We start from the raw sequence: 47197 nt of genomic DNA, 5'->3' as shown, positions 1-47197 counted from the left end.
GTTTTCAAAGGTCTACCGTGCTGTGTTAGCAACTTTTATATCATATCAGAGCGACGTTTGTTTGTCAACTCTTTTTTTAAAAGTTTTTTTCAAGAAGTTGTTATTTAACTTCTTTCTTAACCTCAGCGACTTTTTTATCTTACCATCTCAACCGTTATATGTCAAACACTTTTTTGAAAAGTTTTTTTGATTTATTAGGTTTTTCAGAGATGAAATTTTTTCGACTTTGTTATAATAACACTTGTAAAATGTTTCGTCAACAACTAATTTCAAAAAAGATCAATCAGTGTTTGTTACAAATGTCTTAACAAGGACAAGTAATAATATAGCAATTCTTAAAGGAAAAATCAACTAAAAAAATAGGCTTTTTGGCAACTATTTTTATAAGCGAATTATTCATTGTCAAACGATTCGAACGTTCGTTTATAAGAAGTATTTTGCGGCTAAATCTATCATTAATGGATAAAAAAAGAGAACTTAAGCTTTTCGCCTAACGTTCTCTTTTCGTCCGATCTTCTGATTGAACGATCGGTATATAGATTCGAAAGATCGTTCCTTGACCGATGACACTCTCTGCTGAAATTTTTCCTTTATAGCTTTCCAATAACTGTTTCGCAATAGAGAGCCCTAGCCCGTTTCCGCCTTTGGTTCTAGCACGGGCTTTATCTACCCGATAGAAACGATTAAAGATCTTGTCGAGGTCTTCTTTGGAGATTCCCTCACCAAAGTCTTGAATGGCAATTTCAAAGGATTGTCGATCCAACGAAATGGATAGATGAACTTCTTTTCGATCAGTGGAATATTTCACTGCGTTATCCAAGACAATAATAATGATCTGTTCAAAATGATTGCGATAGATTTTCAGCTTCAACTCATGGTATAAGTCATCATCCAATGTAAAAACAAAATCCGGATACAGTATTTTAAAGTTATTGAAGACTTGATAGACAACTTCTTTTGCATTGGTTGTTTCATTTGCATAATGAACATCCACTTGTTCCGCTCTTGAGAGATCCAACATTTCCTGTACTAGCGTCTTCATCCGACTGATCTCTTGCATACTGGCTGCCAGAGACTCATCCAAAATCTCTGGATCGTCTTTTCCCCAACGCTGCAACAGATTCATATGTCCTTCAATGATCGCCACAGGCGTTCGCAACTCATGAGAAACGTCTTCGACGAATCGCTCTTGCTGTTCAATGTATAGGCGCATGCGATCCAGCATTTCGTTAAAGATATCTGCTAAATCAGACAGTTCATCGTTCGTATTTAATTCTGGCATATGCACCGTTGACTGTGGGTTTTTCCGAACGGTTTCCATCGTATCTCGCAAGACCTTTAACGGCTGAAGGAAATACGCTGATAAAAAGAACCCAAGCACACTACTAAGAATCAGAGAAACGACTTCTAAGATAATCAAAGTCAGCAGCAGTTTGCTGCGTATTTCGTAAAAAGAAGTCAATTCATAAAAGGTTTGTGCATAGCCAATCCGCTCTCTGGTGCCTTTTGAATAGATGGGTTGGATCGAGAGAAAGCCTGTGATACCATCCAGCGTTACGATGGTTGGGGCTTTGCGCTGCGTGTCGATCAGTGCTAAATCATTTTCATGGGTTTTAAACACTAGATCCTCATTCAAATTATAAACAAACAAGCTCAACGGCGCTTGGCCTAATTCCGAAATAAAGGAATCGATTTTCATTAAGTTGCCATCGATCGTTGAAGTGCGATCATAAATGCTCGTCGTCCCCGCATCATTTTTGGTTAAATTACGATACGTCCGAACCAATGTTAGTTCTTGATCCGAATTGGCTAAACGAGAAGCAACCTCTGACATCGTCCGCTCCACATTGTTTTCTTCTTTAGCGACGATCAAATTCACCGATGTTTTATAGGTGATCACAGCAAAGATCGTAAATACGACGAATATAAAGAAAGAACTTGCGAAGGCCCACTTTACAGTTAAAGAAGGCCCCTTCAGTTCTTTTAATTTTTTCATTCTTTTTTTAAGGTTCACGACCGCATCACATAACCTGTACCACGAACGGTTTGGATATAGCTTTCCTCCCCTGGCACATCAATTTTATTTCGTAAGTAGCGGATGTAAACATCGACAACGTTGGTTTCAACTTCTGTCTCATAGCCCCAGACTTTGTTTAATAAAACATCTCTGGCTAAAACGACATTGACGTTTTCCATTAAAGTCAACAATAGCTCATATTCGCGTTTTGTTAGTTCAATGACATCTGTTCCACGTCGAACGACACGGTTTTCTTTTTCAATCGTTAGATCGCGGTAAGTGATCGTGGTTTGTTTTGCGACGTTTTTGTCCCCTTCGATATCGATACGGCGAAGCAACGCACGTAAGCGTGCCAGCAATTCTTCAATTGCAAAAGGCTTCACAATATAATCATCAGCACCATGATCCAAACCTGATACTCGATCAATCACAGAATCTCTCGCGGTCATCATGATGATCGGGGTGTTCTTCGATTGACGCACACGTCGGCAAACTTCTAACCCATTTAGCTCTGGAAGCATTAGATCCAATAAGATTGCATCCCATTCATTATTCAGCGCAGCATCCAGTCCCGTCCGTCCGTTGTAATGAACTTCGGTATTATACCCTTCATGCTTCAATTCTAATTCCACAAATCGAGCTAAGTTCTTTTCATCTTCAATGATTAGAATATTACTCATTATTGATAGCCCCTTTATTGATTATTCTGCCTTTAAAATAGACATTATCTGTCTTATTTTATCATGTATCTAAAAAATAAAAAAGAGATTGACCGAAAGTTCTCACTTTCGGCCTTTCTCTTTTGGATTCTCTTAAAGCTTACGCTTCGTCATACCATGAATAATGGAAAATTCCCTCTTTATCTGTCCGTTCATACGTATGCGCGCCGAAGTAATCCCGTTGTGCTTGGATCAAGTTCGCTGGCAAACGATCAGAACGATACGAATCAAAGTACGCGATCGCAGAGGAGAACGTCGGCACAGGGACACCCGCTTGGACAGCTAGCGCAACTACTTCACGTACAGAAGATTGATAGCGTTTCGTGATGTCTTTGAAGTAATCATCTAATAATAAGTTTTCGATGTCAGCATTCTTGTCATAAGCATCCGTGATTTTTTGTAAAAATTGCGCACGGATGATACAGCCTGCACGCCAAATTTTGGCAATCTCACCAAAAGGAAGATCCCAATCGTACTCTTTTGATGCTGTACGTAATTGCGCGAAACCTTGTGCATAGCTCATGATTTTACTGAAGTATAAGGCTTCACGGATCTTATTGATAAATTCTTCTTTGTTTCCTTCAAAAGCAACCGCTTCTGGTTTCGGTAATACTTTGCTGGCATTGACCCGTTCTTCTTTGTAAGCTGAGATATAGCGAGCAAAAACAGATTCAGTGATCAATGGCAATGGAACACCTAGGTCTAAGGCACTTTGGCTCGTCCATTTCCCAGTTCCTTTATTGCCTGCAGCATCTAAGATCACATCAACGATCGGTTTGCCTGTTCCTTGATCATCTTTACGTGTCAAGATATCCGCTGTGATCTCAATTAGGTAGCTATCCAATTCACCTTTGTTCCATTCGGCAAAGATATCAGCCATTTCATCAACAGATAGACCTAAAATGTTTTGCATCAAGTCATAAGACTCCGCAATCAGCTGCATGTCGCCATACTCGATCCCATTATGAACCATTTTTACGTAATGGCCTGCACCATTTGGCCCAATATAAGTTACACAAGGTGTACCATCTTCAGCTTTTGCTGAAATTTGTTCCAAGATCGGTGCAACCAATTCATATGCTTCTTTTTGACCACCAGGCATGATTGAAGGACCTTTCAAGGCGCCTTCTTCCCCACCAGAAACACCCGTACCGATAAAGTTGATTCCTGAGTTTGCCAACTCTTCGTTACGACGAACGGTATCTTTAAAGAAGGTATTTCCGCCATCGATCAAAATATCGCCTTTGTCTAAATGAGGCAATAGTTCTTGGATCGTAGCATCCGTCGCAAATCCTGCTTTTACCATTAATAAAATACGACGTGGTTTTTCAATTGATTGGACAAATTCTTCTATCGTATAAGTTGCTTTAAAATTTTTATCTGGATGTTCTTTTACTACTTCTTCTGTCTTTGAACCAGTACGGTTAAATAAGGCAACTGAATAACCGCGGCTTTCGATGTTCAACGCTAAGTTTTTGCCCATAACAGCCATACCGACAACGCCGATTTGTTGTTTTGTCATCTTTCATCCTCCTAAGATTCAATTATCTTTTTCATTATAGCGCAAATGTACCTGCTTTTGAACTATTCTCTTTCGATGGACAAAAAATATTTCTGAAAAGTTCCATCTTTTCCAAAAAAAACAAAAAAACCTCAGGCTCCATGGTTAGCCTAAGGTTTTAGAATCCTCTTTCTGAAAAAAAGGAATTATGCTTCTTTTGTTGCTACGTCTTTGCCATCGTAATGACCACAGTTAGAGCAGACATGGTGGCTTTTTTTCATTTCACCACAGTTTGCACATTCGTTCAAACCGTTGATTGTCAATTTGTAATGTGTACGACGTTTTGCTTTCTTCGCTTTCGAAGTTTTTCTAGCTGGTACTGCCATTTTGCTACACCTCCTTGTTAATGAACGCAACCTTGAGGCTGCAATTTATTCCAATCCTACGCGTTATCGTCATCTGATTCATTGAATAATTCGGATAATTTTGCAAGACGAGGATCAACTTGTTGAGCTTGCGCTTCTTTTTGATTTGCAAAGTCTTCTTCTGACAAAACAGCCCAATCGTTGCCAGATGGCATTGCTGAACCTTGTTTTTCTTCTTCTGTCAGGACTTGCAAAGGAATCGCAAGTAATAGGTTATCAGCGACCGATTCATCTAAGCTGATGGTTTGACCTTCAATGATCAAAACTTCTTCTTCAACGATCGTTTCATCGCGACGCTGAAATTGCTCTGGTGTCATGAATTGTTCATCCACTGAAAAATCAAAAGGAATCGCTACGGGTGTCAAAGAACGAGTAGATGGCAATGTCATCGTCGTTTCCACTTGATAGTGCAGCAAGTATCCTTGCTTATCAACACTCATCAGCCCTTTTACTTTTACAGGAGACAAATCAATGATCTGTCCATCGCGTTTTATCAGTTGACTTTTTAGGTCAAGTGTTTCTTCAAACATCAGCGGTGTCTCTTGGTATTTTTTTAATTCCAATAAAGACCATTTCATTTTTATCACCCCTAAGCAACAAAAGCAATTATACAGGGCTTCTGAGGCTTTGTCAATGAAATTTTCTTGACACCTTTTTCATTTTTGATCGTGTCATTTTAATGCCTTTTCTCAAGGGATTTCGACACTCTCAAAAAAACAACAGGAAGCGCACAACGTGCACTTGCCTGTTGCTTGATCAATCGTTAAAAATCATTAGATCGCTGTTGTTTCTCCACGATAAACGATACCGCGACGAGAATCAAGAGTAACCAATTCGCCATCTTTGATGGTTGTTGTTGCGTCTTTGGCACCAACGATCACTGGTAGATCTTTCGCGATTCCGACAACTGCTGCATGAGAAGTCAAGCCGCCATCTTCAACAACTAAAGCTGCTGCTTTTTCGATTGCTGGCATATATTCTTTATCTGTTGTTGGTACAACTAAAATCATGCCATCTTTTGCTTTCGCAATTGCTTCTTCGGCACTGTGAGCGATCACGGCATTGGCAACAACTGATTTTTCACCAATTCCTTGCGCTTCAAGCAATTTTGATCCGATCAATTGGATCTTCATTACGTTGGTTGTTCCGCGTTCACCAACAGGAACACCGGCTGTGATCAAGATTAGATCGCCTTCTTTGGCAAAGCCTAAATCAACTGCTTGTTTTGCTGCTAATTCAAACATTTCATCAGTTGTTGATGGTTTTTCAGCAACGGTTGGGTACACACCCCAGTTAAGCATCAAGCCGCGTTTTGTGCGTTCGTCAAATGTGACAGCTAAAATGTCAGCATCTGGACGATATTTAGAGATCATTTTTGCAGTGTAGCCAGATTCAGTGGCAGCAACGATTGTTTTAACCCCTAAGTTTTTCGCTGCACGAGCAACAGATAAACCGATTGTTTCCGTTACATCTGTTTTATCAAATTGGTTGATTTGGAAAGTGCTGTTTTCTGATAAAGCTTTTTCTGCTTCCACGTCGATACGTGCCATTGTTGCTACTGCTTCAACAGGGTAGTCACCGTTTGCTGACTCACCAGAAAGCATTGTTGCATCAGTACCGTCAAAGACAGCATTGGCAACGTCAGAAGCTTCTGCACGAGTTGGACGTGGGTTTTGTTGCATTGATTCTAACATTTGTGTTGCTGTGATAACTGATTTACCAGCAGCGTTACATTTTTTGATGATGCTCTTTTGAACCATTGGTACTTCTTCAGCAGGGATCTCAACACCCATGTCACCACGGGCAACCATGATACCATCAGAAACTTTGATGATTTCATCGATATTATCGATACCCTCTTGTGATTCGATTTTAGAGAAGATTTGCACATGAGTCATGTCTTTTTCTTCTAAAATTTCACGAATTTCTAAAACGTCTTGCGCTTTACGTACAAATGAAGCGGCAATGAAGTCGATATCGTTATCAAGACCAAAACGGATATCTTCTGCATCTTTTTCAGTAATACCAGGTAAGCTGATTGATACGCCAGGAGCATTGACCCCTTTACGTGATCCTAACATTCCAGCATTTTTAACGACAACCACTAATTCACGGGTTGCTTCGTCTTTTTCTTTGATTTCCATGTCGATCAAGCCATCATCAAACAAGATGTGTCCGCCCACATGAACATCTTCAAATAAACCAGGATAAGTTACAGCAATTTTTTCTTTTGTTCCTTTGTGTTCTGGATCCATTGAAATACGTGTTTCATCGCCAACGTTGAATTGGATGTATCCAGCACGACCAAAGTCTGCTTCTGTCGTATTTTGTACAGTTGTACGGATTTCAGCACCTTTTGTATCTAAAAGGATACCGACATCTTTACCAGTTTTCTTTACGGCTTCACGAACCATTGTCATACGCGCTAATTGTTCTTCATGATCTCCATGAGAGAAGTTAAAGCGGAAGACATTCGCACCGGCTTCAATCAGTTGAGAAATAATTTCCACACTGTTACTTGCTGGTCCTAATGTACTTACGATCTTTGTTTTTTTCATTACTAAACGCTCCTATTCATTTATTTAAAATAGCTAATAAGCTTTTTTTACAAAATTACTGTTGCGTTGCTTTAAAAATCTCTTTAGAATGAGATTTCTTTGTTCAAGTTATACAAGCTAAGATCTGGTTTGTGACGATTGTTTTCAAGGGTATCGATGATATCAGAAGCAATCATTTCATTGTTTTCGATACCGATACATAGACCGCCTTTGCCTTGTTGCAATAATTCAACGGCATATGAACCAAATTTACTTGCTAACACACGGTCACGAGCGCTTGGTGAACCACCCCGGACAACGTGTCCTAGAATGGATACACGGGTATGGAAATCGCCGTATTCAGAAAGTTTGTCAGCAAATTCATTTCCGCCCATCACACCTTCGGCTAAAACGATCAAGCAATGTTTTTTCCCGCGGTCGCGTCCTTCACGGATACGATCAGCAACAACTTGCATGTCAAAATCATGTTCTGGGATGATGATTTCATCCGCACCACCGGCCACACCTGACCATAAAGCGATATCGCCAGCACCACGACCCATTACTTCGATCACGAATGTGCGGACATGGGATGTCGCTGTATCACGGATCCGGTCAATCGATTCCAAGACAGTATTGATCGCTGTATCAAAACCAATCGTGAAATCTGTTCCTGGAATGTCATTATCGATCGTTCCTGGAATCCCGATCGCTGGGAAACCGTGACGAGTAAGTGCCATCGCACCATGGTAAGATCCATCTCCACCAATCACGACTAGCCCTTCGATGCCAAATTTCTTTAATTGTTCGATTCCTTTTAATTGTCCTTCTTGTGTCGCAAATTCTGGATAACGTGCTGAATATAAGAATGTTCCACCACGTTGAATTTTGTCACCAACATCAGCAACATCTAAGCGACGAATGTCGCCTGCAACTAGTCCGGCATAGCCATAGTTGATTCCGTATACTTCAAGTCCGTCAAAAATACCCTTTCTGACAACTGCGCGAATCGCTGCGTTCATTCCTGGTGCATCGCCGCCACTGGTTAGAATTCCAATGCGTTTCATTATTCTTTCACCTCATCAAAAGATTTTGTTTAGGGAAGCCCCTGTTTGCTAGTTTTCAAGTAATAACCACGAGACATATTCTACCATTATTCCATGAAAATGTCTTGAAATAGTGGGAAAAAGTTGAAAAAAGTGTAAGTCGAATTACCGTTTTCGGAAAATTACTTGAAAATTACATTTCCATTTCCTAATAATGCGATCAGTTGTTTGACAAAGTTCGGCTCATCCGTCACCCAGTTTTCTTCTGCTAATAACACTTTTTTGCCACTGCTTTCATAGAACATCACCACTGGAATATTTCCGTGATGCTGCTTCATTTCCTTCGACAATGCTTGCAGGTGCGACGTTTCAGCTTCAGCAGAAATCTTTAAGTAACAAGTTTGTGACGCAATTTTATTTTGAACGTTTTCTGCTAAGTCTATTTTATCAGCAATGAGTTGGATTTCACCATTGTAACGACTTACCTCGACCTTTCCTTCGATATAAAGAACAGCATTTTCTTCAATCAAGGAACGTACTTGTCGATAAACGATGGGAAAAATCGTTACTGACACTTCTTTGCTGGCATCTGTTCCTTCGACAAACGCCATTTGTTCGCCCTTTTTCGTTCGAATCTCTCGAATCTTGCGCACATATAAAAGGATACGCACCCGTTCATTCGGAACCAGATCAGCAATATCAGTGATTTGTTTTAATTGGTGCAATTTTTGAAACTGTTCCACGGGATGGCCAGACAAATAAACACCTAAGTATTCTTCTTCCAAAGCCAGTTTTTCTTCTAGTTTGTAATCGGCAACGGCTTCTTCTTTTAATGCCATAGTTTCTAAGAGATCCAAACTGCCGCCACTATAAGTAATGTTTTGGATCTTTCCTTCTAGCTGGATCAGTGCTTGTTTTCGATTGGGGGCGATCCCATCGAATACGCCGATGCTCAAAAGCGGCAATAAATAATCCAATTTTAACCATTTGCTGTTACGCTGATTCAAGCGAAGCAAAAATTGATCCATAGACGTGAAATTACCATGCTCTTTTCTTTCTGCCAAAATGTCTTGGATCATGTCGCGTCGGATTCCTTTGATACTGCTGAAACCAAAACGAATTTGTTTTTCATTTTGCAGTTGAAAACTAAACCCACTGGCATTGATCGAAGGCGGCAGTACTTCTACGCCATAACGTGCGGCTTCATTTAAATATTCTTTCATTTTGCTGGCGGTGTTGCGTACCGAGTGTAGGATCGAAGCAAAAAATGGTGCGGGATAGTGTACCTTCAGATAGGCCATTTGAAAGCCGATAAAGGAATAGGCAAACGCATGGGATCGATTAAACCCGTAATTGGCGAACCGCTCGATATAGTCATAGACCAAATTGGCGGTCTTTTCATCGTACTGATTGGCTAAGGCGCCTTGCACAAAATGACGACGTTCCTCATCCAAGACGTCTTTTTTCTTTTTACTGATTGCTCGACGCAAAATATCTGCTTGTCCTAAGCTGAAACCAGCCATTTTGGAAGCTACCTGCATGATCTGCTCTTGGTAGACAATGATTCCGTAAGTGTTTTGCAAAATCGGAATCAAGCTGTCATCTGGATAAGAGACACGCTCTTGTCCTTTTTTCCGCTTAATAAAGGTATCGATATTTTGCATCGGTCCTGGACGATACAAGGCATTGACTGCGGCAATATCCTCGATGCTTTCTGGTCCTAACTTACGCAGCACATTGCGTATCCCCGCTGATTCAAATTGGAAGATCCCTGCGGTCTCGCCTTTTTGAAACAAGCGCAATGTTGCTGGATCATCAAGAGGAATCTCCTTTTGGGTAACGATTTGTTGGCTGATTCGTTTAATGCCTTTCAAGGTATTATCAATGATCGATAAGTTTCTCAAGCCTAAAAAGTCCATCTTCAATAGGCCGATGGCTTCTACGTCATTCATGGTAAATTGGGTCAGCCAGATCCCATCGCTGCCTTCTTGTAAGGGAACCAAATCAAGCAAATTCTTGTCACTGATCACCACACCAGCGGCATGAGTCGATACGTGACGTGGCAAGCCTTCTAAAATTTTGGCGACTTGAAACATTACGTGGTTTCGCTCATTAAACGACACCAATTCTCGCAGCTGATTGGATTGTTCATAAGCAAGATCTAAGGTCATTTTCAAGGCATTGGGGATGGCTTTTGACCAGCGATTGGCTTCACTTTGCGAAAGACCAAAGACACGAGAAACATCTCGCAGAACCATTTTGGCCGCCATGGTGCCAAACGTCGCAATCTGTGCCATATATTCTTGCCCGTATTTTTGGCGCACATACTGTAAAATCTCGTCTCTGCGATTGTCAGGAATGTCTAAATCAATATCAGGCATCGTGTAACGTTCTGGATTCAAGAATCGTTCAAACAAAAGATCGTATTTGATTGGATCCACGTCGGTGATCGATAAAACATATGCCACCAGTGCGCCAGCAGCCGATCCCCGTCCAGCGCCGGTAACGATCTCTTGTTGGTGGGCAAAGTCCATGACGTCCCAAATAATCAAGAAATAGTCATCAAAGCCCATCTTATGGATGACGGACAACTCATAATCCAAACGCTGTTCGTACGCCGATGTAACGTGGGCAACACGCTGAGGCAGACGCTCAAAACAAATTTTCCGCAAATAGTCCGCAGCGCTTTCTTCGGCTGGTAGCGGGTAATGAGGCAACAGCCGCTGATGCAGCGGCAGCTCGACGGCGCATTCAGCTGCAATCCGCTGATTATTCATCAATGCCTGCGACCATTCTTCAAATGCCGCGGTCAGTTGGTCTGCTGGTTGTAGAAAAAGCTGCGCAGCCCCTTGCTCTTTAGCCTGACGAAAGTCTTCAATTTGCGAGCCCTCTTTGATATGCGTCATCACTTTGACTGCAAAGGCTTCTTCTTGTGCTAAAGCCGCGATTGGTTGATAGGCACATGGTGCAATGTTTTGCTCGTTAAACCAAGCGATCGTTTCTGGATCTAGCCCCTTGCTAGTAATACCTAAAAACAAGCTCTCAGAATCAAATTTATGGCTGATTGCTCGCAGTGCTTCTTGATTGGCTTCTAGATCATCGTGCTGAGAAGGCAGAAACCCCTCGCCTTCAGGCAGCAAACCAAAGAGGTCCTGCAAAGAATCACAAGTAGCCAAATTCAACTGCTCGGTGATCATTTTTTCACTTGATAAACGCATCAAGGTTTGATAACCCTTGAGGTTTTTTGCAAATACGTACAATGGAAAGGACATTGATCCCTCTCCGAAGGTACAGTCGAACAAAGCGCCAAAAATCGGCTTGATGCCCTGTGCTAGGCATTGCTGATAAAACTCGACCGCGCCATAGAGAACATTATGATCGGTCAGACCCAACGTCTGATAGCCCATCTTTTTGGCTTGCTCTATATAGTGAGGAATTTTGATCGTACTTTGCAGCAACGAATAGGCGCTTAAGGTGGTGAGCTGTGAATACATTGAAATCCCTCCAAAAATGAAAATTCTCTTTCTTTCTGCTAGTAATTAGATTTGAAAAACAAAATGAAAAAGTGAAAATCTTTACAATAAATATTTTTGTGATAAACTAAAGTCGAAATGGAAGATACGCAGAAAAGAGGTGTCGTCATGCGTTACTTAGTCACTTTATTTTGGACTTTTGTATTAGGTCAAGTCGTTGGCTATCTAGGCAGCTCACTTGCTGGAGCAACTTATGATTTTCAATTAACTTCAATCATCTCTTTGGTCACAGGTGTGGTGATCATTCTTGTTGGTATTATCGCACCAGCGCCTGAAAAGACAAGCCATTAAAAAAAAACCAGTTACCTTTATTGTAACTGGTTTTTTTTTCTTTTCAACTATTCACTGATGTCCGTTTTACGCAAGCTTTTACGGAAATTAAATCCTGAGATAAAAATATTGATCAGTACAAACCCGCTAGTTACCCAAAAGACGGCGGGATAACCAAAGCCAGCTGCCACCGTTGAGCCGACCATCGGACCTAACACTTGTCCAAAGTTAGAGAACATTTGGTTGTAGCTGTAGATGCGGCTGACCCCTTCCATCGGGGTGATCTTGCTGATCAGTGTGTTGATCGACGGCATCAACGCACCTGTCGAAAAACCAAGCAAGAAGCGCAGCACGCCCAACTGAAACGGTGTGGAGACAAAGCCCATCGGAATGAAACAGAAAAATGACAGCAATAAACCGCCTAACAATACCTTGTGATTGCCGTAACGATCACCGATTTTGCCTAAAAATGGCGAAGAGATGATTGCCGAAACACCAGCAACAGAGACGATCAATCCGCTGACAAACAAAATATTGCCACTGTTCCCGCTTAGATCACGAATATACAATGTAAGGATCGGGCTGATACTCGTTACACCTAGCTGTAAAATCAGTGACGTAATAAACAAACCGACAAGCAACTGCATATTTTTGATTTGACCAAAAATTTCTTTGATGGACAGCAAATCGCCCTTTTCAACCGGCTCAAAATCTTCTTGAACGAGAAAAATCGTAAGCAAGAGCGTAATTAGCAGCACAACACCAGTAATGATAAAAACATTTTTCATGCCGAACCATTGCGCCAACGCCCCACCCATCGATGGACCGATCAAATTCCCTGCGATGGCTCCTGTAGCCAATGTCCCAAGCGCCCAACCGCTTTTTTCTCGAGGCGCCTGCGAAGCAATCAATGCAGTCGCATTGGGAATATACCCCGATAAAATTCCGGTAAAGAAACGCATGATCAACAACCAATAGACATTCGGTACAAAAGCCAAAGACCCCATCGTCACTGTCATCCCCGCAGCCGCGCGAATCATCATTAAGCGACGACCTTTTTGATCTGCTAGATTTCCCCATACTGGAGCAATGATAGCCGCCGCAAACGCCGTTACTGAGATTGCTAATCCAGAAAACAACTCAATTTGACTCTCTGGAGCGCCTAACTCTTCTATATATAAGGGAATGAATGGCATGACAAGACTAAAACTGGCACCCGTAAAAAAACAACCTACCCATGAAATCAGTAGATTTCGTTTCCAATCAATCTTCATTTACAAACCTTCTTTCACAAATACTATACCGTATCGTGAGTAATAATCAAATAAAAAAATCTTTCTGCAGGTAACATACAGAAAGATTTTCTTCATTAAACTTAACTGATCAAAGCCAAAATGACAAAGTTTAGGATAAACAACGCATTGACGACCCAGATGATCGGAGACACTTCGTTGGCTTTTCCTTTCACTACTTTCACTAATGCGTAGAAAATGAAACCAACAGCGATCCCATTGGAAATACTGTAAGACAAGCCCATAAAAATAGACGCGAAGAAAGCGGGAACTGCTTCTTCTAGATCGGTCCACTTGATGTCTGCAAACGAAGCCATCATCATTACCCCAACTAAGATCAACGCTGGTGCTGTCGCTTGTGCGGGAACGATTGAGATCAGTGGAGAAAAGATACTGCTGATTGCAAAGAGTGCTGCCACTACAACAGAAGTCAAGCCCGTGCGTCCACCAGCACCGATACCAGCTGCTGATTCCACATAAGTCGTTGTATTTGAGGTCCCTACGATGGCACCTACAGAAGTGGCTACGGCATCTGCAAAAAGGGCTTTATCCATCTTCGTGTTCAACCCGTTACTGTTTTCAACCGCTTCTTCATCTTTTTTCGAAAAGATCCCTGTACGACGTCCAGTCCCGATAAAGGTACCGATCGTATCAAAGACATCTGATAAGCTAAACGCTAAAATCGTCATGATTACTTGAGGGATTTTGGCAGAATCACTGAATAGTGAGCCCATTCCTTCAGAGCCAAACGCAGCGCCAAATGTGATGCCTAGTTCGCTGATGGAACTTCCTAATGAGTTCCCGTGCCAATCAATGGCACTTAAATCCACCACACCCATCAAAATACCGATGATCGTCGTTCCTAAAATACCAAAAATAATTGCCCCACGAACATTTTTCACCACTAATAAAGTAGTCACTACTAAACCAATCACTGCTAACAAAACAGGTGCATTATTGAAATTCGCCAAAGCTGGGACGATCCCCCCATTAAAATTGGCACTCACGATCGTCTCACCGTCGACAACTGAACCCGTCACTGCGGCAGTGTCTGCACTGAAGTTTAGCAAGTTGGCATTTTTGATCCCTACATAAGCCACAAAGATCCCGATCCCGCCGCCGATTGCATGCTGCATGCTTTCTGGAATCGCATGGATGATCATTTTTCTGATACGAGTGACCGTGATAAAAATGTTGATCAAGCCGCAGATGAAAACCATCGCTAATGCTTGCTGCCACGTATACCCCAAACCAAAAACGACGGTAAAGGTGAAGAATGCATTAAGGCCCATTCCAGGTGCTTGCGCGTAAGGCACATTTGCAAATAAGCCCATGATCAGGGTACCAATCACTGAAGCGATGATCGTTGCTAAGAAAACAGCTTGAAACGGCATGCCTGCAGCAGATAAAATCGTCGGATTCACAAACAAAATATAACTCATCGCGAAGAAGGTGGTGACCCCAGCCATCACTTCTGTGGAAACCGTCGTTTTATTCTCCTTTAATTTGAAAAACTTTTCCATGTTATGTTTCACTCCTGAACTTTAATCGTTTCTATGAAAAGAAAAAATGAATAATTGCGCTTTTCATCGAACAATTACAAATTATAAGGGAATAATTTTCGCTTTTCAAACCTTTTTCCGAATAAAACGAACCAAAAACGTTTAATGTTCGTGTTTTGCTTTGTAACTATTATGAAAACTTATCGAAAACTTACTTGTATTGTGAAATGACAGAAATATGTTACACTTAAGCCACTACCATAAGAGAATGGAGCGAGTCTTTTGAAACCAAAAATCATCGCCATTGATTTAGATGGCACAACCTTAAATACTGAATCCCAACTTTCCCCTCGCACACGTGAGGTACTGGTTCGCGCCACCAAAGCGGGACACTTTGTTACCATCGCTACAGGAAGACCTTTTCGTATGAGCGATCAATTCTATAAAGAATTGGCGCTCACAACACCAATGGTCAATTTTAACGGTGGGTTAGTCCATAAACCTCGACAAGTCTGGGCAAATGAAATGGAGCACTCGATCTCTCGAGAAATTGCGTTTGAGCTCATGGCGCAAAAAGAGCAGCTGGGGCTGACGTTTGTGGCAGCAGAAAATCGCGAAACCTTTTTCATTGATGACCTAAGTGGATTTGATCAACACTTTTTCTTTTCGGGCAATGCTTCCGAAAAAAATCTATTAGCAAATTTAAAAACGGACCCCACTTCATTACTGGTGAAAACCGAAAATGAATTAGCAGAATCTGTTTCTTTACGTATCAAGGATCAATTCGACGATGCGGTCGATGTTCGAACATGGGGCGGACCTCAAGCTATCTTAGAGATCGTACCAAAAGGGGTCCATAAAGCACTTGGTCTTTCGGTGATCGCGGATTCTTTGTCTTTGGATCGACAAGATATCATCGCTTTTGGTGATGAACACAACGATTTGGAGATGCTAGATTATGCGGGCTGGGGCGTTGCCATGGCGAATGGCACGCAACAATTAAAATCGATCGCCAATGATGTTACCGACAAAACCAATGCGGAAGATGGCATGGTCGATTACTTGGAAAAATATTTAGGTCTATAAAAAAAGCCGATGCGGGATGTCCGCATCAGCTTTTTTTTGCTGCCATATTCAAATCAAAGTGTTTCATAAACGATTTCTTTGGCTTCTGGAATCGATTCATCAATAAAGAATACTTTATACCAGGTCAAGAACGTAAAGATCGTCCAGATTTTTCGCTGAAGATTCGGTTTTCCTTGGCGATGGTCTTCAAGCATTTGTAAAATGGCTGTTTGATCGAAGAAGGTTGCCGCAAAGTCTGACTCAAAAAGGCTCTTGACTGCTTCATATCCTGTTCCTTCTTTCAGCCATGCCTTGATAGGTACAGGAAAACCGAGTTTTTCACGGTTTGCCCACTCTTTTGGCAAATGACGGTTTGACGCTTGTCGAAACACATCTTTGGTGTTGTTTTGATTGATCAAATATTTCGTCGGGATTGTTTGCGACAGCTTTTGCATCTCAATATCCAATAAAGGAACGCGTAATTCCAAGGAACTCGCCATGGACATTTTGTCTGCTTTTAACAAGATATCCTTCGGCATCCACTGATGAAGATCCAAATATTGCATCTTATTGACCTCGTCTTTGAGACCATTGACTTTCTCGTAATGAGGCGCAACGATTTCAGCAACAGAGGGTCCTTTTTGATACGTTGGTTTTAAAAGCTGCAGTGCTTCCTCTTCTTCAAAGACCAGTGCTTGCCCGATAAAGAAGTCTTGGGCAGGTGCCGTGGCTTCATAAAGATGGATTCGACCATGGAAGTTTTTCATTTTGCCGATTTGACGTCCCAAACGAAAGCGGATGTTTTGTGGCAATTTTTTCAACCCTTGGGCAAAAACGCGCACCGCTTTAGAGTTTGTGTGGAATCCATAAGCAGCATAACCGGCAAATAATTCATCTGCCCCTTCCCCAGATTGAACGACTCGCACTTGCTGTGCTGCCAGATTGGCTAAAAAGTACAAAGGGACACAGCTTGGGTTAGAATCTGGTTCGTCCAAGTGATACTGAATCAACGGGAATGCCTCAAAGGACATTTCACCATCGATGACCGCTGCTGTGTTGTTCAAACCAAGTTTTTCCGTCAATTTGCGGGCCTCGATCGCTTCGTTGTAGGTTTTGTCATCGAACCCGATTGAAAACGAGCGATCTGGTCGCAAGACAGAAGCTACGTAACTTGAATCGACACCACTGGATAAAAATGAGCCGACTTCAACATCACTGATTTGATGAGCGGCAATTGATTCTTGGACTGCTTGATCGATTTTGTCGACCCATTCTTCTCTTGAATGATTTTCTTTCACTGAAAAATCTGCATCCCAATACTGCTTGATCGTCAATCCCTGTTCATTAAACAAATAATAATGCCCTTCTTGCAAACGATGAACACCTTTAAAGAAGGTTTCTCCGTTCAAAGGCGAGTATTGAAAAGTCAAATAAGGTTTCAACGCCTCTTGGTTCAACTCTTTCTTGAAATCTGGATGAGGCAAAAAGCTCTTGATTTCAGAACCAAACATAAAACTGCCATTCATTTGCGCATAGTAATATGGTTTGATCCCAAAGTGATCCCGTGCGCCGAAAAGCTCTTGTTTTTGAGTATCCCAGATGGCAAAAGCAAACATTCCCCGCAGGCGCTGCAAAACATCAATGCCCCACTCCTCATAGCCATGTAAGACTACTTCGGTATCCGAATGGGTAGAAAAAACATGACCCGCTTGGATCAATTCTTCCCGCAACACTTGAAAATTATAGATTTCCCCATTAAAAATAATGACTTTTGTTCGATCCTCGTTAAAAATCGGTTGTGAGCCACCTTCTAAGTCGATGATCGATAAACGACGAAACCCTAACGCTACTTGGTCGTCGGTAAATTTTCCTGAACTGTTTGGTCCGCGATGAACGATCCGGTCCATCATGCGTTCAATAATGATTTCTTTTTGGTCTTTTGAATTGACAAAGCCGACAATTCCGCACATATTTTCACATCCGTTTTCATAATCCATTTTCATTTTTCTAAAGTAAATCATACCATAGAATTCAAGAGATACGATCTCTTTTTCAAAAAAATACAATCAATATATTTTTGCACAAAACATAATTTGGAGATAAACCTTATGATATCAAGGTTTCCAACCAACTCATACTCTCAATCTTACAAATTTGTTATCTAAGAAAATAGCTATCCTCAAAATTCTTAAGAAATTTTTTATGAATTCTATTTTTCTGAAAATATACAAAGATACTTTTCCCGAATTTACTGACTCCAGGAAACTTCTTTTGCTGCCATTCTCAGGCATTGATTTCTTGAAAAGGATCAGTCAGATTCGTTCGTTTGATAGTTTTATTGGACGAATGTGAAAAAAAGTGTTATTCTAACTATGGAATTTCGTTATCAACTAACCGTTGCCTTTCAATGACAAGTTTTAAGAAAGGAGAATGACTATGACATTCTATAACACAGATCTACAATATCGTGTAACTCTGGATACCAAATTGAATTTATTTATCGTTTTCGATAAAAAAGATGCGAATCATTTTGCGACTGGAATTACGATCGAGCAAGCTGTACAAGAATTGAAAAAAACTGCATAAGGAGTTTATCCAAATGAAGGATACCGATTCGTACTGAAAGCACCTCGCTAAGGAAAAAATTAGCTAGGTGCTTTCTTGTTTTTTGGCTCGCTTTTGTCTTTTGCAGTATCCGCTTCTTGCTTCTGTCCACTTTGCTGTTCATCCAGCTGTAAGATTTCATCAACAGATCCTTGCGTAATAAACTTGCTCAATCCCTGTGCCGCAATTTTTGTGTAACGCATAAAATAATCTTTTTCTTGAAAATCCATCTTCTTCCCTCCTACTGATACAACTGTACTTTCATTTCGTTTACTAGCGATTTTACCAGTAATTCTTGAGCGTCACTTCTTTAATACATATGAATGATCCATTAATAGCATACACGTTACATTTGTCAAATCATTCTTTTCCTCTATTCATGAAAAGACAAATCTGTTTTCTGATTCCAGACATAGTACTATTAACTTTAGGAAACTGTTTTATTAGGGGGGATGCTTATGGCTACATTTTTCGCTGGTTTGTTTTTTATCGGTTTGATCGGTTTCATTTTTGGCATTATCTTATTTTATATTGGGTTGATAACTCAAAAAAACAAACGAGATCGAAATGTTTTTCTCATTGTCGCTTCCGCCTTTATTGTCTTGTTTTCGTATGGTGGCTTGTCCTTCTACCAAGATGTGACGTCTTTCGATAGCATCACTGCGCAATTAAGCCTTTCTTTACGTAACGAAGCAAGGAAAAATGAATCCTTTGGCGATGCCGCTGCTTCCATGGAACAACCACAAGGAGAACAAACAGCTGGCAACAACGAAGCAAGCAGCGCACAACAAGAAGAACCCGCAAACAACGAGCAACATACACCTCAACTTTCTCGTGAAGAAAGAAATGCACTGAATCGTGCAGAAAGATACTTATCCAGCAATGCGTTTTCTCAGTCGAGCTTGAAACGCCAACTACTCTATGAAGATTTTTCTGAGAGCGCAGCAGACTTTGCCGTAGCCACTGTGGATGCCGATTGGAACGAGCAAGCTTTGAAAAAAGCAATTCGCTACTCGCAAAATTTATCCTTATCAGATGAGCGTGTGGCGAGCCAACTTTCCTTTGAAGGCTTTACTTCTGAACAAATTGAATACGCCTTAGCGCGTTTGCCCGATTGATTCTTTTCGTTTGTTGCAGGACCACAAGCAAAAAAGGGTTCGACGAATTAGTGTACATTTCTGTTGATTTCCAGATCGAGTCTAGGCTGAGGGTTTTTCAGATGGTCATCGAGCAAGCTCGGCAGTCAGTTAGCTTCTCTGCCCATTTTTCTGCCCACAACAAACAAAAAAGCCTATCTCAAAAGATAGGCTAAACGCTCCAAAGCGTTGATATAAGGAGAGTACAAGCCTAAAACCCCCATTACAAACATTGATTTATAAGCTATTTTTCAGAGTTAATGCAAAATTGATGCAAAATAAATTTTCTTAGTGAGAACTGTTTTTTTCAAATTATTATTAGTCACTCTTTACATAAAGAACATTTGTTCGTATAATTCTTACAAGGAGTGATTGATATGCAAATACCATTAGCGCATCAAAGGACCTACGCATTGGAAAGATATTACTACGAGTTTATTGAAAGAATGGGTCCAGCCCACTTACTTTACGATCAGTTTGTTCAGACGATGGAGAATTTCGGGAAACCCTACTTTACCGTGCCATCAAGCTATAGTGGATATCCTAAAGAATTAGCTTATGTATTTAAGAAAGACGGTGAGAACTATCTATTTGATCATGTTAGGACACAAGACAAGATACTTCGAAAATATGATCCTAGCATTAAGTATAAGCCCGGCGGTAACTGATATGAACATAATCAGTCAATTTGAGCAGGGGTACCTATCTTTCTCTGAGTTTATAAATGATTTTCCGAACTCTATTTCTGAGTCACAGGAAGATTTATACGGCTCAAAATGTATCGAGTTTTACGTTGCTGTCACTTTAGGTAAAACGGATTGTCGCTATTATGTACAAGCTTACGGAGGCGATTGTTATGAAATCGATGAAAGGCTATGTATCGAAGATACGTGTATTGAAGATGGGCAAGACCCCTTTAGTACGTTTTTCCCTTGACGATGTGAACTGTCTGATTGCTGCGCATAGTTTGAATTTCTTGGCAGATGTGGATGAGGGAATGAAAATTGTGATTGCTGGTGAGTATAATAGTAGGAAACAATTTGTTGTTAGGAAGTATTCGGTGATTGGTAAGACGAAGATTATGATTGAATTTGAAGAAATGAAAAAAGACCTTAGCTTTCGCTAGAGTCTTTTCTACTTTCTAAAATTTCTTCTATTGGAAGAATAATAGGCAATCTTGACGCTTTTTGACTTAGGATAGATATAAAAAGACTTATCTCTGACAAAAGCGGTCTTATAAAATAATTTTGGTCTTCTGAGTCAAAATCAGAAAATTTCATATCCTCAGTATCGATACTTTTATTTAATTTGAAAACTGCTTGCATAGTTATTGATCCCTTTACTTTACCATCAATAATAAACTCAGCTTTACCTTTAATAGAAATATCTTTTTTCTCATTTACCTTAGGAGAGACTCCAAATCTTACATCAATATTATTTTTCAATAAACTTTTTTTAAAATCAACTTTTACTAGAGTTGTGCCATAATACGTGTAATCGGTACTTTCCATTTGATTTCTCCATTCCTTGTATCTGAATTCATTTCTTCACTGAAATGACTAACATCATATTCTAATAAATTTACTCTGGCAAGCATATCATTCGTTTGATCTCTCAATTCAGAAAGCTCGTTTCGAATTTCTTCTCTCAGCTCAGACAAACTCTCTTCTTCTCTAACACACAAGATATCTATCTGCTTTAGAAACCCATCGAAATTTTCACTTAAAAAGGCAGCTCTTTCTTTGAATACATTCCTAGCAGCAAAAGGATCTTTAAAAGATAAAAATACATTATTCAATAATTTACTTTGAATACTACCGTTCTCAATCTCACTTAATGTGCTATAGCTTATTCCAATTAAGTCAGCCATTTGTCTCAAAGATAAAGAGTAGAACAACCGTATCTTTTTGATTTCTTTTGAAGACAACAGTCCGTTTAGTTTTTTGTACTTTTCAAAGTCAAGTTTTGCGTTGTAATCAGGATCATCAAAAGGTTCAAATAATTCTTTACATTGATTACACTGATAGTATATATGTTCATTTTCAATCATAGAATTTTTAACTTTAACTTTTTCTATAAGTCTAACTTCTTCAAATCTTGCTAAATGCTCGCACTCGGAGCAATACTTATTTTCTATCGTCTTTTTAGTCATTCCGTGCACCCCCTTAAAGGATAATTCATCGGTCTTTCTGAAGGATGTAGGGACATGCATCCACAGTAATTTCCATCAATTGAAATTTTCACGTATAGTTCAACATTGTTTAACTGCATCCCAAAAACAGTGACCGTTGTGCCTTCCTTGAAATGATGCTCACTTGGTCCCTCACAATAATCAGATATACGGAGTTTTTCCCTTACATATCTAGCAGCATGTGTATTTGTCCATCCCATTTCTCTAAAGTACAAAGATGACTTTCGATTAAATTCATATTTAATTGCGTTTTGGTCAAACAATTCCCTAAAGCTAAGTAAAAACAACCTAACTCTAGTTTCTGTATCTATCTCCACATGATTATCCTCCGAAATAATATATATTTTTATTATTTCGTTAAAATCATCTTCTTGTCAACATTTATTTTGTTACCTCTTAGTAACATTATACACACAATCAAAAATGAAATGCAATAACCTGACCTCCTCTTTTTAAGTAATTAATATTATTTTTAATATCTTTTTATGTACAAGCCCGCAGAAGCGGGCTATTTGTTTACCACGGAAGCTTATTGTTGTTCAATGCTCGTTGTAATGCCTTGACCATATCAGACAATTCGCTGATCTTTCCGTCTTGTGTGTTACCCAAAGCTTTCTGCATCGCTTTAATTGTGTTTTTACCGCATAGACTGTCAACTGCACCATTGTAGTAATCTTTTGCTCAAAAATAACCCACCCTCAAGGAGAGTGGGCCTGAAAAAAGATATAAAATGAAATAGCCCCGGTCAAGGCTATGATTTCATTCTACAAGAACATAGTTTTTATTTCAACAAAAAGTCCACCCTAGTTATGATAGAGTGGACTAAAAGAAGAGTAAACAAATGAAAAATTGGATTGTTTGGTATGAGTCTACATTACAACTTTTATTAATTAAACTCAACCAATTTATGACGATTTTCTAATCAATAATATCTATTACATTGAAATAATGCTAAAATAAACAAGAAGAGTATTAGGCGCACTTCCCCAAGTTTTCACCGCCTAATACTCCTCGTAAAGTATTGCACGCACCTAATAATCTAAAGGATAAACTTGGTTACTGCAAGTAAAGTAACTTTTGAATACAATAAAAAAAGCTTCCCGACTCATAATTGAGTAAGGAAGCTTTTTTGCGTTCTCTTTCTGTTCGTATATCAATAATATTATAATTTTCATAATAAAAATTTTAGAGTAAAGAAAGGAGCAAGTCATGAAAGAAACAAAGATAAATTCTATATCTGATAATATTACCAAATTAGTAAATAACTCTAACGATACGTTTAAAAGTTGTTCTGTGTTGGGAAGTCTACAATTTCTTACGAATGCATTAAACTCTGATTTTCAGAATCGTAATAAAAGGACAAAATTTTCAACCTATAACCGAGGAAGAATAATCAAAGTAAATTTTGGTCTAAACATTGGTGCTGAATTATCTGGTCCTCACTATGCATTAGTTCTTACAAAAAATGATAATCCATATTCTCAAAAAATCACAGTGATTCCATTCACATCCAAGCCGGGTACAAATCATTTAAAAGTCAACTTCAATCTTAGCAAAGAATTAATATCATATTTGGCTTTAAACCACTACAATGCTGTTTCTTACGATAACGAATCTAATTTTGATATTTTCATACCACTTATTGCCAGATATGATTTTCCTTCAACATACCATCCTGTCGACACAACTCGTAAGATTAATTTGTCTTCTAAAGATAAAGAAAAAGTCTTCAACAATATTTTTAAGTTAACAAACAAAATGAAATCAATTAATTATTTAAAGCTTGATAACATAGCTACTGTTTCTAAGTTTCGTATTATTAGACCTACATCAAAACTAGATCCTCTGAACAATCTTAGTGTTTATCCAGATTATTTAAAAGATATAGACAAAAAGATATCTTTTTACTTGCTTGACCAATAGTCCTTGGAACTGTATAATTAAATTGTATTTCACTACAAGATCGTAGTGTGGGTAGTGTTTTTTCAAACACAAAGATTTTATTTGCAAAGAATCAAGCAAATACTGGTAAAAAAAGCTGTCTATTAAATTAGGCAGCTTTTTTGTTTTCTATGTACACCGCCCTACTAAGTAAGGCGGGCTATTATTTCTAAACCACTGTTTTTTGAAGATCTGTGTAGCTTTCCACAGTTTTGATTTGTTCACTCCCACGTGGCCAACGATATTCCCTGCAAGCTGCACCTGTTGCATTACTTACCATCGCTCTAAAGTGTTTGACTTTTTCATCATTGTTCAGATGAAATCGTTTATTCCCCCATACGCCATATCCGTCACTGATATTTCCTTTTGCTTGTGGTTGCCAATAAATAAACATGCCAATTCCTCCTAAGATTTTTTCGATTTCTGGTGTATCTTTGATTACTGATTCTTGATTATTTGAATTGATCGTATATCCAAATAATTTAACAACTTCTTGAACTGCCTTATCAAGATTTGGAAGCAACTTATTCATGTCGCCCTGATTATCAATAAAGCCCCATTCAATAAGTAATGTGCGCCCATTTGAGTTGCGAATAACATACAAGCTAGTAGTTGCTTTTGCACCACGGTTAAATAGCCCGGTTACTTTGGCAATAGTAGCAGAGACTTTTTCTGCCATTTGTCTAGCCGATTCATCGCCCGCCCAATACCAAACTTCGACACCGTTCGCAGTACCATTAAAAGCGTTCAAGTGATTGCTAATATGATAATCTCCCGGAAAGTTGTTCATATTCGCTACAATATTACCCAAGTTTTGATTGACTGAGGTCGCTTTATAATCTGAAGTATCCGGTGCACCAGTATAAGAGCGCATCAGCTCATTTATTTTATGTGCAATTTCAGCTTCTTTATATCCGCAGCCTAAAGCACCAGGATCCATCATATTTAATCCCCAATGACCACCATGCGAATCTTTAAACGCCATTCTATTCACCTCTTCCTACATAAAAATAATCTTCTAATACTTCGCCTAAATCAGAACCCGTCTTTTCACGCAGATTCTTCGCGAAAATGAAGGATTCATCCTTGCCTGTTTTGCTGAACTCAGTTGGAAGTACATATTTAAGTTCATTTGATTGATTCATTGCATGTGAAGCATCTTCTACTGGATCAACCGTTCGAAGTGTTTGCTCGTTAGCAACTTTTTCAAAGTCACTAATAAAATTCTCTTTGTTTCTCATGTTCATCATCCCTTCAAGTTAAAAAGAGCAACTTATAGGCTACTCTTTCTTTTCTGTGAACTCCTGTCCATCACCATAGTCTGGTTTTTCTTCAGTCGGAGTTTCATTATTTACTTTTAATCGTTTCATAATAGGATCAAAGATATTTGTGCCAACACCTAGCTTGTTTAAATTCTCCAAGATACTGATCAATTCATTTACCATTTCTAAGGTGTAAACACTAATAATCACGGTGACAGAAACAATACCAGGCAACACCACTGTTAAAGGAACGATTGCTACCATAACCAAGAGCAAGGCGAATTTCTTCAACAAACCAGTACTCATCTTTCCAGACTTCAAGTCATGATTGGTATAAGCTTGGATAAAACCAGTTAATACATCAATCGCCATTAGAACCAGAATAAATACCAGCCAAATCACAATTTTCCCATATTCATCCTTCATCATTTCCTGTGCCCATAACAACATTTTCATATCCATATATCTCACTTTCCTTTTCTATTTTTGACAATTAGCAACATAAAAAGAGCAAGCACTATGCTTGCTCCTCTGTTAACATTTCAATGAGTTTTGCTTTAGAAACACGATTGATTTCACTTAGATCAAGATCTTCTGGTTTAACAGTAATTTGTCCATACGCAGATTCCCTTTGATCATTTTGTGCATCTACAGCAATGTTGTATTCCAAAATTGTCCCGTCAGCTGAGTAAACGGGGGTAATGCTGGTCCAGCGAAACATAGTCTCTCCTCCTCTACAATGCAATCCTTATCCCACCAAAGGAAACATAGTTCCCTCCATTTGGTGTATTGATTTGAATTTCCCCTGTTGACAAAACAACTACCCTCGCACCTTTTTTGGTGCTATCTGCAGCGGGTACCAGTTCATTCCTTGTTGGTCTAAATCCAGCAGGTAATATTCCTCCTGTTGGTGAGGCTGATGTACTAAAATCACCAGAAGTCGGCTTAATCTGGCCTCTAAGTTGCAACTCCCACGATCCGTCAACTAATTGAACTTTCCGGTACTGACAGGGGTTATTTTCTGCTGTTGTAAATCCTGATGCATAAGATAAATTTGTCCAACTTGCAGGGTTTAAAGCTGCTGCAGGCAGGTAGCCACCCACACCAGACTCCACCATATATAATTTTCCTTGCCCTAATTGAGTAACTCTTGAAGGTGCGGAAGGACCAGATTTGTAGGTATCAACGAACCCTTGCACACGATCCATTGTGGTTGTCCAAGTTGATCCGTCTGAACCTGTTCGTGAGATAGTCACATTCCCATCTTTCATAGTAGTAGTTCCAGTATAAGTTACACCAGAATCTGTATAGGAAAATGTATTTACAATCTCTGCTCCTTCTAACCTCTTGAACACCCCATTCTCAGAAAGAATGTTGGTAGCAAGTAAGTTATCAATAGGCATCCCCCACATACTCCAAGCAGTGCCGTCAAATACTTTAATGATCTGAGGAACAACGCTGCTATCTTGCCATAAAGTTCCTTTTGTTGGATTGGCAGGTGCTGTATCAGAGATAATGATCGCATCTTTGCCTTGTTGAGCGACAAGATAGAAATAAGCACTGTAGGTATTGTCCGTATATTTGAATCTGGTACGTGTCCACATATACCAGCCCGCTTTAGGTATGGGTCTTGTCCCTGACCACCCAGACGTTGGCGGAGTTGTTCCATCTTGAGAAATAGCATAGCTGATTTCTTCGGCAGCAACCCCTTTACCAGTATCTCCTGTATCACCTTTATCGCCTTTATCCCCTGTGTTTCCCTTGTCTCCTTTGTCACCTTTTCCACCTTGAAAAGAAATTGAATAGGCAAACTGCTTCGTGAAAGTTTTGCCATCAGCTGTGATTGTGATTGGCACGGTACCACTCTTACTTGTCATAGCCGTAGTGACTGTAAATGTAATGATTGCTGTACCAAGTCCGCTAACTGTAGAAGTCATTCCTGTTGGCATAGTTCCGACAGATATCGCAGTAGGATCTATTTTACTGGTTCCCTTGTAAACCACAATTTGTGTTGTCGTTGAACCGGCCAATGCTGCAGTTGTTGATCCCGCAAAGGTGTAGGATTCGTTCGTAAGAAACACAGTATAAGCATCTGCGCCAGGGGTCCCTTCTCCACCGTCTTTGATTCTAGAAATGGTGAATACATCGCTCACTGTCGCATCTGCCGCCTTGATGGTTAGTTGATCAAATGTCGCAGTAACTGGATTAATCGTAACCGTATTACCTGATCGTGTGACTCCTGTCGGAACAGCTGAACCAAAATTGCCACCGTTTAGACTATACGTCCAATTTGAGATAACTGTGTTCACTGCAGTTCCGTTCACCGCAAAACTAGAAGCTGGAGTGATCTTTCCATCTTTATCAACTGTGATCGCTTGTGTTGCTCCTGATAAAGAAATGAGTGGTGCTGAATCTCCTTTGGGGCCTTGTCCCCCTTGCGGTCCCATGAATGGAGTCCATGGTTTGTAATCGTCTGGATTGGTTGAATGCACTTGGCTCGTATCTGAATAGAAACCTTCATACTTAGGATATGCATTCTCGTAATCTTCAGCAGGTCGTGGTGTCCAGATTGAGTTATAGGTACCATATGCAAATTTAGCTTTCCATACTATAAATTCAACATCGGATCCAGTGGTTAATCTGGTAATACTAAATTGTCTAGCAGCCCCAGTTGGATGTGAATATTGTTTAGGGAGGAATGTAACTCGTTTAGATTCGCCAGGTTCAATACGTACAGAAGCTGTAATGTTTCCACCCATGTTAAATGCCACAGTACCAGTATTCTTGATATAAATAGATATATCATAATCTTCTTTTACACCAGGGGTTGTATTACTTCCAGCAGGTAAAGTACACGCTATGGTCGAGGTACCGCCAGTAAGTGTGTATTTAACAGCATCAGCTGCACCCCATTCAGCAACTGCCACATTAGGTGTTTTAGTCATTGTTGCACCAGCATAAGCAATCGCATTAGGTGATTTTGAATTCACAAACAAGTTCTCATTCGGAACCTGATTGACAAGCGTACCATCAGCCATCAAATATCCACGATGTGGATAGTATGTTTCGCCTGGTTCTCCTGGTTCCCCTTTTTTTCCATCGTCAACATTCGTGACTGTCACCTCAGCGCCACCACGCACATTCCCCGAATCGTCTGCTACTTCAAAACGAAAGACTGCCTTTTCTTCGATATCTGCAGCATTGATCGTCACAGTCTTGGTGTTTGAAAACAAGGTGCCATCTTTATACCATTTCAGACTAAAGGTATCTGTTACATCCTTGATACCATCTCTAACACGAGCAGTTAATGTGGTACTACCGAATCCATTCTTAAATACGATTCCGCTGCTTGTAAGGATTTCGAAGTTGTATGTTTTGTTCGCTTCAATTAAAGCTTGAACCTGTGCTAACAGCGAAGCATCGATTTCAGAGCTTAATTCTTTTACATTTGAAATAACTGCTTTACGGATAGATGGATTGGATAGACTCTTTTCAGTTTCAGCCACACGTACAGATAAATATAATGTAGGATTATAGCCGTCATCCTCAACTATGATCGTATCCCCTACATCCACATCGAATTTGCCATCAATTTCATAAGTTACTTCTGGCGCACTTAGCTTTTTGAGTTCAGAAAGCATATATCCTAGTAAAGCTTCTTGCGAAGTATACTCGGTATCTTCTGCTACATAACCTGTATATCGCTCGTTTTCTGGTGCCAAAATGTTAGATGGGAAATTATCTCTTGCCAGTGGTGCATAGATTCTAGGCTGTCCTTTACGTGTGAAGTATTCCAGATTTCCAGATGCATCATACCAGTTACGCTCAATGCTGCTAATTGACAAACCATCTTTCCCATACGCCAAAATTGCTGTATAGATTCCTTTGGTAATATCTGATGTTTTTGTGATTCCAGAAATTCCTTTACCATATTTCAGTATAAGATCTGAGCGATTCTGACCGATGCCCTGATAGATTCCATCAGAATACTGTTTGTAAATATTCATTGTGATTTGCTTCAAGCTATAATCATCATTCAACTCAGTCACAAACTCAATTTCCGCTGAAAAGACAGAAGCTAATGAGAAGTAACGGGCAAGCATGGTTTGTTTGCCTTCCCATTTATTTGATATTTTCACATTCGAAACTTCATTGATCCCAATAACTAATACTTTTTCTGGATCAAACACGTTGTGATATTGCTCAAATGTCATCGCTGATCCGCTATACTCTCCTCTTGTTTCATAAAGTAACTCAAACATAGTCGAATAAGCAGTAATTTCAACCGTCATCTCGTTTCTAACGACTTTAACAATATTCAGGTCAAAGTCTTTGTTTTTCCATCGAAAAGCCAGCTTATTGCCTTCGATAAGATATTGAGAATCTGGATGTTTTGCTGCAGTTTTAAATGTGAACTGACTAGCATTTCCTTTGACATATTCGTGGAGACGATCGTTTTTGAAATGCATCGCCTTTGGTGCTGCATTATTAAAAAAAGCCAGTACTTGATCGTACTGACTCTTTACCGCTATGATTGGAATCTCTGTCATCATCCATACACCTCTCGCATACTTACTACAACATCAGGTCTTGGATCGCTGAAGTCTGAATAAGAAAACTGAATCTTTGTTTCTCCTGGCGGTACAAGAAAGAAATTGCTACCGATTACATGTGCAATTGGTTTCTCATTCTCATAAGCCTTTCCCGCTTCACCGTCAATATAAACATCCGTTGACTTTGCAAAACGGTTTGGAACATCTTTGTCATAATACACGTTATCTTTTCTTAACTTGACATAAAGCCACCCCATATTTCGTAAAGGAGTGCTGCTTCCATGTGCAGCAGACATGATTGTCACATTTGTATAGTTAATCGAATCATCGGAATCATTAATTGTATGTGTGCCTCCATCTGGAAACTTAATGACAATTTGCTTTCCTTTTTTGGAAATTTCGAACATACCGCTATCCCAAGCCGTGAATTTATTCTTAGATTCTGCTAAATCAAAATACTTGGAAGTAAATTTGGTAGTTGCGGCTCCTTCATTTGATAGACCACCATCAAACACAATCATTTTGAAGTTATTATTCCATCGGCGATCTTTTTGAATCATAATGCCTGTTCGATAGTTGCCATCTGCAGTAGCCAAGATAATTGCCTGAACTCCTCCACCCTCGATTTGTGTATTCGCAAACCAAGGTTTAAATTGAAGGGCCCACTTGTCACTAACTCCGACCTCTCCATGACTATCGGCAGGCAGTTGTAATTGTTTGGTTACGCCATGATATTTTGTCCCTGTTCCAAGATTTGCCCAATTAAGATAGGTTTGTCCTTTGTTAATCTCTGATTTCCAAGAACCGCCTTTGACAAAATCTGATGGTTTAAATGGTACGAAACCAGCATTTGTTGTCCAAGTATTCAATGCTTCAAAACCAATTGCATTAACCAACCACTCCGACTTCTCAGCCGGTACAGTATCCGTTTCATCAACTTTTCCAAGCTGAATAGCACCATACTCAGAAGCAATACCAATATAACCATTTTCATGGTTCATATGAATATCATAGTCTAACCAAGCGGATTCTGATCCGTTGTTCGTTACAATTGCCTCTAAAATACCCGATGCATTCAATGTTGCTGGAAATTGCCGAATGATTGTTGATCGAGCAATACTTTCTGGAATGACCCAATTAATAGTACCTTTTCCTGAAGAAATCCATTCTTTAAAATCAAGATGCCCTTCAGGAATTGCATAGTATACACGATTAGGCAAATTACCAAAAATTAACGCTTTGGGTTCATCGACATTAAGAATTTTTTGCAATTCATCGTATTTTTCTGGTAACTGAGTTTTGATATAAAAAGGCATGGGAATCGTCTTTGATTTGTATGTTGTGTATTCGAATTCCGCCCCTCTGGGAGTTCCATCGGTTTCCGAAAGTGAAGGTTTCCAATCGGATCCAACAAATTGAGTGAAACCATCTAAAACGACAATGAATTCGCTTAAATCATGTCCATTAAATTCAACTGATAATTTCATCGTTTTGGACTCACTCCATTCATAATATTTTTAAAGGTCTCGATTGCAGCTTGTTCTTGTGCAATAGGTTCAGCAAAAATCCTTACAATTTCATTATAGTCAGCTTCAACGCTAACAAGCACAGGTCTACTTGCAAGTTTCTCAATTGCTTCGACCATCAGTCGGTATACTGTATTATTTTCAGGATAATTTGAATTATTAGTCATCTGATTAGGTGCGATATTGCCATTAGTAATTGTTTTAGCAATACTCATTTGATAATTTTTATCATTCATCTTACTTACTTCATCTACTACAAAGCTATTAGCAACACCGGCCGCCATACCTTTTACTGTTTTCTGAACATCTTTGAATTTATCTTTTAATGACTCGTTAAACCCTCCCATTATTGCTTTACCAGCTGGTACTAACAATTTTCGGTCATAAGAAATCGGTCCTTTGTGTTCTTTGATCCAATCTGCAATGCCTCCAACGAAATTTTTCACACCTTCCCAAGCCGATTGCAATCCTCCTAAAAATCCATTCATTATAGCTGCACCAGCACCACTGATATCAATATTAGCAAGACCACTAATAACATTTTTTACATTATTGATAATACCTGTTACTTGAGATCCGACACTTGAAAAAATACTTCCCATTGCACTAAATCCGCTACCAACAGTTGTTATGACGGATTTGATAATATTTCCTGCAGCTGAAATGACTGATCGAATTGCGCTCCATATACTAGACATAACACCACTTAAAGCACTACCAGCGCTTCCTAAGCTACTAAATACGACACGAATGCCACTAATTGCGCCTGATATTAAACTCCCTGCTGTTGATACCGCAGTTTTAATATTGCTCCAAGCGCTGCTTAGTATGCCACTTAACGATCCTCCTGCACTGCCTAAATTTGTAAAGTACCCAATAACAGTTCCGACCCACTCAGCAACAGTTGTTAATGCAGGTACACAGGCTTTGAACGCTTCAACTAGCCACGTAATAACTGGCGTTAAAAATCCGATTGCACTTGTGATCATGTCGAATGTCGCAGAAACACCCATTAGAATCCCTTTGAAAACTCCTCCTAAAAATGCACCTACAACTTGTAAAACAGGCATCAGCGCACTAGCCAACACAGTGACGATAGGCTGAGCTGCATTCCACATTTTTACAAAAGAATTGACGACCATATCAATAGCAGGACTAACAATTGTCATCATCGTACTGAAAGCATTCGTTATAGCAGGAATGATTGCAGAGATTACTGCTTGAAGCCCACTAAAATCAAGCTTAGTAAAGGCAGTAGCAATTGTGTTAATTATTGGCGTAAGTGTAGATACCACTGTTTGAAATAGCTGTGGAAGTTGACCAAAGGCTGTTTTAAATGCTTGAATTATTGGATCGATTGCGCTTCGAACGTTTGCTAACAACGTTGATAAACCTCCATCGATCCCAATTCCTAACTGTGACAACAATGCTTCCCCACCTTCGAGAAACCTTGGACCAGCTTCTTGAAATAGTGTAGAAAACACTACCGGCAGACCTTTCAATATATTACCGACCATTGGAATGAAGTTGTCGAATAAAAACGTTGAAGTGGTTTGTGCTAATGCTTGAAGAGAAGGAACTATATCACGTCCCAATGAAAGATTTCCAAGCACATTAGAAAACGCTGATTTCATTGAAGTAAAAGACCCGCTGAATGTTTCTGCAGCTTCTTTAGCTGTAGTTCCAGTAATTCCTAATTCTTCTTGAACAGCATGAATCGCAGTGTACACATCACTCAAATTGTTAATATCATATTTAACGCCTGTTAATTTTGTAGCATCTGCTAAAAGTCTTTCCATTTCTGTTTTAGTTCCGCCGTAACCAAGTTTTAAGTTGTCAAGCATAGTATAGTTTTGTTTCGCAAATCCCTGATAGGCATTTTGAATATCACCCATATTTGTGCCCATTTTATTAGCATTGTCGGACATATCAACCATTGCCATGTTCGCTTTATCGGCAGCCTTTTCAGTATCTCCGCCCATAGACTGCAACAAACTTGCACTGAAACTAGTAACATTCTCCATATAATCGTTCGCCGATAATCCAGCCGTTTTATATGCTTCATTGGCGTACTGCTTTACCTTATCAGCACTGCCTTTGAAAAGAGTCTCAATCCCTCCTAACGACTGTTGCAATGCGGCACCCTCTGACAAAGAAGCAGAAATGCCTTTAGTTATAAGTTCGCCAATTTTAGCCGCTGCAATAATTCCACCAATCGCCGCAACTAGCTTACCGCCAATTAAATTTCCAGCACTTGTTCCTGCTGCATCAGCCTCACCAGACAATTGTTTTGTTATGGATCCACTAATTCCCTTGGCAGAGGGCATGATTTGTACAAAAGCTTGACCTAATTCTGTTGCCATTATTCTTCACCACCATTCGTTGAATCTCCAATCAGTTGTTTTCTCATACGAGTAAAATCCTCACCAGAATCAAATACAACTTCCTCTCTTTCGTTCATGTTATTTCCGACTAATTTAGAAAGAATCGATTCAGGCTGGTTTTTTCCTTTTTGGCCATCTTTTGTTTTTGCCCAAACCAAAAGCCTTAAGTTATCGTTTATTCCCGCTAATAAAAGAGTATTCAGCGGAATTTTTTGCCCACTAAGCTTTTGCTTTATTCTAGATTCATCTCTAAGTCCACATGAAAAAACAGCTACCTTAGAAGCTGGTAGCTGTTTGTAGTCATATATTTTATAGGTTTCGGCTAGATCGCATATCAATGAACTCTCATCGATATTAATCATTCCGGCGAGGATTAGGAGTTTTTTGTTTGATCTTGATTTTGAAAAATATTTCCAAGTTCTTCAACCATTTTAGCAGCAGGAACAATTCCATCTTCATCTCGAACGTGTTCTTTCAAAGCTGCTGCCTGTTCTTTTCCTAAAAGAAGATTTAAAGCTTTCGGCGCAACCACAGGATTTTCATCTATTTCACCAATAACTTCTAAGAGTTCATAATTATCTAATCGTTTTTCTTCGATAGAATACTTGAATCCTGAATTTGTTTCCCCTTTAATCATTGTCCTGAACCTCCTGTGCTAGCTGCTGGTTTCTGAATGTATTCGAAGTGAGTATTTCCTTCATCATCAGACGGAATAGCAGTAATAGTTGTTTCATAACCTACTGCATCAGCATCAGTGTAACTAATTTCTCCGATTTCCGTTACTTTTCCGTTTGGGATAACAATTCTTTTAAGAATTCCGCCTTTTAGAATCATGTCTGCAACTAAGACGTGTTCTTCAAGTTCTTTTGCATTCGCTTTAATTTTAATTCCAGTATCAATTGTGCCTGTTACATTTGTAGATCCATATACTTCCTTCAAAACATCAGTATTTAATGCTTCAATCAAAGTGTAAGAAAAGGTATCTTCTTTCTCTGTTTGAGGACTTGCAACAGTATCCCCACCCCATGCTTTAATATTTTCAGAAGAAGGTGTGTTTGAGTTTGTCATACCATCCTCTGAAATATACCCCAAGCTTTTGAATGCAGCATTTAATTCAGTTGTTGCATTTTCGGGCAATGTAGTTCCCAATGGAGCCGAATAAATGGCCCCTCCCACTTTTGGTTTAGCAGTTGATACATTTTTTGCATCTGACATGTTATTACCTCCTAGTAATGAGTGATATCAAATACTGCTTGATATCTGTACTCTTTTGTTGTTGTGTCCGTGTAGTTATAATCACTATTCAGCTTAATCCTGCTGATCTCATCCAGTTTGATCAGATCTTTTAAAATTTCTTTCAACTCAGCATTTAACAATGCGGCTTCATACAATGTAGGTGCATAGCTTTGAAAAGCATATGTTGAAGACGAAATATGATTGTTTGCACCGCTACCAGTCTTTTCGAAAAGAACATAGCTTTCTGGCATTTTCCCTTGTTTTTCTAAAAAAGACGTTACAGATAAATGACTATCAAGAAAATTCTTAATCACAATTTCAATCATTTATCGCACCGCCTTTAAAAGGGTATTATTTTTCATATTGTCTTTTTTTGCTTGGTATGTATCCGCATATACCATTGCATTTGCTCTCGTTTTACCTACATAAATATCTTGTTTGTAACCTTCGCCAGCTCTATTTCTCACACCAGTTGCTTTCTCTTCTAATACACCTTGCATCTGATTGGACTTCATTAGAGCTGCTACTCCACTCCGGTTCAACTTGAATTTCATCTTAGCCATAACGTTCCACCATCACTTTCTTATTCCAATCAAGTGGGATTAAGTCTTCGATACCCTCTGTTGGAAAGCCAAAGGTGCGCCATCGTTTACCAAAGAATTTTACTTCTTTGTCTTCCCAATCATTAGTATCTCCTTTCGGGATTGCTAACGTATATACAGCTTTTTTTCCAGTTAAAGTAAGTTGGTTGACAATATCATCAGTGGAAGTAGGAGTGACTAAGACATTTTCAACATCAATATCTGCTTCTTCGTAGATTGGATTCCCGAATGGATCAGTTCCCGTTTTGGTCAAACCCACCAATTGAATTGTTATTCCTTTCAAAAGTGCCATAAGGTTCAATCACTCCCATCCGTTGCCGTCTTAAACCAAGACGGCTCAATTCGCTGTTTTTGATAAATAATCCGCCACCTGGCACAAGGTACGATCCAGAAACGGAATAACCCAATGCTCCTTCTGCATACTGGGTCATTGGCTCCTGATCAGTTGATGTCATTAGTGTTCTAGCTACAACATCAACAGTTACCGATTTGACAACATTCAAAAAGTAATCAGGCTTCATGCTTATCATGTTATCTAAATCTTTTCCCACCTTATCGGCTTCCATTCGCAAAGAATCAGAAACAATATTAAGCAATTCAGTAGCTCGCGTGATTTCTTCTGGCTTAAGGGCACGCCATAGGTTTGACAAATCATCAATAGTTGCAAAGGCTGCCATGAAATCACTTCCCTTGCATCATCAAATCGTACAATTCTTGCTTTTTAGAGATAGGGTTATACTTGATGCCAAATGCATTTAATTCCTGCATGATTTGCTTTTTAGTAATGCCTTCTAATCCAGCCACTTGTTCATCTTTTTCATCAGCTTGTTGTTCTGGAACAGCAGCTTGTTGTTCTGAAACAGCAGCTGGTGTTTCAGCTTCATCGTCAGTATTTTCAATTTCTACTTCATTCAGTGCTTTTGGTTCTTCATCAGTTTTTGGCTCATCTTTCAACAAGACCCAATCACCGCCAGAAACAACGCAAGGGCTACTAAAAGTAACCCCTGTTTTTGTGTTTTTATATTGCATTATTGTCCGCCTCCTGCTGGTTTAATCACACGAGCAAAGCTATTGCCATCCATAATTCCCCAACCCAGGTATGTTTCTGAACGTAAATAAACTTGGTTGTAACCTTTCAAATCTTGTCCGCTATTATCAGGATCACCATACTTGATAACTTCCAATGGGATTTCTTTCGCATATCCCCATTTGAACATGGAAGCAAAGTCACCAATTATAACCAAGTCATTCCCGCCGTTAGATACTGTGCGATTGATATCAGTTGGGATTCCACGAACAGCTCCCGGATTCGCTCCCCATGCTAACTCTGGAAATTGTTTGACACCATTTACTTTGTAAGATGCTAAGGTAGCTGAAAACTGCGGATCCATCGCCATACCCGAAATTACACCTTCCGCACCTTGTACCATTGAAGCAGCCGTTTCAATGTTTACATCTGGATCTGCTTCATTAAAGTCAACTGTTTGCGTTACTTTCCCGTCAAAGTGATTCGTTCCGATAATTGCTGACGCTGTACCAGTACGTGGATTGATTCCATGGAATGCCATTAAATCTAAACCACGAGCAAGTTTGCGAGCGTAACCTTCATTGAATGCTTTTACAATATCAATCTTTTCTTCATCTGAAGCATACAAGAATTCATCAGAAATCCGAGCGCCATATTCGACCTTGATTGGCACGATAGTCAACGGCGCAATAGAAACTCCTCCATGTGTTTTTTTACCGTTTTCAGCAACGATATCGATTTCGGAATCCATAGTGAAAGTGAATTCTTTTTGACCGTTAAATGGAATCGGCTTTTGTTGAGACAAAGCTACTAAAGAACTTTTTCCTTTCACTTTGTTAATAAGGTCTGTAACTAATTCTGGATCAAATAAACTTCCTTTTGATAATGTTGGCATAATATTACTCTCCTTCTAAATTAAGATTTTCAATTAGATTTTTATAAGCGCCATCTTTTCCTTCACCTAAATTATTTTCAGTATTTTTCAAAGGTGGCGGCGTTTGTTTCTTACTCACAAAACTCGCCAACCGTTCTGCATCAGCTTTAATGCTTTCTTCATCTGAACCGATCAAACGATCCGCTAAATCAATAGGTAATCCATTTTGTAATGCAATTCTTGTACGCAAATTCACTGTTTCTTTCTCAGCGATTTGTTTATTAAGATCAGCTATTGTTTGCTCATGAGTCTTAGCGGCATTGTTTGTTTCCTCGATTGTGGATTTCAAAGCATCTACTTCTGTTTCTAATGCAGCATTACGTGTTTTGATCTCATCGTAATCAGCGAACTTCCCTTTTTCACGACTCAATCTCTCCTGGATAATACGGTCCAGTTCCTCTTGTGTTTCAATTGCTTTGAATGTCATAATACAAACTTCCTTTCTCCTGCTTGCCCGGCAGTTCGGTAATTTTGTGTATTAAAAAACGACTACCGCTAAATAGTCGTCTAATACCTTTTTTGTTGTTTTTTCTTGGGCTTTTTAATACTACAAGCCCAATGTGCTAATAGTGCACTGTCCATTAAACAGATATCTCTATCTTCAAATTGCGATTTATAACCAAATCCACCGTTGCTACCAATATTGCGCTTCTCACTGTTCGTAACTACTGAACTTAGAGATGGCTGATCTTTGTGGCAAATTGTTTGTTGAAATATCCCTTGTTCCCATAATGAATTGGCAGTAATGATTTCTGATACTTTTGGAAGGATTGGCGCTTTGAGTTTAAACTCTTCCATTTCTTTAGTTAGGATATTTTGACCGCCGGCACCGTCAATAACCACTGCATTTACGTTAGCTTTTCTCAAGAAATTAATGATCCATTGATTGCCATTTCTTACAGACACACAATCAATTGTTTCAACGAATATTTTTCCGGATAAAGTTTTAACCGCAATACTCATTGCAACATTCTGACCATCATTCCCATACTTGATACCAACATACAGCGGTCCTTTCAATACAGGCAAAGCTACTACTTTCAATCTTGACCAATCACTAGCAGAAATAGCAGATTTTTGATTATACTTAGGCCAGTACCCTAAACGCTGTACGTTATGATCGAGTTTGTCATCACCAAGTTCCGCTTCAATCTTTCTTTCGGTCAAATGATAACCTAATGAAGGATTGGAATTGTACCAAGCGTCAACATCATGGATATCTTTCATATCCTCTACTGACCATTCGGCCCATCCAGAATATTTCGATTTACCGAATAGCGTAGTATCGCGATAACCCGTAAAAACAGTTCCACTCGAAACCGGCGTAGGTGGTGTACCACACATAATTGTTTGGGGGTTGTCACTATCAGTAACAGTATATTTTAAGGCTGATTCTTGTTCTTTGGTGTATTCTTGGGCTTCATCAATCACAAGAAGGTCGAATCCCTCTCCAAGTCCACCACTAGATGTCCGTGTTCTGAATTGAATTACGCCTCCGGTTTCATACAATTCAATCATTTCTTGCCCTTTGGCTTTAATTGAATTGAAATCTGCGCCTTCGTTTTTTCTTCCCTCGACATAACCCATCATTTCCATGTACTTTTTCATCTTTTTAAAAGACGAATGAGAAGTACTAATTCGATGCGCTGTATGCAAAACACTCTGACCTATTTCCAGCGCATATATTTCTCGCATATACACGATTTCAGTTTTCCCGTTTCGCCGAGGAATAGAATACCCATATTTTTGATGAATCCATAAGCCGTCTTCATCAACTGCCATGATTGGTGCTAACAAACTCCGTTGCCATTCATATACTGATAATCCGCTTCGTTCATAGTAGCTAATCGCTTCTTGAGATAGAGTTTCATCATATGGAATAATTACCGATTGAGTAGGATGTTGATTACCAAATTTCACTTTAGTAGTCATAAACTATCCCCTTTCAATCTCGATCATGCATGATAACCCTGTCGCTGGGAGATATTGGATCACGCATCCTTTCTCAAATTTATATTTTTTCTAGCTTGAATTTTCTGTTCCTTTTGTGGATCAGTCCAAGCTTTTGACCATACATTTTGTTTTCGACCATCACCCGGTTTATATTCAACTATACATTTACACCTTTCATGCCTTCGATAAATATCATCTGGTAAATCATAATAATCAAATGAGCCAGCTAAACTTTTACACCAATCACAAGCATGTCCAACTAAGGTTCTGTTGACTCTTGGCCTTAACCCAGATTTCGCATGAAAATCTACATTTGCTTTAATAACATCATCAACAACACTTTGACTAAAATTTACGATTGGTTCTCCTAATACCCACTTAACAGTATCGAAATCTTCTGCTGCTGATATCTTGTTTACAAGGCCATTCACCCTGTCTTGGTTGAAGTCAGGTTTCTGTCCTTTAATTTTAATTGCAGCTTCTTTGTTTAACTGCTCTTGAACATCAACAGCAAAATTTGAAATCAAATCGTAATTATTTTTCAGCGTTTCATTAAGCAACCGATCAGCAATATTAAAATACATTTTCCCGTCAGGAAGAATGTTAATGCTGATATTGCTGCCTAATACATTTGCTAATATTTCTCCAATTTCAATAGCAAACTCATTTACATTTTTGTATGTGGCCTTACGATTTTTGAGCAAAGAAAAAGCAGACTTCAACTTCTGACTATTGATTGTCTGCTCACTAAATTCATTTTTAATTTTTTCAAGTAATGCGGGAACAATGTCGTTATCCATTACTATCGCCACCTTTTATTCCAGTTAAATCTCTGATTGTTTCACTATTGATATATCCTGGAATCGCTTGATTCAATTTAATCGCACCATCTCCAATTAATGTTAATGAATTGGCATCAGCTTCAAATAATGGTTCCCACTTAGGAATTGTTTTTGCAAACTGATATCTAAAATACGGGTAGTCATCACGTAAACAAGCAGCAATAAATGCTACGTTCAATATTCCAGATCCTAACGATCGTTGTGCTTTACGTCCAGCTAACCTTAAATTTTCATGACTTGCCCGAATCGCTTCAACCGATGAGGGATTATCGGAAACAAATCCCAAGTCATCCAATGTAAGTCCTGTTTCACCAGCGAATCCAGCAGCTGCAGTTTTTAATTGTTCTGTAAATGGAGTCATACTAGAAGTCGTGAACTGTCCCACTGTTGGAGCATTACCACCTTCTCCGACTGTAAATTCGAGCATCGCTGAAATGGTTGCCTTCCAAGTATCCAATGGTTCTGAATCTTGATCTGTTCCTAAAACATATTTTTGCGGAAATGAGTAAAATTCTGCGGTGATATCTGCACGTTCTAGTGTACGTTTTGCGTATGACTGGTAATACATACCTGATCGTGTAATACGAGAACGACCAAATGGCCGAACTGCATCTGGCCGATGAATTACCGGCACTAATAATGGATAATCAAAACTATGTTCGATAGGTTCATCCGGTATATTTTCATCAGCATAATAGTAATGAGTTATACCAGGCAAAAAATATGCTTCAATAGATGGATTTCCATCTTTATCTCTTTCGAGAACTGCATACCCTTCCGTTAGAAGTCCTGTAATTGGATCAATAATCCCCGTTGCATTGCTTGCTTCAATTATTTGTAATCTAGGTATTTCTCCTTCACCCCTTGAAATATAAACGAAAGAACAAGAAGCAATCAAAGATGACAAAACCAAGCTATCAAAAAATACATCCGGATTATTTGCTTCAAAAATTTCGTTTACCTCAAAGTCATCATGTTCAAATTCACGAAAAACTAAACGATCAGCCAAAGAATCCACCCCTTTGGCACACCATCCTAAAACTGATCGATATCTTTTTCTTATTTCAGGTGGAATTGTGATTCCGAAGCTTGATTCATTCTTCTTCATATCGTATTGTCTATACCTTAAATCAACACGAATTTTATGAGTAGCTAGCTTATTTCTTAAGTACTCAATGCCATAAATTTCCATTATTTCACTCCTTTCAAAAAGTCGCGTGAGAAAAAATGTACAGTGACGGCGTGAAGCTCGGCCGCCAAGGTGGAGGGGTACCTATCCCCCCTTCTCTTTTCGCTTGTATCAGTTTTTAATTTCTTTTTGGTATGATTGTATCTAAATTTTTTAACCGCCATAAGACGCCCATTCAGTGCTTTGTGGAAGGTTTCTGTTACCTACAACTTTAGGCGCTTCATCTTTAACCGAGTAAAGTTTGTCAGACTTCTGTCTGTTGCAGGTCCAGTGAGCCAGCTGCAAGTTTTCGATGCTTGATGGATGACCACCTTTATTGATTGGTACAATGTGATCCACTACTGGACTCATAGGATGTGGTGCTTTTAGTGTTTTGTCAATAGGCTTACCGCAAATGCCGCAAGTGTTGTGAGTTTTAAGCAATACCCTTTTGTTCTTCTCAAAGGCTACCCGGTGGGGTCCTTGTCTGTCCGCTCTTAAAGCCATTATAAAGGGGTCCTTTCTTAGTGGTGGAGTACATTTAATACTCATAACAAAAAGACAGCACTAGCGAAATTTGATTTGAAGTGATTCACCTCGTTTCAAAACAATGGGCTGTCTTTCTATTTATTCAAAGAAGTTTTGCGATAAGGAGCTTTCCTCCATTCGGTTTATGATTATGTGAGTAGCCATAGACCGTCTCTCGTTTCTTCTACGCTATTAATATATTCCATATTAATCAAGTTTAAAACTAGAATTAGTAGTGCAACTTTTGTGCAACTTTTCTCGATGATCTTGCAATGATATCTTCATCTTCAACTTATTTTTGTTTAAAATATACTCATCGACAAAATCAATTGCTTTTCTTAATTCAGTATGTTTCTTTTGAATATACGATGTACTGTAGTTAAGATCTTCGGCAATTTTTTCTAAAGTCATCCCTTCAACATATTTCAAATACATTATTTGATTGTCTAATCCCTTAAACGACTTTATCAGTAGAACCATTTCATTTAGTTGATCTTCTAGTAATTCAATCTCTTCTTCAATTATTTGAATATTCTCTTCTAAAGAAGCTGACCTTGAGTTTTTTTCAAGACGGACGTTTGCTAAATCACCACTGACCCATCGTTCCAATTCCAACCTACTCTTGTTAAGATTCCATTTCATGAAGAGAATCTGCTCTTCTAAATCTTGATAATTTTTAAGCCACTGAAATCTCACAAACGCCACTCCTTTTATGGTAAAATAATCTTGCGTTAGTCACTTTCCAAAAAGGAAGTGGCTTTTTTTATTTACCTTCCCTCTCGTCCATCTTTTTTCCAACAATTACTGCAACGACCATTATCATTACGAATCTTGTGAAACCTAAAACTGCAACTGTCATAATCAACCTCCACTTTCCATCGCATCTCGTACCAGTGGATCATTGATAATAATCTTGTACTTCATTTGCTCATGCTGCAGTTGTTCTTGTAACTGCTCAATCTGCTTCTGTTGATCCACAATTGTATAGGATAGCCAACTTAGACCTGCAATCGATAACAGTATTATGATGATGGATAGACTATCATTCATTTGCTTGTTCCTGTTCTTAATCTTCGTCATCTATATATTGACCTTCTTCCAAAATACTATAAGCCGTAGTTCCATCTGCATTTTCAGTTTCTCCGAGGCAGTTATCATTTAAAAAAGCAACATATCCTGTTGGATAGAGAGTTACGCAGTCTTTGTGATAATATTCATCATCCACTTCTATTACTTCATCATCCCATTTGAAATAGTCGGAACATGCTTTACATTTTTCCATAGTTACCTTATCCCTCCATTTATTTATTGCTGACAATAAAATCATTAAATAAAATATTTTGTGATATAATCCATTAAAAAAGGTGTGATAATAATGGTTAAGATAGGCGCAAATGATAATTCATTTAATCTTATCAGTATTAATGTTGATGCTGAATCTATAAATAATTTACCTCTTGCACAAATTGCAAATGCTTTGTTTAATAAAGTATTCTCTAAACCGATCGAGTATCAAATCGTTCGAAAAGCGGAATTAAAAAAATTAGAAAAAGATGCTAATAAATATTTTAATCAAACTCCTGATCAATACAGAGACAATTCAAAATTAGGACTTACTCTTAAAACTATAGAAGATTCTCAATATCAGCTATCTAGTGATGATTTAAGAGAAATGTTTGCTCGACTAATTGTAAAAACAATGGATAGTAGGTTTAACACTGAAATCCCCCCTGCATTCTCTGATATATTGAAGAACTTATCTATTGATGAAGCTGCTCTTTGTAAAAGTATTTTTTCGCTGGAGCACAATGTTTTGCCACTTTTCGAGATAAAACTTTCTAATTATGAAAGTTTTTCCCCAATGGATTTGCTTACCGATAATTCTGCTTTTGAAATACCAATAAATGATACTTATTTGATTTGGAGTAATAAGGTTGAAGAAATAGATAAACTAACTATTTCTTTGCTTGGAAGATCAGGCATTATTGAAGACGCCTTTTATTTTAATGAATCACATGCTCCTGGCCTTCCTCAAGCGGAAAAAATTAAACAAACTGAACATTTTCATTTAATAGCAAGAAACTTTCAAAATTTCGGAGACAGTTTTTCTAAAGATGAACCAAAAATCGTACTAAAAGAAAGATACGTTAGATTTACTCCGCTTGGAAAGAAACTTATGGACCTTTGCCTTAAAGATTAGCTGAAACAGTTTTAATAAAAGGGCATATCGCTTTAGCAATATTAAAGCTCATCGTAAAACAATCCTTTAACTATTTATAATGAGATATGTCTGAAACTACATTCCGGATACTAGAATGTAGTTTTTTATTTCGTCGGATAACTGACTTGGTAAAATGTAAAATATGTTACAATACCTAAAAGGAGGTATTGCTTTGGGAACTTTTTTAGCTTTTATTTGGTATATTTTTATAGGATTTATGCTTTATGGAATCATCAGATTGGCAGTTAAACACGGAATTTCAGATTCCAAAAAAAATAATTTATGATTCTGTTGCTACTCATTTAGGGTAGTTTTTTTATTTCCACAATTTTGGTGGATAACTGACTATTCAAAAAAATCGGATTATCCTATAAAAATACATATTCAATAATTATTCTGTGCTATAATTCATTTATAAACTCAAAGGAGACATATTATGAAAAAAATTTTCCTATCCCTTATTGCTATTGGATTTCTTTCCGGATGCTCGGCAAGTAATAACGATACAAAAAATTCTTCAACGCATGAAAGTTATAAAGATTCTTCTGGTAGCTCCGTGAGCTCCACAATTATTAAGCCTTCGACAACAGTTTCAAGTTCTTCAATTACTAGACCTTCTACAACAGATACGAGTTCTTCAACAAGCAACTCAAATCATACAACGTCTTCATCAAGCCAAGTATCCCTGATCTCAAATGAAGAGGATGCAAAAGAAGCTATTAAGCAGAAATACGGATTTTCCGATGCGGACACGAGACTAACATTTTGGGAAATGATAGGCAGTGACTATCTATTTAAAGCACAAAGTGAAGCCGCCATTGCAAACGGAGGTACTGGCACATTAGGATTCTATCGTGTTGCTCCAGATGGAGAAGTGTATGATGCTGATTCAACTGGGGAAATCTATCAATGACTTTGACGGGTGCATTTGCACCTTTTTTTTTTGAGAACACGTAATTAACAATACCCGTTTCATTTTTCTTTTCCTAAAGTTAGTAGTATCTGTCATTAACGGACTACCCATTTTCTTTCAGCAGTACCGAACCATAGCCAATCTGTGTTGATGTTTAGATAGTTGTATACCAGATAAGCTAAATCTAATGTTCCAGCCCCTTCAGCATGACAATATTCTAAGAATTCACAAATTGCTGGAGCATAGTGTTCTGGTACTATAGCCCAATGATTCATAAAGCAAAGAAATTCATTTAGCTTCTGAATGTTTTCTGCTGTTTCAGGAATTAGAACACACTCTAATTCTTCTCTGCTGGCTGAACATTCCAAAACTTCAAACTGATTAAGAAATGGGATTACTTGAACTTCAAGCCTGAACATTTCATCTTTTTTGTTTTTGCATTTGGTTTGCATCAATCATTCTCTGTCCTCCTAGTTGGTAATATCTTCCGATTCTGGAATTATTACAGGTCACTGGACTTAACGAAAACACCATTGACCATCTTTCCAGTCCGTCCTTTGATTTCGTCATAAGCAAAATTCAAGCACTCGTATAAATCCATATCATTTTGCATTGCCAAGATGATCAGGGTTACTACTACATCGCCAATACCATCACGTAATGCATCTTGATCGTTTCTTGCTAATGCAGCTGCAACTTCACCAGTTTCTTCGACAACTTTCAACATTTGTTTGCTAGAATCTGCTTTATCCAATCCTTTTTCTTTTGACCATTGTTCTACTAATTCAACTAACTCATTCATGAATTTCCCTCCAATTATTTTGATTAATCGTAATCAACCCCATCGTCAATGGTTCCACTCCAATCCTTATAACGGTAAGTCCTTCCTTGTTTATCTTCATGACCATAACGTAATAAATCGCTCATCGTTCGATTTGCTTTTTTGCACTTCCGACATACGTCTTTTCGAGTACCTGTGAAAATCACTTCGCCTTTGTATAGAACTTCAACAATTCGCAAATGGGATTGCTCCCCTCTCCAAAGTTCAACACGCAATGCTTCTCGCTCGTCCTCAATTAATGGATCAATCTCTCGATCATCAAGGTTAGAAAGGTAAAGCAATCGTTGTAGTTTTAAAGCCCGTTCTCTGTGGCGTTTCTTTTTCTCATGTTCTTTCTGCTTCATCGCCTGTTGATTCTGTTTCATGTTGATCACCTCCTGCATCTGCTGGCTTAAACACATATTCATAAGGCTCCCACTGCTTATTTCCAAGAAGGCGATAGTATTTCCCTGAAAGCGTAATAATAAAATGATAGGTATCTGCCTTTTCTGGAACATAACATCTTGCATAGTATTGACGGTAATTCTTGGGGTTATTAGAAAAATACTCAACCGTCCATCCTCGTATCTTGCAAAACATGGTGAATTCGACACGCGCTACTTTGAAACTGGTTATTCTTTCATCCATAGGATCACCAATTCGTTTTATTCAGAAAATCGATGTAGCCCGGCGTAGCAACCTGATAATCTTCCAATTCTTCTTCAAGAATGTACTGACGGCCATATTTTTCTTTCATGTTCTGCCAATCACTCCATGGGATAAACCCAACGGTCTTTTTGATCATGCAGCAAACACCTGCCATCGCTCCTAATTTTTGATGGAGATCCAACAAGGCCGCCTGATTTTGTGTGATCACTGATTTTTTTAACCGATCCGTTGTGGTCATCTTTGCTTCAAAAACAATGGCACGCCCATCCCATAGAGTTCCTTTGTAATCTGGTTGAGCTTTCCCGATGGGATAAACGATCATTCTGCCATCGCCGAGTATCTGCTTCACACGAAACGGTTCAGGTGTTTTTTCAATTAAAGCTATTTCTTTTGTTCTGTAATACCAACATCCTTGATCAATCATTTTTTCAAAGATATCGCCTAAATCATTGTTGACTCTATTTTGGTAATTTCTTGAAGACATCATTTCTACCTACTTTCTGCATTAGTTCAGTAATAAATCCTTCTTTGTCATTTTGTCCAAATGTATCTAATGTTCTGCGGTAAATGCGCTCATAGTGTGCTTTATCTTCAAAGCAAACGAATTGTGAATACCGATTACTCTTAACTATTCCTGTATATGCTGACTGATCATTTAACTTGTTTGATGCAGCATCGCAAATTTGCTGATTTTGAAGAAATAGGATTTCCTTTTCTTCTGATTTGATTTCCAATGTTTTAATACATGGAGAAAATTTCCCTTTGTTTTGATCATCAATG

The 47197-nt window shown here is 38.8% G+C and carries 54 protein-coding genes; 9 read left to right on the top strand and 45 right to left on the bottom strand.

The annotated features are described in order from the left end of the window. Positions 1 to 490: 490 nt before the first annotated feature. The 8 genes from ACI3E5_RS14860 to dnaE form a co-directional block, all read right to left on the bottom strand. Positions 491 to 1996 (bottom strand): HAMP domain-containing sensor histidine kinase, encoded by a 1506-nt coding sequence (locus ACI3E5_RS14860; protein ID WP_034696083.1) that lies wholly within the window; start codon positions 1994 to 1996, stop codon positions 491 to 493. 14 nt (positions 1997 to 2010) lie between these two features. Next, positions 2011 to 2697, bottom strand: a complete 687-nt coding sequence (locus ACI3E5_RS14855) for a response regulator transcription factor (protein ID WP_005229193.1) — start codon at positions 2695 to 2697, stop codon at positions 2011 to 2013. A 139-nt stretch (positions 2698 to 2836) separates the two neighbouring features. Beyond that, positions 2837 to 4258, bottom strand: a complete 1422-nt coding sequence (gnd, locus tag ACI3E5_RS14850; RefSeq protein ID WP_005229192.1) for an NADP-dependent phosphogluconate dehydrogenase — start codon at positions 4256 to 4258, stop codon at positions 2837 to 2839. A gap of 185 nt (positions 4259 to 4443) precedes the next feature. Next, positions 4444 to 4623: a 50S ribosomal protein L32 gene (gene rpmF / locus ACI3E5_RS14845; protein WP_005229191.1), complete on the bottom strand. Its 180-nt coding sequence runs from the start codon at positions 4621 to 4623 to the stop codon at positions 4444 to 4446. Positions 4624 to 4679: 56 nt separating this feature from the next. Beyond that, positions 4680 to 5240 carry a YceD family protein gene (locus tag ACI3E5_RS14840; RefSeq protein WP_010749661.1) on the bottom strand — a complete coding sequence of 187 codons (561 nt, stop codon included), beginning with the start codon at positions 5238 to 5240 and terminating at the stop codon, positions 4680 to 4682. A 195-nt stretch (positions 5241 to 5435) separates the two neighbouring features. Then, entirely contained in the window at positions 5436 to 7220 is a 1785-nt protein-coding gene (pyk, locus tag ACI3E5_RS14835; RefSeq protein ID WP_005229179.1) for a pyruvate kinase, read from the bottom strand. An 83-nt stretch (positions 7221 to 7303) separates the two neighbouring features. Continuing rightward, entirely contained in the window at positions 7304 to 8266 is a 963-nt protein-coding gene (pfkA, locus tag ACI3E5_RS14830; RefSeq protein ID WP_081117192.1) for a 6-phosphofructokinase, read from the bottom strand. Between the two features lie 161 nt (positions 8267 to 8427). Further along, positions 8428 to 11739 carry a DNA polymerase III subunit alpha gene (dnaE, locus tag ACI3E5_RS14825; protein WP_413157845.1) on the bottom strand — a complete coding sequence of 1104 codons (3312 nt, stop codon included), beginning with the start codon at positions 11737 to 11739 and terminating at the stop codon, positions 8428 to 8430. A 147-nt stretch (positions 11740 to 11886) separates the two neighbouring features. Here dnaE and ACI3E5_RS14820 point away from each other — a divergent pair, with 147 nt between their 5' ends. Continuing rightward, on the top strand, positions 11887 to 12069 hold the full coding sequence (locus tag ACI3E5_RS14820) for a YjzD family protein (RefSeq protein WP_008377814.1): 183 nt from the start codon (positions 11887 to 11889) through the stop codon (positions 12067 to 12069). A gap of 47 nt (positions 12070 to 12116) precedes the next feature. On the opposite strand, the gene ACI3E5_RS14815 is transcribed toward ACI3E5_RS14820, so the two are convergent. Then, entirely contained in the window at positions 12117 to 13322 is a 1206-nt protein-coding gene (locus tag ACI3E5_RS14815) for a multidrug efflux MFS transporter (RefSeq protein ID WP_005231893.1), read from the bottom strand. 101 nt (positions 13323 to 13423) lie between these two features. Then, the gene (locus ACI3E5_RS14810; RefSeq protein WP_005237180.1) at positions 13424 to 14863 is read right to left on the bottom strand and encodes an NCS2 family permease; all 1440 of its coding nucleotides are present in this window, start codon (positions 14861 to 14863) and stop codon (positions 13424 to 13426) included. A gap of 261 nt (positions 14864 to 15124) precedes the next feature. Between ACI3E5_RS14810 and ACI3E5_RS14805 the strand changes: the two genes are divergently transcribed. After that, on the top strand, positions 15125 to 15928 hold the full coding sequence (locus ACI3E5_RS14805; protein WP_005229159.1) for a Cof-type HAD-IIB family hydrolase: 804 nt from the start codon (positions 15125 to 15127) through the stop codon (positions 15926 to 15928). 53 nt (positions 15929 to 15981) lie between these two features. Here ACI3E5_RS14805 and asnB read toward each other — a convergent pair whose 3' ends face one another. Beyond that, the gene (gene asnB / locus ACI3E5_RS14800) at positions 15982 to 17877 is read right to left on the bottom strand and encodes an asparagine synthase (glutamine-hydrolyzing) (protein WP_498822034.1); all 1896 of its coding nucleotides are present in this window, start codon (positions 17875 to 17877) and stop codon (positions 15982 to 15984) included. A gap of 466 nt (positions 17878 to 18343) precedes the next feature. On the opposite strand from asnB, the gene ACI3E5_RS14795 reads away from it, so the two are divergent. Next, entirely contained in the window at positions 18344 to 18493 is a 150-nt protein-coding gene (locus tag ACI3E5_RS14795; protein WP_005229155.1) for a hypothetical protein, read from the top strand. A 59-nt stretch (positions 18494 to 18552) separates the two neighbouring features. Here the strand turns inward: ACI3E5_RS14795 and ACI3E5_RS14790 are convergent, their stop codons facing one another. Further along, the gene (locus tag ACI3E5_RS14790) at positions 18553 to 18741 is read right to left on the bottom strand and encodes a hypothetical protein (RefSeq protein WP_016608598.1); all 189 of its coding nucleotides are present in this window, start codon (positions 18739 to 18741) and stop codon (positions 18553 to 18555) included. Positions 18742 to 18969: 228 nt separating this feature from the next. Between ACI3E5_RS14790 and ACI3E5_RS14785 the strand changes: the two genes are divergently transcribed. From ACI3E5_RS14785 to ACI3E5_RS14775, 3 genes are all read left to right on the top strand, one after another. Next, on the top strand, positions 18970 to 19629 hold the full coding sequence (locus ACI3E5_RS14785) for an Ltp family lipoprotein (RefSeq protein WP_034858833.1): 660 nt from the start codon (positions 18970 to 18972) through the stop codon (positions 19627 to 19629). A 395-nt stretch (positions 19630 to 20024) separates the two neighbouring features. After that, positions 20025 to 20315 (top strand): DUF5960 family protein, encoded by a 291-nt coding sequence (locus tag ACI3E5_RS14780; RefSeq protein ID WP_423118859.1) that lies wholly within the window; start codon positions 20025 to 20027, stop codon positions 20313 to 20315. A 188-nt stretch (positions 20316 to 20503) separates the two neighbouring features. After that, a complete protein-coding gene (locus tag ACI3E5_RS14775) occupies positions 20504 to 20773 on the top strand; it encodes a hypothetical protein (protein WP_498822031.1) in 270 nt (89 codons plus the stop codon). Here the strand turns inward: ACI3E5_RS14775 and ACI3E5_RS14770 are convergent. Genes ACI3E5_RS14770 through ACI3E5_RS14760 form a run of 3 tightly spaced genes read right to left on the bottom strand, consistent with a single transcriptional unit; the run spans position 20760 to position 22155 of the window. Further along, positions 20760 to 21158, bottom strand: coding sequence for a hypothetical protein (locus ACI3E5_RS14770; protein ID WP_142968767.1), 399 nt, complete (start codon positions 21156 to 21158; stop codon positions 20760 to 20762). The genes ACI3E5_RS14775 and ACI3E5_RS14770 overlap by 14 nt on opposite strands. Continuing rightward, the gene (locus tag ACI3E5_RS14765; RefSeq protein ID WP_185953367.1) at positions 21119 to 21799 is read right to left on the bottom strand and encodes a helix-turn-helix domain-containing protein; all 681 of its coding nucleotides are present in this window, start codon (positions 21797 to 21799) and stop codon (positions 21119 to 21121) included. Before ACI3E5_RS14765 ends, ACI3E5_RS14770 begins: the two co-directional genes overlap by 40 nt. Beyond that, positions 21796 to 22155 carry a hypothetical protein gene (locus ACI3E5_RS14760; RefSeq protein ID WP_189372384.1) on the bottom strand — a complete coding sequence of 120 codons (360 nt, stop codon included), beginning with the start codon at positions 22153 to 22155 and terminating at the stop codon, positions 21796 to 21798. Before ACI3E5_RS14760 ends, ACI3E5_RS14765 begins: the two co-directional genes overlap by 4 nt. Positions 22156 to 23047: 892 nt before the next feature. Here ACI3E5_RS14760 and ACI3E5_RS14755 point away from each other — a divergent pair. After that, positions 23048 to 23761, top strand: coding sequence for a hypothetical protein (locus ACI3E5_RS14755; RefSeq protein ID WP_498822028.1), 714 nt, complete (start codon positions 23048 to 23050; stop codon positions 23759 to 23761). A gap of 187 nt (positions 23762 to 23948) precedes the next feature. Here ACI3E5_RS14755 and ACI3E5_RS14750 read toward each other — a convergent pair whose 3' ends face one another. From ACI3E5_RS14750 to ACI3E5_RS14635, 24 genes are all read right to left on the bottom strand, one after another. Beyond that, entirely contained in the window at positions 23949 to 24764 is an 816-nt protein-coding gene (locus tag ACI3E5_RS14750; protein ID WP_498822026.1) for an N-acetylmuramoyl-L-alanine amidase, read from the bottom strand. A 1-nt stretch (position 24765) separates the two neighbouring features. After that, a complete protein-coding gene (locus ACI3E5_RS14745) occupies positions 24766 to 25020 on the bottom strand; it encodes a DUF5960 family protein (RefSeq protein ID WP_438844870.1) in 255 nt (84 codons plus the stop codon). A 39-nt stretch (positions 25021 to 25059) separates the two neighbouring features. Further along, positions 25060 to 25503, bottom strand: coding sequence for a phage holin family protein (locus ACI3E5_RS14740; protein WP_373193485.1), 444 nt, complete (start codon positions 25501 to 25503; stop codon positions 25060 to 25062). A gap of 55 nt (positions 25504 to 25558) precedes the next feature. Next, the gene (locus ACI3E5_RS14735; RefSeq protein ID WP_368739774.1) at positions 25559 to 25762 is read right to left on the bottom strand and encodes a hypothetical protein; all 204 of its coding nucleotides are present in this window, start codon (positions 25760 to 25762) and stop codon (positions 25559 to 25561) included. Positions 25763 to 25775: 13 nt separating this feature from the next. Further along, positions 25776 to 29591 carry a phage tail protein gene (locus ACI3E5_RS14730; protein ID WP_498855881.1) on the bottom strand — a complete coding sequence of 1272 codons (3816 nt, stop codon included), beginning with the start codon at positions 29589 to 29591 and terminating at the stop codon, positions 25776 to 25778. Beyond that, positions 29591 to 31081, bottom strand: coding sequence for a distal tail protein Dit (locus ACI3E5_RS14725; RefSeq protein WP_498822021.1), 1491 nt, complete (start codon positions 31079 to 31081; stop codon positions 29591 to 29593). Before ACI3E5_RS14725 ends, ACI3E5_RS14730 begins: the two co-directional genes overlap by 1 nt. After that, positions 31078 to 33483: a phage tail protein gene (locus ACI3E5_RS14720; protein ID WP_498822020.1), complete on the bottom strand. Its 2406-nt coding sequence runs from the start codon at positions 33481 to 33483 to the stop codon at positions 31078 to 31080. The genes ACI3E5_RS14725 and ACI3E5_RS14720 overlap by 4 nt, the downstream gene beginning before the upstream one ends. Continuing rightward, a complete protein-coding gene (locus ACI3E5_RS14715; protein ID WP_118215262.1) occupies positions 33483 to 33866 on the bottom strand; it encodes a DUF5361 domain-containing protein in 384 nt (127 codons plus the stop codon). The genes ACI3E5_RS14720 and ACI3E5_RS14715 overlap by 1 nt, the downstream gene beginning before the upstream one ends. 11 nt (positions 33867 to 33877) lie before the next feature. Further along, positions 33878 to 34141, bottom strand: a complete 264-nt coding sequence (locus ACI3E5_RS14710) for a hypothetical protein (protein WP_086295611.1) — start codon at positions 34139 to 34141, stop codon at positions 33878 to 33880. Then, entirely contained in the window at positions 34138 to 34719 is a 582-nt protein-coding gene (locus ACI3E5_RS14705) for a phage tail tube protein (RefSeq protein ID WP_142964712.1), read from the bottom strand. The genes ACI3E5_RS14710 and ACI3E5_RS14705 overlap by 4 nt, the downstream gene beginning before the upstream one ends. 11 nt (positions 34720 to 34730) lie before the next feature. After that, positions 34731 to 35066 carry a hypothetical protein gene (locus ACI3E5_RS14700; protein ID WP_438781569.1) on the bottom strand — a complete coding sequence of 112 codons (336 nt, stop codon included), beginning with the start codon at positions 35064 to 35066 and terminating at the stop codon, positions 34731 to 34733. Continuing rightward, positions 35067 to 35303 (bottom strand): hypothetical protein, encoded by a 237-nt coding sequence (locus ACI3E5_RS14695; protein ID WP_041120510.1) that lies wholly within the window; start codon positions 35301 to 35303, stop codon positions 35067 to 35069. It abuts the gene before it with no gap. Continuing rightward, a complete protein-coding gene (locus ACI3E5_RS14690) occupies positions 35296 to 35634 on the bottom strand; it encodes a hypothetical protein (protein WP_086295615.1) in 339 nt (112 codons plus the stop codon). The genes ACI3E5_RS14695 and ACI3E5_RS14690 overlap by 8 nt, the downstream gene beginning before the upstream one ends. Further along, a complete protein-coding gene (locus ACI3E5_RS14685; protein ID WP_041120514.1) occupies positions 35576 to 36019 on the bottom strand; it encodes a phage Gp19/Gp15/Gp42 family protein in 444 nt (147 codons plus the stop codon). The genes ACI3E5_RS14690 and ACI3E5_RS14685 overlap by 59 nt, the downstream gene beginning before the upstream one ends. A gap of 4 nt (positions 36020 to 36023) precedes the next feature. Beyond that, a complete protein-coding gene (locus ACI3E5_RS14680; protein WP_498822017.1) occupies positions 36024 to 36371 on the bottom strand; it encodes a hypothetical protein in 348 nt (115 codons plus the stop codon). Next, on the bottom strand, positions 36371 to 37264 hold the full coding sequence (locus ACI3E5_RS14675; protein ID WP_498822015.1) for a phage major capsid protein: 894 nt from the start codon (positions 37262 to 37264) through the stop codon (positions 36371 to 36373). Before ACI3E5_RS14675 ends, ACI3E5_RS14680 begins: the two co-directional genes overlap by 1 nt. 4 nt (positions 37265 to 37268) lie before the next feature. Continuing rightward, entirely contained in the window at positions 37269 to 37730 is a 462-nt protein-coding gene (locus tag ACI3E5_RS14670) for a capsid assembly scaffolding protein Gp46 family protein (protein ID WP_498822013.1), read from the bottom strand. Positions 37731 to 37810: 80 nt separating this feature from the next. Continuing rightward, the gene (locus ACI3E5_RS14665) at positions 37811 to 39235 is read right to left on the bottom strand and encodes a terminase (RefSeq protein WP_498822012.1); all 1425 of its coding nucleotides are present in this window, start codon (positions 39233 to 39235) and stop codon (positions 37811 to 37813) included. 59 nt (positions 39236 to 39294) lie between these two features. Further along, positions 39295 to 40056 carry a hypothetical protein gene (locus ACI3E5_RS14660; RefSeq protein WP_498822011.1) on the bottom strand — a complete coding sequence of 254 codons (762 nt, stop codon included), beginning with the start codon at positions 40054 to 40056 and terminating at the stop codon, positions 39295 to 39297. After that, entirely contained in the window at positions 40049 to 41290 is a 1242-nt protein-coding gene (locus ACI3E5_RS14655) for a phage portal protein (RefSeq protein WP_118215270.1), read from the bottom strand. The genes ACI3E5_RS14660 and ACI3E5_RS14655 overlap by 8 nt, the downstream gene beginning before the upstream one ends. A gap of 150 nt (positions 41291 to 41440) precedes the next feature. Continuing rightward, complete coding sequence (locus ACI3E5_RS14650) at positions 41441 to 41773, bottom strand: HNH endonuclease (protein WP_498822009.1); 333 nt, start codon at positions 41771 to 41773, stop codon at positions 41441 to 41443. Between the two features lie 228 nt (positions 41774 to 42001). Then, positions 42002 to 42490 (bottom strand): hypothetical protein, encoded by a 489-nt coding sequence (locus tag ACI3E5_RS14645; protein WP_498822007.1) that lies wholly within the window; start codon positions 42488 to 42490, stop codon positions 42002 to 42004. 165 nt (positions 42491 to 42655) lie between these two features. Beyond that, complete coding sequence (locus ACI3E5_RS14640; RefSeq protein WP_498855882.1) at positions 42656 to 42844, bottom strand: hypothetical protein; 189 nt, start codon at positions 42842 to 42844, stop codon at positions 42656 to 42658. 16 nt (positions 42845 to 42860) lie between these two features. Beyond that, entirely contained in the window at positions 42861 to 43076 is a 216-nt protein-coding gene (locus tag ACI3E5_RS14635; protein ID WP_271813036.1) for a hypothetical protein, read from the bottom strand. A 93-nt stretch (positions 43077 to 43169) separates the two neighbouring features. Between ACI3E5_RS14635 and ACI3E5_RS14630 the strand changes: the two genes are divergently transcribed. Both ACI3E5_RS14630 and ACI3E5_RS14625 read left to right on the top strand, forming a co-directional pair. After that, the gene (locus ACI3E5_RS14630) at positions 43170 to 43994 is read left to right on the top strand and encodes an Abi-alpha family protein (RefSeq protein ID WP_483539842.1); all 825 of its coding nucleotides are present in this window, start codon (positions 43170 to 43172) and stop codon (positions 43992 to 43994) included. A 457-nt stretch (positions 43995 to 44451) separates the two neighbouring features. After that, positions 44452 to 44928 carry a hypothetical protein gene (locus tag ACI3E5_RS14625; protein ID WP_086295630.1) on the top strand — a complete coding sequence of 159 codons (477 nt, stop codon included), beginning with the start codon at positions 44452 to 44454 and terminating at the stop codon, positions 44926 to 44928. Between the two features lie 95 nt (positions 44929 to 45023). On the opposite strand, the gene ACI3E5_RS14620 is transcribed toward ACI3E5_RS14625, so the two are convergent. From ACI3E5_RS14620 to ACI3E5_RS14595, 6 genes are all read right to left on the bottom strand, one after another. Continuing rightward, positions 45024 to 45383 carry a hypothetical protein gene (locus tag ACI3E5_RS14620; RefSeq protein WP_498822003.1) on the bottom strand — a complete coding sequence of 120 codons (360 nt, stop codon included), beginning with the start codon at positions 45381 to 45383 and terminating at the stop codon, positions 45024 to 45026. A 47-nt stretch (positions 45384 to 45430) separates the two neighbouring features. Continuing rightward, on the bottom strand, positions 45431 to 45730 hold the full coding sequence (locus ACI3E5_RS14615; protein WP_142967289.1) for a MazG-like family protein: 300 nt from the start codon (positions 45728 to 45730) through the stop codon (positions 45431 to 45433). A 23-nt stretch (positions 45731 to 45753) separates the two neighbouring features. Then, the gene (locus ACI3E5_RS14610) at positions 45754 to 46134 is read right to left on the bottom strand and encodes a hypothetical protein (RefSeq protein ID WP_228077428.1); all 381 of its coding nucleotides are present in this window, start codon (positions 46132 to 46134) and stop codon (positions 45754 to 45756) included. Further along, positions 46094 to 46396 carry a hypothetical protein gene (locus ACI3E5_RS14605; protein ID WP_498822000.1) on the bottom strand — a complete coding sequence of 101 codons (303 nt, stop codon included), beginning with the start codon at positions 46394 to 46396 and terminating at the stop codon, positions 46094 to 46096. Before ACI3E5_RS14605 ends, ACI3E5_RS14610 begins: the two co-directional genes overlap by 41 nt. 4 nt (positions 46397 to 46400) lie before the next feature. Then, a complete protein-coding gene (locus ACI3E5_RS14600; protein WP_269924015.1) occupies positions 46401 to 46901 on the bottom strand; it encodes a Holliday junction resolvase RecU in 501 nt (166 codons plus the stop codon). Then, on the bottom strand, positions 46876 to 47197 hold a 322-nt coding region (locus ACI3E5_RS14595), incomplete at its 5' end, for a hypothetical protein (protein ID WP_498821998.1). The genes ACI3E5_RS14595 and ACI3E5_RS14600, both read right to left, overlap by 26 nt.

This window comes from Candidatus Enterococcus avicola (assembly GCF_047470845.1).
GTDB classification, from domain to species: domain Bacteria; phylum Bacillota; class Bacilli; order Lactobacillales; family Enterococcaceae; genus Enterococcus_D; species Enterococcus_D casseliflavus.
Note: the sequence above shows the minus strand (reverse complement) of the source record. Positions and strands in the feature narration are given on the sequence as shown.

Coding starts and splice junctions, on each gene's coding strand:
- ACI3E5_RS14650 (WP_498822009.1), bottom strand. CDS start 41,773: ATGGCTTTAAGAGCGGACAGACAAGGACCCCACCGGGTAGCCTTTGAG.
- ACI3E5_RS14700 (WP_438781569.1), bottom strand. CDS start 35,066: ATGATTGAAATTGTGATTAAGAATTTTCTTGATAGTCATTTATCTGTA.
- ACI3E5_RS14685 (WP_041120514.1), bottom strand. CDS start 36,019: ATGGCAGCCTTTGCAACTATTGATGATTTGTCAAACCTATGGCGTGCC.
- ACI3E5_RS14765 (WP_185953367.1), bottom strand. CDS start 21,799: ATGACTAAAAAGACGATAGAAAATAAGTATTGCTCCGAGTGCGAGCAT.
- ACI3E5_RS14755 (WP_498822028.1), top strand. CDS start 23,048: ATGAAAGAAACAAAGATAAATTCTATATCTGATAATATTACCAAATTA.
- ACI3E5_RS14660 (WP_498822011.1), bottom strand. CDS start 40,056: ATGGATAACGACATTGTTCCCGCATTACTTGAAAAAATTAAAAATGAA.
- ACI3E5_RS14780 (WP_423118859.1), top strand. CDS start 20,025: ATGCAAATACCATTAGCGCATCAAAGGACCTACGCATTGGAAAGATAT.
- ACI3E5_RS14815 (WP_005231893.1), bottom strand. CDS start 13,322: ATGAAGATTGATTGGAAACGAAATCTACTGATTTCATGGGTAGGTTGT.
- ACI3E5_RS14775 (WP_498822031.1), top strand. CDS start 20,504: ATGAAATCGATGAAAGGCTATGTATCGAAGATACGTGTATTGAAGATG.
- ACI3E5_RS14750 (WP_498822026.1), bottom strand. CDS start 24,764: ATGGCGTTTAAAGATTCGCATGGTGGTCATTGGGGATTAAATATGATG.
- ACI3E5_RS14675 (WP_498822015.1), bottom strand. CDS start 37,264: ATGCCAACATTATCAAAAGGAAGTTTATTTGATCCAGAATTAGTTACA.
- ACI3E5_RS14860 (WP_034696083.1), bottom strand. CDS start 1,996: ATGAAAAAATTAAAAGAACTGAAGGGGCCTTCTTTAACTGTAAAGTGG.
- ACI3E5_RS14615 (WP_142967289.1), bottom strand. CDS start 45,730: ATGAATGAGTTAGTTGAATTAGTAGAACAATGGTCAAAAGAAAAAGGA.
- ACI3E5_RS14610 (WP_228077428.1), bottom strand. CDS start 46,134: ATGAAACAGAATCAACAGGCGATGAAGCAGAAAGAACATGAGAAAAAG.
- ACI3E5_RS14625 (WP_086295630.1), top strand. CDS start 44,452: ATGAAAAAAATTTTCCTATCCCTTATTGCTATTGGATTTCTTTCCGGA.
- ACI3E5_RS14705 (WP_142964712.1), bottom strand. CDS start 34,719: ATGTCAGATGCAAAAAATGTATCAACTGCTAAACCAAAAGTGGGAGGG.
- ACI3E5_RS14790 (WP_016608598.1), bottom strand. CDS start 18,741: ATGGATTTTCAAGAAAAAGATTATTTTATGCGTTACACAAAAATTGCG.
- ACI3E5_RS14635 (WP_271813036.1), bottom strand. CDS start 43,076: ATGGAAAAATGTAAAGCATGTTCCGACTATTTCAAATGGGATGATGAA.
- ACI3E5_RS14640 (WP_498855882.1), bottom strand. CDS start 42,844: ATGAATGATAGTCTATCCATCATCATAATACTGTTATCGATTGCAGGT.
- ACI3E5_RS14715 (WP_118215262.1), bottom strand. CDS start 33,866: ATGATTAATATCGATGAGAGTTCATTGATATGCGATCTAGCCGAAACC.
- gnd (WP_005229192.1), bottom strand. CDS start 4,258: ATGACAAAACAACAAATCGGCGTTGTCGGTATGGCTGTTATGGGCAAA.
- ACI3E5_RS14630 (WP_483539842.1), top strand. CDS start 43,170: ATGGTTAAGATAGGCGCAAATGATAATTCATTTAATCTTATCAGTATT.
- dnaE (WP_413157845.1), bottom strand. CDS start 11,739: ATGTATTCACAGCTCACCACCTTAAGCGCCTATTCGTTGCTGCAAAGT.
- ACI3E5_RS14840 (WP_010749661.1), bottom strand. CDS start 5,240: ATGAAATGGTCTTTATTGGAATTAAAAAAATACCAAGAGACACCGCTG.
- ACI3E5_RS14725 (WP_498822021.1), bottom strand. CDS start 31,081: ATGAAATTATCAGTTGAATTTAATGGACATGATTTAAGCGAATTCATT.
- ACI3E5_RS14730 (WP_498855881.1), bottom strand. CDS start 29,591: ATGACAGAGATTCCAATCATAGCGGTAAAGAGTCAGTACGATCAAGTA.
- ACI3E5_RS14655 (WP_118215270.1), bottom strand. CDS start 41,290: ATGGAAATTTATGGCATTGAGTACTTAAGAAATAAGCTAGCTACTCAT.
- ACI3E5_RS14695 (WP_041120510.1), bottom strand. CDS start 35,303: ATGGCTAAGATGAAATTCAAGTTGAACCGGAGTGGAGTAGCAGCTCTA.
- pfkA (WP_081117192.1), bottom strand. CDS start 8,266: ATGAAACGCATTGGAATTCTAACCAGTGGCGGCGATGCACCAGGAATG.
- ACI3E5_RS14665 (WP_498822012.1), bottom strand. CDS start 39,235: ATGACTACTAAAGTGAAATTTGGTAATCAACATCCTACTCAATCGGTA.
- ACI3E5_RS14770 (WP_142968767.1), bottom strand. CDS start 21,158: ATGGAAAGTACCGATTACACGTATTATGGCACAACTCTAGTAAAAGTT.
- ACI3E5_RS14795 (WP_005229155.1), top strand. CDS start 18,344: ATGACATTCTATAACACAGATCTACAATATCGTGTAACTCTGGATACC.
- ACI3E5_RS14820 (WP_008377814.1), top strand. CDS start 11,887: ATGCGTTACTTAGTCACTTTATTTTGGACTTTTGTATTAGGTCAAGTC.
- ACI3E5_RS14720 (WP_498822020.1), bottom strand. CDS start 33,483: ATGGCAACAGAATTAGGTCAAGCTTTTGTACAAATCATGCCCTCTGCC.
- ACI3E5_RS14680 (WP_498822017.1), bottom strand. CDS start 36,371: ATGCAATATAAAAACACAAAAACAGGGGTTACTTTTAGTAGCCCTTGC.
- ACI3E5_RS14735 (WP_368739774.1), bottom strand. CDS start 25,762: ATGTTTCGCTGGACCAGCATTACCCCCGTTTACTCAGCTGACGGGACA.
- ACI3E5_RS14740 (WP_373193485.1), bottom strand. CDS start 25,503: ATGGATATGAAAATGTTGTTATGGGCACAGGAAATGATGAAGGATGAA.
- ACI3E5_RS14600 (WP_269924015.1), bottom strand. CDS start 46,901: ATGTCTTCAAGAAATTACCAAAATAGAGTCAACAATGATTTAGGCGAT.
- rpmF (WP_005229191.1), bottom strand. CDS start 4,623: ATGGCAGTACCAGCTAGAAAAACTTCGAAAGCGAAGAAAGCAAAACGT.
- ACI3E5_RS14710 (WP_086295611.1), bottom strand. CDS start 34,141: ATGATTAAAGGGGAAACAAATTCAGGATTCAAGTATTCTATCGAAGAA.
- ACI3E5_RS14810 (WP_005237180.1), bottom strand. CDS start 14,863: ATGGAAAAGTTTTTCAAATTAAAGGAGAATAAAACGACGGTTTCCACA.
- ACI3E5_RS14605 (WP_498822000.1), bottom strand. CDS start 46,396: ATGGATGAAAGAATAACCAGTTTCAAAGTAGCGCGTGTCGAATTCACC.
- asnB (WP_498822034.1), bottom strand. CDS start 17,877: ATGTGCGGAATTGTCGGCTTTGTCAATTCAAAAGACCAAAAAGAAATC.
- ACI3E5_RS14670 (WP_498822013.1), bottom strand. CDS start 37,730: ATGACATTCAAAGCAATTGAAACACAAGAGGAACTGGACCGTATTATC.
- ACI3E5_RS14785 (WP_034858833.1), top strand. CDS start 18,970: ATGGCTACATTTTTCGCTGGTTTGTTTTTTATCGGTTTGATCGGTTTC.
- ACI3E5_RS14690 (WP_086295615.1), bottom strand. CDS start 35,634: ATGGCACTTTTGAAAGGAATAACAATTCAATTGGTGGGTTTGACCAAA.
- pyk (WP_005229179.1), bottom strand. CDS start 7,220: ATGAAAAAAACAAAGATCGTAAGTACATTAGGACCAGCAAGTAACAGT.
- ACI3E5_RS14855 (WP_005229193.1), bottom strand. CDS start 2,697: ATGAGTAATATTCTAATCATTGAAGATGAAAAGAACTTAGCTCGATTT.
- ACI3E5_RS14745 (WP_438844870.1), bottom strand. CDS start 25,020: ATGAGAAACAAAGAGAATTTTATTAGTGACTTTGAAAAAGTTGCTAAC.